This is a genomic window from Bacillus sp. EKM202B (genome assembly GCF_011066025.1).
Lineage (GTDB): Bacteria > Bacillota > Bacilli > Bacillales > Bacillaceae_G > Bacillus_A > Bacillus_A toyonensis.
Genome location: NZ_JAAMNK010000009.1, coordinates 103,099 through 160,769, shown reverse-complemented (window position 1 = coordinate 160,769; position 57,671 = coordinate 103,099). Strand labels below are relative to the sequence as shown.

53 protein-coding genes, 1 pseudogene and 2 riboswitches (2 of these 56 only partly in view) are annotated in these 57,671 nt (G+C 36.2%); of the genes and pseudogenes, 36 read left to right on the top strand and 18 right to left on the bottom strand.

All coding sequences use genetic code 11. From position 1 onward, the window contains the following. The 5 genes from pcrA to pruA all read left to right on the top strand — a co-directional run. Positions 1-920, top strand: partial view of a DNA helicase PcrA gene (gene pcrA / locus G9F74_RS13990; RefSeq protein WP_080119631.1) — the 3' end only. It extends 1,330 nt beyond the left edge of the window; only the last 920 of its 2,250 coding nucleotides appear in the window; its start codon lies beyond the left edge, outside the window; its stop codon occupies positions 918-920. Positions 921-935: 15 nt separating this feature from the next. Then, the gene (ligA, locus tag G9F74_RS13985; protein ID WP_016107415.1) at positions 936-2,945 is read left to right on the top strand and encodes an NAD-dependent DNA ligase LigA; all 2,010 of its coding nucleotides are present in this window, start codon (positions 936-938) and stop codon (positions 2,943-2,945) included. Between the two features lie 16 nt (positions 2,946-2,961). Beyond that, complete coding sequence (locus tag G9F74_RS13980; RefSeq protein ID WP_000717024.1) at positions 2,962-4,158, top strand: CamS family sex pheromone protein; 1,197 nt, start codon at positions 2,962-2,964, stop codon at positions 4,156-4,158. Between the two features lie 94 nt (positions 4,159-4,252). Continuing rightward, on the top strand, positions 4,253-5,023 hold the full coding sequence (locus G9F74_RS13975) for a TSUP family transporter (protein ID WP_000343983.1): 771 nt from the start codon (positions 4,253-4,255) through the stop codon (positions 5,021-5,023). A gap of 155 nt (positions 5,024-5,178) precedes the next feature. Next, positions 5,179-6,726: an L-glutamate gamma-semialdehyde dehydrogenase gene (gene pruA / locus G9F74_RS13970; RefSeq protein ID WP_000259542.1), complete on the top strand. Its 1,548-nt coding sequence runs from the start codon at positions 5,179-5,181 to the stop codon at positions 6,724-6,726. Positions 6,727-6,975: 249 nt separating this feature from the next. Here pruA and G9F74_RS13965 read toward each other — a convergent pair whose 3' ends face one another. Continuing rightward, positions 6,976-7,539, bottom strand: coding sequence for a cysteine hydrolase family protein (locus tag G9F74_RS13965; RefSeq protein ID WP_000844919.1), 564 nt, complete (start codon positions 7,537-7,539; stop codon positions 6,976-6,978). 242 nt (positions 7,540-7,781) lie between these two features. Further along, a riboswitch (SAM riboswitch) is annotated at positions 7,782-7,886 on the top strand. Between the two features lie 124 nt (positions 7,887-8,010). Between G9F74_RS13965 and G9F74_RS13960 the strand changes: the two genes are divergently transcribed. Genes G9F74_RS13960 through G9F74_RS13950 form a run of 3 tightly spaced genes read left to right on the top strand, consistent with a single transcriptional unit; the run spans position 8,011 to position 10,561 of the window. Continuing rightward, a complete protein-coding gene (locus G9F74_RS13960) occupies positions 8,011-9,030 on the top strand; it encodes a methionine ABC transporter ATP-binding protein (RefSeq protein ID WP_016107416.1) in 1,020 nt (339 codons plus the stop codon). Next, complete coding sequence (locus G9F74_RS13955; protein WP_016107417.1) at positions 9,020-9,685, top strand: methionine ABC transporter permease; 666 nt, start codon at positions 9,020-9,022, stop codon at positions 9,683-9,685. The genes G9F74_RS13960 and G9F74_RS13955 overlap by 11 nt, the downstream gene beginning before the upstream one ends. A gap of 21 nt (positions 9,686-9,706) precedes the next feature. Then, complete coding sequence (locus G9F74_RS13950; RefSeq protein ID WP_000721582.1) at positions 9,707-10,561, top strand: MetQ/NlpA family ABC transporter substrate-binding protein; 855 nt, start codon at positions 9,707-9,709, stop codon at positions 10,559-10,561. 171 nt (positions 10,562-10,732) lie between these two features. Here the strand turns inward: G9F74_RS13950 and G9F74_RS13945 are convergent, their stop codons facing one another. The 4 genes from G9F74_RS13945 to G9F74_RS13930 form a co-directional block, all read right to left on the bottom strand. Next, positions 10,733-11,200: an HXXEE domain-containing protein gene (locus G9F74_RS13945; RefSeq protein ID WP_016107418.1), complete on the bottom strand. Its 468-nt coding sequence runs from the start codon at positions 11,198-11,200 to the stop codon at positions 10,733-10,735. 57 nt (positions 11,201-11,257) lie between these two features. Continuing rightward, a complete protein-coding gene (locus G9F74_RS13940; RefSeq protein ID WP_000544097.1) occupies positions 11,258-11,449 on the bottom strand; it encodes a DUF3926 domain-containing protein in 192 nt (63 codons plus the stop codon). After that, on the bottom strand, positions 11,442-12,623 hold the full coding sequence (locus G9F74_RS13935) for an ArsA family ATPase (RefSeq protein ID WP_016107419.1): 1,182 nt from the start codon (positions 12,621-12,623) through the stop codon (positions 11,442-11,444). Before G9F74_RS13935 ends, G9F74_RS13940 begins: the two co-directional genes overlap by 8 nt. Positions 12,624-12,808: 185 nt before the next feature. Then, positions 12,809-13,291 (bottom strand): MarR family winged helix-turn-helix transcriptional regulator, encoded by a 483-nt coding sequence (locus tag G9F74_RS13930; protein WP_016107420.1) that lies wholly within the window; start codon positions 13,289-13,291, stop codon positions 12,809-12,811. A 230-nt stretch (positions 13,292-13,521) separates the two neighbouring features. On the opposite strand from G9F74_RS13930, the gene G9F74_RS13925 reads away from it, so the two are divergent. The 11 genes from G9F74_RS13925 (at position 13,522) to G9F74_RS13875 (ending at position 24,835) form a co-directional block, all read left to right on the top strand. Next, positions 13,522-13,758 carry a YiaA/YiaB family inner membrane protein gene (locus tag G9F74_RS13925; protein WP_001254393.1) on the top strand — a complete coding sequence of 79 codons (237 nt, stop codon included), beginning with the start codon at positions 13,522-13,524 and terminating at the stop codon, positions 13,756-13,758. 141 nt (positions 13,759-13,899) lie between these two features. Beyond that, positions 13,900-14,190, top strand: coding sequence for an Asp-tRNA(Asn)/Glu-tRNA(Gln) amidotransferase subunit GatC (gene gatC, locus G9F74_RS13920; RefSeq protein WP_000086999.1), 291 nt, complete (start codon positions 13,900-13,902; stop codon positions 14,188-14,190). A 15-nt stretch (positions 14,191-14,205) separates the two neighbouring features. Beyond that, the gene (gene gatA / locus G9F74_RS13915; RefSeq protein ID WP_000051450.1) at positions 14,206-15,663 is read left to right on the top strand and encodes an Asp-tRNA(Asn)/Glu-tRNA(Gln) amidotransferase subunit GatA; all 1,458 of its coding nucleotides are present in this window, start codon (positions 14,206-14,208) and stop codon (positions 15,661-15,663) included. 14 nt (positions 15,664-15,677) lie between these two features. After that, positions 15,678-17,105, top strand: coding sequence for an Asp-tRNA(Asn)/Glu-tRNA(Gln) amidotransferase subunit GatB (gatB, locus tag G9F74_RS13910; protein WP_001047675.1), 1,428 nt, complete (start codon positions 15,678-15,680; stop codon positions 17,103-17,105). A gap of 505 nt (positions 17,106-17,610) precedes the next feature. Continuing rightward, entirely contained in the window at positions 17,611-18,516 is a 906-nt protein-coding gene (locus tag G9F74_RS13905; RefSeq protein ID WP_000977668.1) for a diacylglycerol kinase, read from the top strand. Between the two features lie 131 nt (positions 18,517-18,647). Then, on the top strand, positions 18,648-19,403 hold the full coding sequence (locus tag G9F74_RS13900; protein WP_000416652.1) for an HAD family hydrolase: 756 nt from the start codon (positions 18,648-18,650) through the stop codon (positions 19,401-19,403). Positions 19,404-19,548: 145 nt separating this feature from the next. Then, positions 19,549-20,913, top strand: coding sequence for a 4-aminobutyrate--2-oxoglutarate transaminase (gabT, locus tag G9F74_RS13895; protein ID WP_016107421.1), 1,365 nt, complete (start codon positions 19,549-19,551; stop codon positions 20,911-20,913). Positions 20,914-21,028: 115 nt separating this feature from the next. Then, positions 21,029-22,396, top strand: a complete 1,368-nt coding sequence (locus tag G9F74_RS13890) for a sigma-54 interaction domain-containing protein (protein ID WP_000225130.1) — start codon at positions 21,029-21,031, stop codon at positions 22,394-22,396. After that, the gene (gene gabD / locus G9F74_RS13885) at positions 22,389-23,840 is read left to right on the top strand and encodes an NADP-dependent succinate-semialdehyde dehydrogenase (protein ID WP_016107422.1); all 1,452 of its coding nucleotides are present in this window, start codon (positions 22,389-22,391) and stop codon (positions 23,838-23,840) included. Before G9F74_RS13890 ends, gabD begins: the two co-directional genes overlap by 8 nt. Before the next feature lie 47 nt (positions 23,841-23,887). Next, positions 23,888-24,211 carry a DMT family transporter gene (locus tag G9F74_RS13880; RefSeq protein ID WP_000641001.1) on the top strand — a complete coding sequence of 108 codons (324 nt, stop codon included), beginning with the start codon at positions 23,888-23,890 and terminating at the stop codon, positions 24,209-24,211. A 132-nt stretch (positions 24,212-24,343) separates the two neighbouring features. Next, positions 24,344-24,835, top strand: coding sequence for a DUF4352 domain-containing protein (locus G9F74_RS13875; RefSeq protein ID WP_000915104.1), 492 nt, complete (start codon positions 24,344-24,346; stop codon positions 24,833-24,835). A gap of 44 nt (positions 24,836-24,879) precedes the next feature. Here the strand turns inward: G9F74_RS13875 and G9F74_RS13870 are convergent, their stop codons facing one another. The 4 genes from G9F74_RS13870 to G9F74_RS13855 all read right to left on the bottom strand — a co-directional run bounded on the left by G9F74_RS13870 (position 24,880) and on the right by G9F74_RS13855 (position 29,993). Next, positions 24,880-26,109: an aminopeptidase gene (locus G9F74_RS13870; RefSeq protein WP_000007350.1), complete on the bottom strand. Its 1,230-nt coding sequence runs from the start codon at positions 26,107-26,109 to the stop codon at positions 24,880-24,882. A gap of 116 nt (positions 26,110-26,225) precedes the next feature. After that, positions 26,226-27,308, bottom strand: coding sequence for a polysaccharide deacetylase family protein (locus G9F74_RS13865; RefSeq protein WP_016107423.1), 1,083 nt, complete (start codon positions 27,306-27,308; stop codon positions 26,226-26,228). Positions 27,309-27,483: 175 nt separating this feature from the next. Beyond that, complete coding sequence (locus tag G9F74_RS13860) at positions 27,484-28,593, bottom strand: polysaccharide deacetylase family protein (protein ID WP_016107424.1); 1,110 nt, start codon at positions 28,591-28,593, stop codon at positions 27,484-27,486. A gap of 203 nt (positions 28,594-28,796) precedes the next feature. Next, a complete protein-coding gene (locus G9F74_RS13855; protein WP_001200495.1) occupies positions 28,797-29,993 on the bottom strand; it encodes a NupC/NupG family nucleoside CNT transporter in 1,197 nt (398 codons plus the stop codon). Between the two features lie 202 nt (positions 29,994-30,195). Beyond that, positions 30,196-30,297: riboswitch (purine riboswitch) on the bottom strand. Positions 30,298-30,418: 121 nt separating this feature from the next. Here G9F74_RS13855 and rlmD point away from each other — a divergent pair. The 5 genes and pseudogenes from rlmD to G9F74_RS13825 all read left to right on the top strand — a co-directional run bounded on the left by rlmD (position 30,419) and on the right by G9F74_RS13825 (position 37,008). Beyond that, positions 30,419-31,795: a 23S rRNA (uracil(1939)-C(5))-methyltransferase RlmD gene (rlmD, locus tag G9F74_RS13850; protein WP_000105007.1), complete on the top strand. Its 1,377-nt coding sequence runs from the start codon at positions 30,419-30,421 to the stop codon at positions 31,793-31,795. A gap of 161 nt (positions 31,796-31,956) precedes the next feature. Further along, positions 31,957-32,946 (top strand): tRNA dihydrouridine synthase, encoded by a 990-nt coding sequence (locus tag G9F74_RS13845; protein WP_000566715.1) that lies wholly within the window; start codon positions 31,957-31,959, stop codon positions 32,944-32,946. A 213-nt stretch (positions 32,947-33,159) separates the two neighbouring features. Next, a pseudogene (locus tag G9F74_RS13840) lies at positions 33,160-35,178 on the top strand (GAF domain-containing sensor histidine kinase). 508 nt (positions 35,179-35,686) lie between these two features. Then, positions 35,687-36,205 carry a YehS family protein gene (locus G9F74_RS13830; RefSeq protein ID WP_016107428.1) on the top strand — a complete coding sequence of 173 codons (519 nt, stop codon included), beginning with the start codon at positions 35,687-35,689 and terminating at the stop codon, positions 36,203-36,205. A gap of 95 nt (positions 36,206-36,300) precedes the next feature. Further along, complete coding sequence (locus tag G9F74_RS13825) at positions 36,301-37,008, top strand: M48 family metallopeptidase (protein ID WP_016107429.1); 708 nt, start codon at positions 36,301-36,303, stop codon at positions 37,006-37,008. A 240-nt stretch (positions 37,009-37,248) separates the two neighbouring features. On the opposite strand, the gene G9F74_RS13820 is transcribed toward G9F74_RS13825, so the two are convergent. Further along, positions 37,249-37,944: a hypothetical protein gene (locus G9F74_RS13820; RefSeq protein ID WP_016107430.1), complete on the bottom strand. Its 696-nt coding sequence runs from the start codon at positions 37,942-37,944 to the stop codon at positions 37,249-37,251. A gap of 14 nt (positions 37,945-37,958) precedes the next feature. Then, positions 37,959-39,068, bottom strand: coding sequence for a mandelate racemase/muconate lactonizing enzyme family protein (locus G9F74_RS13815; RefSeq protein WP_016107431.1), 1,110 nt, complete (start codon positions 39,066-39,068; stop codon positions 37,959-37,961). A 93-nt stretch (positions 39,069-39,161) separates the two neighbouring features. On the opposite strand from G9F74_RS13815, the gene G9F74_RS13810 reads away from it, so the two are divergent. Then, a complete protein-coding gene (locus tag G9F74_RS13810; protein ID WP_000584378.1) occupies positions 39,162-40,433 on the top strand; it encodes a hypothetical protein in 1,272 nt (423 codons plus the stop codon). Here the strand turns inward: G9F74_RS13810 and nhaC are convergent. Further along, on the bottom strand, positions 40,422-41,843 hold the full coding sequence (gene nhaC / locus G9F74_RS13805) for a Na+/H+ antiporter NhaC (protein WP_000711508.1): 1,422 nt from the start codon (positions 41,841-41,843) through the stop codon (positions 40,422-40,424). The two genes, G9F74_RS13810 and nhaC, sit on opposite strands and share 12 nt — an antisense overlap. A gap of 292 nt (positions 41,844-42,135) precedes the next feature. On the opposite strand from nhaC, the gene G9F74_RS13800 reads away from it, so the two are divergent. Then, a complete protein-coding gene (locus G9F74_RS13800) occupies positions 42,136-43,251 on the top strand; it encodes a M20 peptidase aminoacylase family protein (protein ID WP_016107432.1) in 1,116 nt (371 codons plus the stop codon). Positions 43,252-43,485: 234 nt separating this feature from the next. After that, the gene (locus G9F74_RS13795; protein WP_016107433.1) at positions 43,486-44,091 is read left to right on the top strand and encodes an SAM-dependent methyltransferase; all 606 of its coding nucleotides are present in this window, start codon (positions 43,486-43,488) and stop codon (positions 44,089-44,091) included. 35 nt (positions 44,092-44,126) lie between these two features. Here G9F74_RS13795 and ahpF read toward each other — a convergent pair whose 3' ends face one another. Together ahpF and ahpC are read right to left on the bottom strand one after the other, a co-directional pair. After that, the gene (ahpF, locus tag G9F74_RS13790) at positions 44,127-45,653 is read right to left on the bottom strand and encodes an alkyl hydroperoxide reductase subunit F (RefSeq protein WP_000599520.1); all 1,527 of its coding nucleotides are present in this window, start codon (positions 45,651-45,653) and stop codon (positions 44,127-44,129) included. A 14-nt stretch (positions 45,654-45,667) separates the two neighbouring features. Continuing rightward, entirely contained in the window at positions 45,668-46,231 is a 564-nt protein-coding gene (gene ahpC / locus G9F74_RS13785) for an alkyl hydroperoxide reductase subunit C (protein WP_000924420.1), read from the bottom strand. A 593-nt stretch (positions 46,232-46,824) separates the two neighbouring features. Here ahpC and mtnK point away from each other — a divergent pair. Genes mtnK through G9F74_RS13770 form a run of 3 tightly spaced genes read left to right on the top strand, consistent with a single transcriptional unit; the run spans position 46,825 to position 49,800 of the window. Then, positions 46,825-48,054, top strand: a complete 1,230-nt coding sequence (gene mtnK, locus G9F74_RS13780) for an S-methyl-5-thioribose kinase (RefSeq protein WP_016107434.1) — start codon at positions 46,825-46,827, stop codon at positions 48,052-48,054. A gap of 9 nt (positions 48,055-48,063) precedes the next feature. Further along, entirely contained in the window at positions 48,064-49,107 is a 1,044-nt protein-coding gene (gene mtnA, locus G9F74_RS13775; protein WP_002042550.1) for an S-methyl-5-thioribose-1-phosphate isomerase, read from the top strand. A gap of 51 nt (positions 49,108-49,158) precedes the next feature. Continuing rightward, positions 49,159-49,800, top strand: coding sequence for an L-fuculose-phosphate aldolase (locus G9F74_RS13770; protein ID WP_000926573.1), 642 nt, complete (start codon positions 49,159-49,161; stop codon positions 49,798-49,800). A 45-nt stretch (positions 49,801-49,845) separates the two neighbouring features. On the opposite strand, the gene G9F74_RS13765 is transcribed toward G9F74_RS13770, so the two are convergent. Genes G9F74_RS13765 through G9F74_RS13755 form a run of 3 tightly spaced genes read right to left on the bottom strand, consistent with a single transcriptional unit; the run spans position 49,846 to position 52,856 of the window. Further along, complete coding sequence (locus G9F74_RS13765; RefSeq protein WP_000982878.1) at positions 49,846-50,853, bottom strand: FecCD family ABC transporter permease; 1,008 nt, start codon at positions 50,851-50,853, stop codon at positions 49,846-49,848. Further along, on the bottom strand, positions 50,850-51,890 hold the full coding sequence (locus G9F74_RS13760) for a FecCD family ABC transporter permease (RefSeq protein WP_002037873.1): 1,041 nt from the start codon (positions 51,888-51,890) through the stop codon (positions 50,850-50,852). The genes G9F74_RS13765 and G9F74_RS13760 overlap by 4 nt, the downstream gene beginning before the upstream one ends. Positions 51,891-51,938: 48 nt before the next feature. After that, complete coding sequence (locus tag G9F74_RS13755; protein WP_000732581.1) at positions 51,939-52,856, bottom strand: iron-hydroxamate ABC transporter substrate-binding protein; 918 nt, start codon at positions 52,854-52,856, stop codon at positions 51,939-51,941. Positions 52,857-53,187: 331 nt separating this feature from the next. Here G9F74_RS13755 and G9F74_RS13750 point away from each other — a divergent pair, with 331 nt between their 5' ends. Continuing rightward, positions 53,188-54,237 (top strand): NAD(P)/FAD-dependent oxidoreductase, encoded by a 1,050-nt coding sequence (locus tag G9F74_RS13750; protein WP_001078287.1) that lies wholly within the window; start codon positions 53,188-53,190, stop codon positions 54,235-54,237. 263 nt (positions 54,238-54,500) lie between these two features. On the opposite strand, the gene G9F74_RS13745 is transcribed toward G9F74_RS13750, so the two are convergent. Next, complete coding sequence (locus tag G9F74_RS13745; protein ID WP_016107435.1) at positions 54,501-54,869, bottom strand: hypothetical protein; 369 nt, start codon at positions 54,867-54,869, stop codon at positions 54,501-54,503. A 180-nt stretch (positions 54,870-55,049) separates the two neighbouring features. Here G9F74_RS13745 and G9F74_RS13740 point away from each other — a divergent pair, with 180 nt between their 5' ends. The 5 genes from G9F74_RS13740 to G9F74_RS13720 form a co-directional block, all read left to right on the top strand. After that, positions 55,050-55,289, top strand: coding sequence for a helix-turn-helix domain-containing protein (locus G9F74_RS13740; RefSeq protein ID WP_002037874.1), 240 nt, complete (start codon positions 55,050-55,052; stop codon positions 55,287-55,289). A 236-nt stretch (positions 55,290-55,525) separates the two neighbouring features. Then, positions 55,526-56,059, top strand: coding sequence for an LSm family protein (locus G9F74_RS13735; protein ID WP_000051643.1), 534 nt, complete (start codon positions 55,526-55,528; stop codon positions 56,057-56,059). A gap of 21 nt (positions 56,060-56,080) precedes the next feature. Then, the gene (locus G9F74_RS13730; RefSeq protein ID WP_016107436.1) at positions 56,081-56,524 is read left to right on the top strand and encodes a hypothetical protein; all 444 of its coding nucleotides are present in this window, start codon (positions 56,081-56,083) and stop codon (positions 56,522-56,524) included. A 178-nt stretch (positions 56,525-56,702) separates the two neighbouring features. After that, positions 56,703-57,371, top strand: coding sequence for an LSm family protein (locus G9F74_RS13725; RefSeq protein WP_016107437.1), 669 nt, complete (start codon positions 56,703-56,705; stop codon positions 57,369-57,371). 237 nt (positions 57,372-57,608) lie between these two features. Beyond that, a protein-coding gene (locus G9F74_RS13720; RefSeq protein ID WP_016107438.1) for a hypothetical protein crosses the window boundary here: on the top strand, positions 57,609-57,671 show its 5' portion. 1,203 nt of this gene lie beyond the right edge of the window; only the first 63 of its 1,266 coding nucleotides appear in the window; it begins with the start codon at positions 57,609-57,611; its stop codon lies beyond the right edge, outside the window.

Here is a 57,671-nt window from a genome sequence, read left to right as displayed (position 1 = left end):
TTTCATTAACGGCTGTATTTGATGAAATTGAGCATGTTGGTGTAAGTGCAAAAATTACAAAGGCAGTAAAAGAATTCGCAAGTTTACTACACAACTGGGTAAATATGCAAGAGTACTTATCTGTTACAGAATTAGTAGAAGAAGTCATTGAAAAAACAGGATATCGCGAGATGTTGAAAAATGAGCGTTCTTTAGAAGCAGAAGGCCGTTTAGAAAACTTAGATGAGTTTTTATCTGTTACGCAAACGTTCGAATCTCAAAGTGAAGATAAGAGCCTTGTTGCATTCCTAACAGACTTAGCTCTTGTCGCGGATATTGATCGTGTAGATGAAGATCCAACTGCTGGTGAAGAAGTTATTTTAATGACGATGCACTCAGCAAAAGGGCTAGAGTTCCCTGTAGTCTTTATCGTTGGTTTAGAGGAAGGAATATTCCCGCATACGCGTTCTCTTATGGAAGAAGATGAAATGCAAGAAGAGCGTCGTCTTGCTTATGTAGGTATTACTCGTGCAGAAGAAGAATTATACTTATCGAATGCACAAATGCGTACTTTATTTGGTAGGACAAGTATGAATGCAGCATCTCGATTTATTACAGAAATTCCGGCAGAGCTGGTGGAACCATTAAATGAAACAGCGCCGAAGCGTGAAACTTCGTTTAGTGCAAAAGGAAGAACGACAGGAGCTGCGGCAACAACAACACGCTCTCGTTCAGCTTTCGTACGTCCCGCTGTTAAGACAACAGGCGGCGAGCAAATTGGCTGGGCAGTAGGCGATAAAGCTTCCCACCAAAAATGGGGAGTCGGTACAGTTGTAAGTGTAAAAGGCGAAGGTGATTCAAAAGAATTAGATATCGCGTTCCCAAGCCCGATTGGTGTTAAACGTTTATTAGCAAAATTTGCACCTGTGACGAAACAATAGGAAAGGAATGAGGATATGTCAAAAGAGATAGCAAAAAAACGTATAGAAGAACTACGTGATTTGTTAAATACATTTAACTATCAATATCACGTATTAGACAATCCTTCTGTTTCTGATGCGGAGTATGACCGTAATATGCAGGAGCTTATAAAATTAGAAGCAGAGAATCCAGAGTTCATGAGTGAAGACTCTCCCTCCGTGCGCGTTGGGGGAACTGTTCTTGATATATTTGAAAAAGTAACGCATAAGTCACCGATGTTAAGTTTAGGAAATGCATTTAACGAAGGAGATTTGCGTGATTTTGACCGAAGAGTACGTCAAGGAATTGATGATGCGAATGTAAGATATATATGCGAATTAAAAATTGACGGACTTGCTGTTTCACTTCATTATGAAAAAGGACGCTTTATTCAAGGTGCAACACGTGGTGATGGTATAACAGGTGAAGATATTACCCAAAACTTGAAAACGATTAAAGCAATTCCACTTCGATTAAATGAAGAGGTAACGTTAGAAGCGCGAGGCGAGGCTTATATGCCGAAGCGTTCATTCGTTAAACTAAATGAAGAAAAAGAGCAAAACGGTGAAGATGTATTTGCGAATCCGCGTAATGCGGCAGCAGGTTCAATACGTCAACTTGATACGAAAATTGCAGCAAAGCGTAACCTATCCATGTTTGTATATGGTCTTGCAAATGTAGAAGAAAAAACAATTTCATCGCATAGCGAATCACTTGATTTCTTAGGTGAACTGGGGTTTAAGACAAATCCAAATCGCCGTACATGTGAAACAATTGAAGAGGTTATAGCTTATGTAGAAGAATGGCAGGAAAAACGTCCGAATCTTGATTATGAGATTGATGGGATCGTTATAAAAGTAGACGATGTTGCTCTTCAAGAAAGCCTAGGAACTACTGCAAAGAGTCCAAGATGGGCGATTGCTTATAAATTCCCGGCTGAAGAAGTTGTAACGAGATTAACGGGCATTGAATTAAGTGTTGGCCGTACAGGGGTTGTAACACCGACTGCAGAGTTAGAACCAGTACGAGTGGCTGGTACGATCGTTCGTCGTGCTTCCTTACATAACGAGGATTTAATTCGTGAAAAAGACATTCGAATTGGTGACTACGTTGTTGTGAAAAAGGCTGGAGATATTATTCCTGAAGTTGTGAACGTTATTTTTGATAAGCGTAATGGTGAGGAAGAAGAATACCGCATGCCAACGCATTGTCCGGCATGTGAGAGTGAACTAGTTCGTTTAGAAGAAGAGGTTGCACTTCGTTGTATAAATCCAACTTGTCCTGCACAAATTCGCGAGGGATTAATTCATTTCGTTTCAAGAAATGCAATGAATATTGACGGACTTGGCGAGCGTGTCATCACACAGCTCTTTGATGCAGATTATATTCGTACGTTTGCAGATTTATATGCATTGACGAAAGAACAATTACTACAGCTAGAGCGTTTTGGTGAAAAATCAGCAACAAATTTAATACAAGCAATTGAGAATTCGAAGGAAAACTCGTTAGAGCGATTATTATTTGGCCTTGGAATTCGCCATGTCGGAGCGAAAGCAGCACGTACATTTGCAGAGCATTTTGAAACGATGGATGCACTTGTGAAAGCGACGGAAGAGGAGCTAAAATCAATTAATGAAATTGGTGAAAAAATGGCGCAATCCGTTGTGACATATTTTGATAATGAAGATGTATTAGAGCTATTACAACAGTTTAAAGAGTATGGCGTGAACATGACATACAAAGGCATAAAAAGTGCAGATTTACAAAATGTTGAATCTTACTTTGCAGGGAAAACTGTCGTCTTAACTGGGAAATTAGAAGTGATGGGACGCAGTGAAGCGAAGAAGAAGATTGAGGCATTAGGTGGAAAAGTAACAGGAAGTGTTAGTAAAAGTACGGATTTAGTTGTTGCTGGTGAAGCTGCGGGCTCAAAATTAGCGCAAGCAGAGAAGCACAATGTTGAAGTTTGGAATGAAGAGAGGTTCTTACAAGAGCTAAATAAGTAAGAGGTGCAAACTTACCATGAAAAAAATAGCATTAGCGGTATTAAGTCTTGGCCTACTTGTAAGTGGTTGTAGCGCAGGTGCCGACAAAGATGAAAAAGTGGCTGAGAAATCAGGGAAAGCAAAAGAGCAAGCAGTCGTTCCGAAGTATGCTATTTCGGATGAATATTATAAGACGACTGTTCCATTTGATGCAGGATCTGCACGTGGATTAGTTGTGCAGGGATTAAATAATCGTCTTGATATAGATGAATTTGAAACAGGATTAATGCGTATTGCAAAAGAATCATTTAATACGAAAGATTATTTCTTTAAAGGTGGAAGTACTCTAGATGATCAAACCGTAAAAATGCTTGTAAAAAGAAAGCGTACAGATGCCGAACAAAAGGAACTAGAGAGCAAATTAAAAAAAGATGCAGTTAAATTTCCGAATATAGGGCTCAATCCAGCGTTAGGCGAAGGATCAGAATCACTAGAAGTGAAAAATAAAAAAAATCCAATATATATTTCAAATATTTTAGAGCATAATTATTATGTGAAAAAAGGCGATAAAGATGTTGAACTTGGTGGTATTGTAGTTGGTTTAGCAATGAATTCTGTTCAATATTTTAATGAAGAGCATGGTTATCCGCGTGAGGCTAAAATCGAGGACGAAAAAATGTTAGCTGAAGGGAAAAAAATGGCGCAAGAAATCTTGAAAGTTATGCACCAAAAAAAGCCCGACATAAAAAACGTTCCGATTACATTTGCGATTTATCGTCAATCTCCAAAGTCTGCACTTGTGCCAGGAAACTTTGTTTCTTATGCTAATGTGGAAAAAGGTAGTGAAACGGTTGAAGATTGGAAACAAATTAACGAGAAATACTATTTGTTCCCGTCTGAACAAGCAAAAACAGACAATAAGCGTGAAGATCTTGCAAGGGTATCTAACTTCAAAGCAAAACTAAGCGATTATTTCCAAGGCGATTATTCCGCTGTTATCGGTACTGGTATGTATAGAGACGAGGAATTAAAAGAAATGAAGCTGGATATTCCTGTCCAGTTTAATGGAAAAGCGGAAATAATTGGTTTTACACAATATGTAGCAGGGCTTGTTATGGAATACTTCCCAAATTATATGAGAGTACAAGTAACGATTAAATCTGTAGAACGTCCAGAAGCGATTATTATACGTGAAGCGAAGCAAGATGAGCCACTCGTAAAAATTTTAGATTAAAGATAAAAGCTGTTCCACAAAGGAACAGCTTTTTTCTTGAGGAATTTTGTTATAATTTTAAATGTTATAAATAAGGGGATAAGGGGTAAAGGTCATGGACGAACTAAGTCTTCAAGTCATTATTTTATTAATTGCATTCGGATTTTTAGCAGCTTTTATTGATTCAGTTGTTGGAGGTGGAGGATTAATTTCGCTTCCTGCACTAATGTTTGTCGGTTTGTCACCAGCTTCGGCAATTGCAACGAATAAATTAGCTGCAACGATGGGGACGTTTACGAGTGCAATTTATTTTATTCGATCAGGAAAAGTCGATTTTAAAATTGTAGGAAAGTTAATCCCGTTAACTATTATTGGAGCGGTCGCAGGTGCTTTAGTGGTAAAATTTATTCCACCGGATATTTTACGTCCATTAGTACTTGTAATGTTGGTGTTTATTGCCATTTATATTATTGCAAAAAAGGATTGGGGAAGCGTATCTACCTATAAGAAGATGACGAAAAGGAAAACATTAATATTTTTCTTTGTTATTTTAATGATAGGGTTTTATGATGGTTTTTTTGGACCAGGGACAGGATCCTTTTTAATTTTTGCATTTTTATTAATAGGTTTGGATTTTATTCAAGCAGCGGCATCTGGAAAACTTTTGAACTTTGTTAGTAATATCGTATCTTTAATTACTTTTTTATTTTTAGATATAATTCATTTTGAATATGGTATTATTATGGGATTATCAATGATTTTAGGTGCTTATTTTGGATCGAAGTTTGCAGTTCAAAAAGGCGTTGGATATGTAAGGACTTTATTTTTATTAGTTACTATATTATTGATCGGAAAAAATGTTTTGGAATATACTCATATTTTGTAGATTCATACGCATGTATGAATCTCTTTTTTTTTGTTATATTTTAAAAATTTATTAATTTTTAAAATATAAGTCTAGGAATATTTGAATAAATCTAAATTATCGTGTAGAATAATGTTGTAAAATGTAAACGTTTTTCTAAGGGGAGGCTAAAAAGAATGGTAGTAGCATACAAACATGAGCCATTTACAGATTTTTCAGTAGAGGCTAACAAATTAGCGTTTGAAGAAGGTTTAAAGAAAGTAGAATCTTATCTTGGACAAGACTATCCATTAATTATTGGGGGAGAAAAAATCACTACAGAAGATAAAATTGTTTCTGTAAACCCTGCAAATAAAGAGGAACTTGTTGGTCGTGTTTCAAAAGCAAGCCGTGAATTAGCTGAAAAAGCAATGCAAGTAGCGGATGCAACATTCCAAACTTGGAGAAAGTCAAAACCAGAAATGCGTGCAGACATTTTATTCCGTGCTGCAGCAATTGTTCGTCGTAGAAAACATGAGTTCTCTGCTATCCTTGTAAAAGAAGCAGGTAAACCATGGAATGAGGCAGATGCTGATACAGCGGAAGCAATCGACTTTATGGAATATTATGCTCGTCAAATGTTGAAATTGAAAGACGGTATTCCAGTAGAAAGCCGTCCAATTGAATATAATCGTTTCTCTTACATTCCATTAGGAGTAGGTGTTATCATTTCTCCTTGGAACTTCCCATTCGCAATTATGGCAGGTATGACAACAGCTGCTTTAGTTTCTGGTAACACAGTATTACTAAAACCAGCTAGTACAACTCCTGTAGTAGCTGCGAAATTCATGGAAGTATTAGAAGAAGCTGGCTTACCAGCTGGCGTAGTAAACTTCGTGCCAGGTAATGGTTCTGAAGTTGGTGACTACTTAGTAGATCATCCTCGTACACGTTTCGTAAGCTTCACTGGATCTCGTGATGTAGGTATCCGCATTTATGAGCGTGCAGCGAAAGTAAATCCAGGTCAAATCTGGTTAAAACGTGTTATCGCTGAAATGGGCGGTAAAGATACAATCGTTGTTGATAAAGAAGCAGATCTTGAATTAGCAGCTAAATCTATCGTTGCATCAGCATTCGGATTCTCAGGACAAAAATGTTCTGCATGTTCTCGTGCTGTAATCCACGAAGATGTATATGATCACGTATTAAATCGTGCTGTTGAATTAACAAAAGAATTAACAGTTGATAACCCAGCTGTATTAGGTACAAATATGGGTCCTGTTAATGACCAAGCTGCATTCGATAAAGTAATGAGCTATGTTGCAATTGGTAAAGAAGAAGGTAGAATCCTAGCAGGTGGCGAAGGAGACGATTCTAAAGGCTGGTTCATCCAACCAACAATCGTTGCTGATGTTGCAGAAGATGCTCGCTTAATGAAAGAAGAAATCTTCGGACCAGTAGTAGCATTTTGTAAAGCAAAAGACTTCGATCATGCACTTGCAATTGCAAACAATACAGAATACGGTTTAACAGGAGCAGTTGTTTCTAATAACCGCGACCATATTGAAAAAGCACGTGAAGACTTCCACGTAGGTAACTTATACTTCAACCGTGGATGTACTGGTGCAATCGTAGGTTACCAACCATTCGGTGGCTTTAACATGTCTGGTACAGACTCTAAAGCTGGTGGCCCAGATTACTTAGCACTTCACATGCAAGCAAAAACTACTTCTGAAACTTTATAAGAAATAGTAGAGGAGCTTTTCACAGAATGTGAAGAGCTCCTTTTAAATTAGAATCCCATATATTACTATTATTCGAAGAGGACGAGCTAAACCCTATTAATAGCGGGATAAACATGTAAATAGAAATAAAGTGACGGGAAAAGTTGATTTATTAGTCACATTTTTTAGTATTCATTTTAAGAATTTCCTGTATAATACAATTTGAAAGAAAATCTATGGTTTGACAAGAAACACTCTTTTCGGTTTTGCTCACTGAATGGAGTGTTTTTTTGTAACCAAAAATTCCTCTGTACTCATTGCATTTGCATATACTCCATTTAAACTGGCCAAAATTGTATTGTGAATATAAACAGCTGGTATAGTAGCATTCTTAAAAGAAAGATCTTTTGTAGCACAAGCATCGTGTATAACGGTACAATGAAAGCCGAAATCAAAAGCAGCTCTAACGGTAGCATCAATACACATATGAGTCATCATCCCGCATATGACGATGTGTTCAATGTCTAAACGTTGTAATTGTTCTAAAAGATTAGTTTCTCGGAAGCTATTTGGATAATGTTTGAGTATAACAGTTTCTTCTCTAAGCGGACGGACATTCTCGTGAATATGGACACCTTCTGTATTAGGTAGGAAAAAAGTAGCATCATCTTTTATTGCTACATGCTGGATATGAAAAATAGGTTCGCCGTTCATTCTAAAGTGTTTTAGTAGCTCACTGGCATACTCACTTGCTTCTACCGGATTGCGCAATTCCATCTTTCCATTTGGAAAATAATCATTTTGGATATCAACGAGTAATAGAGCTGTTTTCATATATTCACCTTCCTCTGATTTCATATTCAAATAATAGTATTCAATTCATAGAAAAAATAATCCTTTTAAAAAATATGAGGGAGAAGAATTTTACATAACCTTCAAGAGTACTATTTTATTATGAATTTTTATTTGAAAATTTTAATAAAGAAATAATTGATATTTTTCCAAAAAAATGTATTGACTCTCACTATTCTGAGTTCTATAATGAGAATTAATTAAACGACAATTAAATCGATACATTCTTATCCAGAGAGGTGGAGGGACTGGCCCTACGATACCTCAGCAACGGGTTTTTTAATACCGTGCTAACTCCAGCAAGTCTTTATAGGCTTGGAAGATGAGAAGATGTGAACGAGTACATATAAGTGCTCTCCTTCTTATCTTTTATTACTGATAAGAAGGAGAGCACTTTTTATTTTACCTCGCAAGCTCTACTTCTAGTTTTTACAGCATATAGGAGGGAAGAAAATGATTTTTTTTAATAACGTAAGTAAAGTATATGAATCAGGTGGGCAATCTGTTCATGCTGTGGAGGATGTAACATTATCAGTTGAGAAGGGCGAAATTTTTGGCATTATCGGATTTAGTGGTGCTGGAAAGAGTACGTTATTACGCCTAGTAAACATGTTAGAGAGACCGACTGCAGGAACGATCTCAATAAATGATAAAGATATTACATCATTATCAACGAAAGAATTACGGAAACTTAGACAAAGAATTGGGATGATTTTTCAAAGTTTTAATTTATTTAATTCAAGAACAGTGTTTGGGAATATTGCTTATCCATTAAAGTTAGCGAAAGTACCAAAGAATGAAATAAAAGAAAGAGTCAATGAACTGCTGAAGTTTGTAGGGCTAGAAGATAAAGCAAACTATTATCCGGAGCAGTTATCAGGCGGACAAAAGCAACGTGTTGGGATTGCTAGGGCACTTGCAACATCACCAGATATACTTATATGTGATGAGGCAACATCAGCCTTAGATCCAGAAACAACGACAGAGATTTTAAACTTATTAAAGAAAGTCAATCGTGAATATAATTTAACAATTCTTCTTATTACACATGAAATGCATGTTGTGAAAGAAATTTGTCACCGTGTAGCTGTAATGGAGAAGGGAAAAGTTATTGAAGAAGGAAAACTGTTTGATGTTTTCACACAACCAAAAACAAAGACAACTCAAAACTTTGTACGTTCTGTTATTAATGACCACTTGCCAGAAAGTGTTCTAGCGAAAATTCAAAATGGTGGTCAGATCTATCGCTTAACTTTTACTGGTGAGGAGACTGGACAGCCGGTACTATCATATATCGCAAAAAACTATAACGTCGATGTAAATGTACTGTACGGAAATATTATTGAACTTCAAAATGTGCTATTTGGAAATCTTCTTGTAGAATTGCAAGGTGAACAGAAGGAAATTCAAAAAGCATTACAACATTTAAGACTGCAAGTGAAGCTGAAGGAGGTAGAAGCTCATGCGAGTTGATTGGAGTATATTTTGGCCTCGCATATTAGATGCGACGGGGGACACTCTCTTAATGGTAATTGTAACCCTTATATTCGCTACAATTCTTGGTATACCTCTAGGTTTACTTTTATATGTGACGAGAAAAGGTAATTTTTTAGAAAATAAATGGGTTTTTTCTATTCTTAACGTCATCATTAATACAATTCGTCCAGTTCCATTCATTATCTTTTTAGTAGCTTTAAGCCCACTAACAAGAAGCGTGATCGGAACGACGATTGGAACAGCGGCAGCAATCTTCCCAATGACGTTAGTGGCATCTATTGGTATTGCTAGAATGGTTGAAACAAATCTTGTCTCAGTTCCGAAAGGAGTAATTGAAGCTGCACAAGCGATGGGCGCTTCACCACTTAGAATTGTTTTTGAAATCCTCGTGCCAGAAGCGTTAGCACCATTGATCTTAGGTGTTACGTTTATGACAGTTGGTTTAATTGAATTTTCTGCAGTTGCTGGGCTTGTCGGTGGTGGTGGTCTTGGTGACTTAGCGATGACATATGGTTATCAACGTTTTGATACATCAGTTATGTTCGTAACGGTCGTTTTACTTATTATTCTCGTACAGATAGCTCAAAATTTAGGAAACTACTTTGCGAAAGTGTTTTTACGCAGATCATAAAAAGGAAGAGGGGAAAAGAAAATGAAGAAAATTTTAGCATTTGCATTATCAGCGATTGTAGGAATTTCAGCACTAAGCGGCTGCTCGGGTGGAGACACAGGTGCAGGAGCAAAAGAGAAAGTAGTTCGCGTCGGTGTAACTGGAACGGATGGAGATGTTTGGGAAATTTTGAAGAAAAAAGCTGAAAAAGAAGGGATTAAAATTAAACTGGTTGAGTTCTCTGATTATACAACGCCAAATAAAGCGTTAGCTGATGGAGATATTGAATTAAACTCATTCCAGCATATTGCTTTCTTAGAGCAATTTAAAAAGGAGCATAAGTTAGATATTACAGCTGTCGGTACAACACAAATTGCACCAATGGGCTTATTCTCTGAAAAATATAAGAAAGCAAATGAAATCCCAGATGGTTCAGAAATTGCTATTCCAAATGATCCAACGAACCAAGCACGTGCATTAAAACTTCTTGATGCAGCGGGGTTATTGAAACTTAAAAAAGATTTTGGTCTATTTGGGGATCCAAGTGGTATCGCTGAAAATCCGAAGAAGTTAAAAATTACACCGGTTATTGCACAGCAAACACCTCGTGTATTAAAAGATGTAGCAGCTTCAGTTATTAATAACGGTGTGGCTGGTCAAGCTGGATTAGATCCAGCGAAGGATCCTATTTTCTTAGAAGATCCAAAGAATGAAAATGCGAAGCCTTATATTAATATTTTCGCAGCTCGTACGAAAGATAAAGACGATCCAACACTGAAAAAAGTAATTGAATTATATCATTCAAAAGAAGTAACAGATGCAGTTAAGAAAGAAACAAAGGATGGTTCAATTTCAGTAGATCTTTCACTTGAGGAGCTTGAAAAAATCGTAAAATAATCATTGGGTTTAATGAACTAACAGAAGGAACCCCTCCGCTGTTAGTTCGTTCAACATATAATCTACTTAACAAACAAAACCCTAATTTTGTACCTTCCAATTTTGTATAACGTAGAATCCAATGTTTGTTAAGTAGAGTGATGGACCGGGAGTTTTCCTGGTCTTTTTTTATTACTGAAAGCAGTTAGCGAATAGTAAGGTAATCCAAATTATAATGGGATAAGAAAGTAAGCTGAAAATGAGTGTAATTACGAATTGCTTTTTATGAATTAATTGTTTTTTGGATGAAAAAAAGAAAATAGAAAAGATAACAATGAAAACTGAGGATATTACGCCAGGATTATAGGAGCGATAAATCAAAAACAAAATAATATGTTGCACAGCGTTAAAGAAAATGGCTCCTTGTATAAAAATAATCCAGTGTATAGAAGACAAGAAGTTTAGTTGATATAGAAAGACGATAAGTACGACGAAGATTGTTAATATGGAAATGGCAATGAAAAATTGTTGGCTAGTTATAAGATGAATTGAAAATTGATTAGCAAGATATTGTGGCATTTGGAAAGCTTCTTCAAGGTTATGAATGAAAAATAATAAAGGAATGATCCAAAGCGTAATAGTGGAATGTTTTTTTAGCAACTTATATCACTCCAATAAAGTATAGAAAGCCTAAAAAGGCCCTCTATACAGAGATGATTATTCAATTATGATACTTTTTAAATTATCTTCATGATGCTCTCGTTCTTTCGGATAAGCAGCTAGCTCCTCTTGCAAAATACTTAGCATTTGCTTAGCTGATTGCTGGATTGGAGTAGGTAGCTCTTCTAATATACGCATACCGACTCTTACTTTTGTCCGAATTACTTTTCGTAGTAATTCCTCATGCATGCACCACACCTCCAAATCGAATGTTTAGTACATCCTCTTCAAACTTGGCTCCTTGAATAGAAAGGTGTGTTAATGTTTTTGGTAATGTGATGTTACGTTTAACAGAGCCGGCTCGAATAATAAGCTCATCACCTTTTTGATTTAATGAAAGTTCACTTTTGTTTGAGAAGGGGATGGACAGAACGAAAATATATTCATCGCCATCTTTTTTCACATATTGTGTGCGACCATTGAATTTCACTTCAGTAGGAGAGGGATCGGATTTAAATAAAGCATTGCCTACACGCTCTAACATAGGTAAACCAACAACTTCTTGTTCAAACATGGGAGCTTCGTAAATAGGAAGCGGCTGAAAACTATCTTGAATTAATGTTTTATATTTCTTTTGCGTATCTTTCCATGCTTGAAAATAAGGATCGGTGACAGTGTTAGGGATGACACGGTTAATCATGATGGCATCTACGTTATAATCGTATAAATTTAAATAAGTAAAACTACGCTGAGCTTCTTTAATGACCATTTTTTCGGGATTTACAATGATGCGGATACTTGTTATTTCTCGGTTCGATAAAATATCTCTCATTTCTCCAAGCTGTTCAAGTGTATTTGTTAATTCGTCCATAATATCATCGGTTGGAAGGGGGACACCAAGAAGTGGTTGAGCTACAGGACGAACGACTTTTAAAACTTTTCTTTTAATAGGAAATAATTTTTCCATCCACCAGCCGAGCATGTCTGGAAAACTAAGCATTGCTAATGTTTCTCCTGTTGGAGCGCAATCAATGATGATAACGTCGTATGTGTTTTTTTTATAATAATCGAGCACGCGAAGTAAGCTAATTAAATCTTCCATACCAGGAAACATCGTTAATTCTTCTGTTGTAATATCATCAGCTGCTTTGGAAGTGAATAACAAGGTAATGTATTTCTGTAACTTTCCCCAGCCTTTTTCCATTTCATAAATCGTATTAATCTCTTGTGCCCACAAGTTTTCGCGAATTTCTAATGGCTCAGAAGATAGCTTTATACCAAATGAATCTCCTAAACTATGAGCAGGATCTGTACTCATTACTAATGTTTTTAATCCTTGTTTTGCGCTTTGAAGTGCTGTTGCTGCTGAAATGCTAGTTTTTCCTACGCCGCCTTTACCTGTATACAAAATAATTCTCATCATTCTATCCCCTTTATTTCGGTTATCGAATATTATGAACATCGAAGTATTTAATTGAATAAAAACCCAGTTAGGGCTTTATCCCGCATTAACGGGCAGTAAGACTTCCGTCCAAAAATTCGGCTGGAGCAAAGAAATTAGGTGGGAGGTCAACTGCCCGTAAATGCCCGATTGATTAAAGTTTCACTTTATTCAATCGGAATGTTTTTCATTCTAGGTGTAGAAACCTTTTCTTCTGTTTTTTGCTGTGTCGTAGCAACGTGATTCATAATCTTTTGGAAGATTTGTAGTAAGAATGCTTTTTCTTCTTCTGACAATGCTTCTGTCACTAAGCTAAAGTAATGGGCTGCATTTTGTTTTACTTCTTGAACGAGCATTACGCCGTTTTCTGTTAAACGAATTAATACAATACGTCGATCGTTTTCATCACGGTACCGTTCAATATACCCCTTTTTTACAAGGCGATTTACAACACCTGTCGTTGTACTCATCGGTATATCAAGAAGGTCAGCAATTTTTGTCATTGTAATATCTGTATTTCGCTCCATCCAAAGTAAACAAAATACTTCTGTCTTTGAAAGTGTTAAATCAAGGCTTACCCATTCTTCAGGATAGAAAAGTTTCTTGGCGTTATCTAGCAGTAAGTCTAAAAAATGTTCATATTGCAACAATTAATTCCACTCCCGTATATTTCGAGGTTCGTAATATTTATTTTTATTTTATGCAGAATAGAAATAAATGTCAATAATTTTAATTAATTTTTCAGATTAGAAAGAAAACAATCTTTAAAATGGCATTTTTTTATGATAGATTAATAAATAGAAAAATAATTTTACATAAAAATCCATAACGGTAAATATATTTATCTATAATGGATGTGCATCTAACAAGGGGGATAATGATGAGAAGAAGAAATACGCAAGCGTTCACGTTTTTAGCATGGACTTCATTTGTTTGTGCGCTTTCAGGGATGCTAATTGGGATTTACACGTTAGATGAAACGCTTAGTGTAAAAGGGTACTATTTAATTGGAACGTTATTTTTAACGATGTCTTGTTTTGTATTACAAAAAACAATTCGTGATAATGAAGAAGATAACGAGAGATTTCCAAAAAATAAACCGTTAGATAAAGAGTAAATTGTAAAGAAAGGCGTTTGCCTTTCTTTTTTTATGTAAAAATGCCGTAAGTGCCATGTGTTGACTTGCTTGAAGTACTGAAAATTTGGTATCATCAATAGTATTGTAGATTGAACGATATATTATGGAGGTGGCCTAGCCGTGTCAAGAATTTCCGTTGAGAATGTAAAGCACGTAGCACATTTAGCACGTCTTGCAATTACTGATCAAGAAGCAGAAAAATTTCAAAAACAACTAGATGCAATTGTTACATTTGCAGAACAGTTAAATGAATTAGATACAACAGATGTAAAACCAACAACTCATGTATTAACTATGAAAAATGTTATGCGTGAAGATGTGCCAGAAAAAGGTTTACCAGTAGAAGAAGTATTAAAAAATGCACCGGATCACAAAGATAATCAAATCCGTGTTCCAGCAGTATTAGAATAGAGGAGGGGAATTTCGATGTCATTATTTGATCATTCTGTATCAGAGTTACATAAGAAGTTAAACAACAAAGAAATTTCCGTTACGGATTTAGTAGAAGAATCTTACAAACGTATTGCGGATGTTGAAGATAACGTAAAAGCTTTTCTTACATTAGATGAAGAGAATGCACGCGCGAAAGCGAAAGAATTAGATGCTAAGATCGGCGCTGAAGATAATGGTTTGTTATTCGGTATGCCAATCGGTGTAAAAGATAACATTGTAACTAACGGTCTTCGTACTACTTGTGCGAGCAAAATGTTAGCAAACTTTGATCCAATTTACGATGCGACAGTTGTGCAAAAGTTAAAAGCTGCTGACACAGTTACAATCGGTAAATTAAATATGGACGAGTTCGCAATGGGTTCTTCAAATGAAAACTCAGGTTTCTACGCTACAAAAAATCCATGGAACTTAGATTACGTTCCAGGCGGATCTAGTGGTGGTTCTGCAGCAGCTGTAGCAGCAGGAGAAGTATTATTCTCTCTAGGTTCTGATACGGGTGGTTCTATTCGTCAGCCAGCTGCATATTGCGGTGTTGTAGGTTTAAAACCAACTTACGGACGCGTATCTCGTTACGGATTAGTAGCATTCGCATCTTCACTTGACCAAATCGGACCGATTACACGTACAGTAGAAGACAATGCATACTTATTACAAGCTATTTCAGGTATTGACCGCATGGATGCAACTTCTGCAAATGTTGAAGTTGGAAACTACTTAGCTGGTTTAACAGGCGATGTTAAAGGTTTACGCATTGCTGTACCGAAAGAATACTTAGGCGAAGGTGTTGGCGAAGAAGCTCGTGAGTCAGTACTAGCTGCTTTAAAAGTATTAGAAGGTATGGGCGCAACTTGGGAGGAAGTATCTCTTCCACACTCTAAATACGCTCTAGCAACGTATTACTTATTATCTTCTTCTGAAGCATCTGCTAACCTTTCACGCTTTGATGGCGTACGTTACGGTGTTCGTTCTGATAATGTAAATAACTTATTAGATCTTTACAAAAACACACGTAGCGAAGGTTTCGGTGACGAAGTAAAACGCCGTATTATGCTTGGTACATTTGCACTTAGCTCTGGTTACTATGATGCATATTACAAAAAAGCACAACAAGTACGTACATTAATTAAAAACGACTTTGAAAATGTATTTGCTAACTACGATGTTATTATTGGACCAACAACGCCAACTCCAGCATTTAAAGTGGGCGAAAAAGTGGATGATCCAATGACAATGTATGCAAACGACATTTTAACAATCCCAGTAAACTTAGCAGGTGTTCCAGCGATTTCTGTTCCATGTGGATTCGGTGCTAATAGTATGCCACTTGGATTACAAATCATTGGTAAACACTTCGATGAAGCGACAATTTACCGCGTTGCACATGCGTTTGAGCAAGCAACAGACTATCATACAAAAAAAGCAAGTCTGTAAGGAGGCGAGCATAGATGAATTTAGAAACAATTATTGGTTTAGAGGTTCACGTTGAGTTAAAAACAAATTCGAAAATTTTCTCTGCGAGTCCAACAGAATTCGGAGCAGAGCCAAATACACAAACGAGTGTAATTGACTTAGGATACCCAGGGGTACTTCCAACTTTAAATAAAGAAGCAGTTAACTTTGCGATGAAAGCTGCAATGGCATTAAACTGTGAAATCGCAACGGAAACGAAGTTCGACCGTAAAAACTATTTCTATCCAGATAATCCGAAAGCTTACCAAATCTCTCAGTTTGATAAGCCAATTGGAGAAAATGGTTGGATTGAAATCGAAGTAGATGGCAAAAAGAAACGTATCGGTATTACACGTCTTCATTTAGAAGAAGATGCTGGTAAATCAACGCATACAGCTGACGGGTCATTAGTAGACTATAACCGTCAAGGTATGCCTTTAATCGAAATCGTGTCTGAGCCAGATATGCGTACGCCAGAAGAAGCATACGCATACTTAGAGAAGTTGAAATCAATCATTCAATACACTGGCGTATCTGATTGTAAGATGGAAGAAGGTTCTCTACGTTGTGATGCGAATATTTCCCTTCGTCCAGTTGGACAAGAGAAATTCGGTACAAAAGCAGAACTGAAAAACTTAAACTCATTCACTTACGTACAAAAAGGTCTTGAGCACGAACAAGTGCGTCAAGAAAAAGAATTGTTATCTGGTGGTATCATCCAACAAGAAACACGTCGTTATGATGAAGCAACGAAGAAAACAATCTTAATGCGTATAAAAGAAGGATCTGACGATTACCGTTACTTCCCAGAGCCAGATTTAGTTGAACTTTATATCGATGATGCGTGGAAAGAAGAAGTGCGTGCTTCTATTCCAGAACTTCCAGATGCACGTAAAGCTCGCTACGTTGCTGAAATTGGATTACCAGCTTATGATGCACACGTATTAACATTAACGAAAGAGATGTCTGATTTCTTTGAAGCAACAATTGCAGATGGAGCAGATGCGAAATTAACATCAAACTGGTTAATGGGTGAAGTACTTGCATACTTAAACAAACAACAAAAAGAATTAAAAGATGTTGCATTAACGCCTGCTGGTTTATCTAAAATGGTTCAATTAATTGAAAAAGGTACAATTTCTTCTAAAATCGCGAAGAAAGTATTTAACGAGTTAATTGAAAAAGGTGGAGATCCAGAAGAAATCGTTAAAGCGAAAGGTCTTGTTCAAATTTCTGACGAAGGTACACTTCGTAAAGTCGTAACAGAAATCCTTGATAATAATGAACAATCTATTGAAGACTTCAAAAACGGTAAAGACCGTGCAATTGGCTTCTTAGTTGGTCAAATTATGAAAGCGACAAAAGGACAAGCAAACCCACCGCTTGTTAACAAAATCTTACTTGAAGAGATTAATAAGCGATAAAATAGCATAGATTCTTATTTTTGAACGCTAAAATAGTATAGATTCTTAAAGATTAAACAGAAAAAACACCCTTATTTGGGTGTTTTTTCTGAGTTAATCAAACGTTTGTTTAAATGGTGAAAAATAATTTAAATAAACGTTTGATTAACTGTCAAAAGTGAAAAAATGTTTGTATAGCAACTATGGTATGATAGTTGCAAAAAGGTGGGAATAATGATAAATCTAGACATAGAGGTTTTTTTTCATCTCATGAAATAATAGATAATTATTATTCGTTATATGTAAATTTTTATGGAAGAATGGATAGACATAAAGTGAAACTTTAATCAGTAGTGGGGGTGTTCATCCCCCGTTGATTATTAGCCTTCACCAATCGGGTTCTTACTGCCTGTTTGAGCGGGATAAAAGAAGGATAGGAAGATGAGAGGAGGTAGGCATAGGGATACTGAATAAGAATTCGGTGTATTCTTTTTTTCAATGAATAAGGAATTTCCTGTGCTAATAAATGATGAAACGAGCAAGGATTATTTATAACCCTACTTCTGGGCGTGAGCTATTTAAGAAGAGCTTACCAGAAGTATTACAAAAATTAGAACAAGCTGGATATGAAGCGTCTTGTCATGCGACAACTGGTCCTGGAGATGCAACTGTAGCGGCGAGACAAGCTGCGGATCGTAAGTTTGATGTTGTTATCGCCGCTGGTGGTGACGGTACGTTAAACGAAGTGGTAAATGGTTTAGTAGGACATGAGCATCGTCCGAAGTTTGGAATTATTCCAGTTGGAACGACAAATGACTTTGCACGTGCGATCGGTGTACCCCGCGCTATAGAAGAGGCAGCCGATATTATTTGTGAAGGGAAAACAGTTCCTTTAGATCTTGGTAGAGCGAATGATACATATTTCATTAATATTGCTGGTGGCGGCCGTATTACAGAATTAACATATGAAGTACCAAGCAAGCTAAAGACAGTATTAGGCCAACTTGCTTACTATTTAAAAGGAATAGAAATGTTACCATCATTACATCCAACATATGTTGAAATCGAGTATGATGGGAAGTTATTACAAGAAGAAATTACGATGTTTTTAATTACAAATACTCGTTCAGTTGGTGGATTTGAAAAAGTAGCACCGTATGCATCGATTAACGATGGATTATTTGACTTATTAGTGCTGAAAAAAGGTTCTATCGCTGATTTAATTAAAGCAGCAACACAAGCGCAGCGTGGGGAACATATTAACAATCCGAAAGTACTATACACACAAGCAAATCGAATTAAAGTGCATTCACCAGATAAACTAATGATTAATTTAGATGGTGAGTACGGTGGGGATGCCCCGATGGAATTCGAAAACATATATCATTGTCTGGAATTATTTGTTCCTGAACATCAAGAGGATGCCCTGTAAGGGCATCTTTTTTTATTAGAATTGTAAATTGGAAGTTAGTTTGATTTTTATGGTATTTTTACAATTCGTTTATTTTATATCCATATTTTATTGATACACTGAAGAGGATAAGAAATGAGAGGTAGGGTGCTATGGAGAAGGTAAAAGCAATACTATTTGATAAAGATGGGACATTAATGGATTTTCACTCAATTTGGATAAAAGTAGCGGAAGAGCTTGTAGCGGAATGTATAAATTTATATCAATTACCAGAGTCAATGCAGCAAGCTTTATTAAAAGAGATTGGTGTGGATGGGGTATTTGTTCATCCAAGTAGCGCACTAGCGGCTGGAACAAGCCTCGATGTAGCAAAGGGGCTTTGTAAGTATATTAAGTCATCTAAGGAAGAGGAGATGCATGAATGGGTAAGTGAAAAATTATTTTCGCTTATGTACGAGCATCGTTCCTATATGAAAATGACGGCAGATCTACCAAGAATTTTACAAAGTTTAAAAGATAAAGGATTTATTTTAGGTGTTGTTACAGCTGATGATTTTGCGCCGACAGAATTATTTTTAAAACAATATCAATTAGAATCCTTTTTTGATTATATTGTAGCTTCTGATACGTTTCCGGCACAGAAACCTGATAAAAGAATTATAGAATCCTTTTGTGAAAGGTTTCATTTAGAGGCATGTGAGGTGGCAGTCGTTGGAGATACGCCAACCGATCTATATTTAGCTAAAAACGGTGGTGATTGTTATGCTATTGGAGTACTATCTGGTACGGGGGACCGTAAAACTTTAGAACCACTTGCGGACTTAGTCGTAGAATCTGTTGGTGAGTTTATTTCTCATTCAGGTGAGTTTATTTGGGAACAAGGAAAGTCTAGTATGCAAGGGAAATAAGTCTATAAAGACTCTTGATGAGTCTTTATAGACTTATTTTTTATGCCTGGATACAAAGAGTATAGGATGAATACTAGAACGGAAAGTTGGCATGTATTTTGCAATAAAAAGAGAAAACAATGTAAAGAAAAGGATGGGGTACGCAATGAACACAAAAAAATTTGCTAAAGTAAATGAACAAATTCCAGGACCAAAAGCAGCAACTTTATTAGAGCGCCGCCAAAATATAGTACCAAAAGGAGTAAGTAACGGCATATCAACGTTTGTACAATCTGCAAATGGAGCTCTTGTAACAGATGTTGATGGTAATCAGTATATTGATTTTGCTGGGGCAATAGGGACAATTAATGTAGGGCATTGTCATCCGGCTGTTAAAGAAGCACTTCATAAACAAGTAGATCAATACATTCATACGGGATTTAATGTCATGATGTATGAGCCATATATTGAATTAGCGGAAAAGCTTGCTGCATTAGCGCCAGGAAGTTTTGATAAACAAGTACTATTTTTAAACAGTGGTGCTGAAGCGGTAGAGAATGCAGTGAAAATCGCCCGTAAATATACGAAAAGATCAGGTATTATTGCGTTTTCTAAAGGTTTCCACGGGCGTACATTGATGACAATGACGATGACAAGTAAAGTAAAGCCATATAAATTTGGATTCGGTCCATTTGCTCCAGAAGTATATAAAGCGCCATTCCCATATGAATACCGTCGTCCAGAGGGGTTAACGGAAGAGCAGTACGATGATTTTATCATTGAAGAGTTTAAGAACTTCTTTATATCAGAAGTAGCACCAGAAACAATTGCAGCTGTTGTTATGGAGCCGGTTCAAGGGGAAGGCGGATTTATCGTCCCAAGTAAGAAATTTGTTCAAGAAGTACGCAATATTTGTTCAGAACATGGCATCTTATTTGTAGCGGATGAAATTCAAACTGGATTTAGCCGTACAGGAAAATACTTTGCAATTGATCATTATGATGTCGTTCCAGATTTAATTACAGTGTCTAAGTCATTAGGAGCTGGTGTACCGATAAGCGGTGTTATTGGACGTAAAGAAATTATGAATGAGTCTGCACCTGGAGAGCTTGGTGGAACGTATGCAGGAAGTCCATTAGGATGTGCGGCTGCATTAGCGGTTCTGGATGTAATAGAAAAAGAAAAATTAAATGATAGAGCGATAGAATTAGGAAAAGTCGTAATGGACCGATTCCAAGAGATGAAAAATAAATATAATTGCATCGGTGATGTGCGCGGATTAGGGGCAATGTGTGCATTTGAGATCGTTCAAGATCGTAAGACGAAAGTGCCTGACAAAATATTAACAGCTAATTTGTGTGCGGAAGCAAATAAACGAGGATTACTTTTATTATCTGCGGGGACATATGGAAATGTTGTCCGTGTATTAATGCCATTGGTTATTACAGATGAGCAACTTAAGGAAGGTTTAACGATTATTGAAGAATCATTACAAGCTTGTTATGAGCAAGCAAATATCGCCCGTGTATAAAAACTGAATGATAAATCGCAAACATTCTAGCTGACTCTATATAAAATGCAGAAAATTCACTTTATAATAAAGTTAGTGAAGTGAATCGATGGATTTGAAGTTAGGGGTGGCTAGGATGGTTGCAGAAAAGGAACGAGTGTTAATGGATTTAAAAGATGTATTTGAATATGCGTTTGACGAAATTTTTGTTACAGATGAGCAGGGAATCGTTGTACGTGTAAATAGTACATGCGAAAGGCACTATCAACTAGCTGCTGAAGAGTTAGTAGGTAAACATGTAAAGGAACTACAAAAGGATGGGATCTTTTATCCATCCGCAACATTAGAAGTAATTGAAAAAAAGAGACCGATTGAACTCGTTCAAACGACGAAATCGGGAGAGTATTTACATGTTCGGACGAGGCCAGTTTTTGATGATGAGGGAAATTTAAGAAGAGTGATTAGTTATTCTCGAGATCTTACTGAACTCTATCAATTACGACAAAAGGTAGAGGAAATGGATAATCAGTTAAAAACATACAAAAAAGAATTAAGAGAAACATATGAACATGAAGGACTTATTTTTAAAAGCATTGCTATGCAAAAAATAATAGAAACGATTAAAAAAGTATCTGTGGTAGATAGTACTGTTCTCGTTTTAGGTGAGACAGGCGTGGGAAAAAGCCGCTTAGTACGTCATCTACATGAAGTAAGTCACCGGAAGAATGAAAGTTTCTATGAAATTAATTGTGCGGCTTTGCCAACAAATTTAATTGAATCGGAGCTTTTTGGATATTCAGGTGGGTCTTTTACAGGTGCAAATCGTGAAGGGAAAAAGGGATTATTAGAGTCAGCACATAAAGGGACTCTATTTTTAGATGAAATTGGTGAAATGCCGCTTGAAATTCAAGCGAAGCTTCTGCAAGTATTGCAAGAAAAAACATTTCGTCCTATAGGCGGAAGAGAATTAAAAAAGGTGGACGTTCGAATTGTAGCGGCAACAAATAGAGATTTAAGTGAGATGGTGAAACGAGGAACATTTCGGAAAGATTTATATTATCGTCTGAATGTCATTCCGATTTCAATTCCACCACTTCGGGAAAGAACAGAAGACATTTTACCACTCGTTTATCATTATTTACAGCACTTTAATAAAAAGTACGGACGTGATGTAAAGTTAGCACCTAGTACGTTACAAATGTTTGTTGGATACCCGTGGGAAGGAAACAATAGAGAAATAGAGAATGTAATTGAAAGAATTGTTATTACTGCTGACGATGTCGTTACGATAGAGGATTTACCAATAGCAATGCAGGAATCAACAGTTGAACAGTCAGGTCAAAGTCTCTATAAAATGTTGGAAGAAGTGGAACGAAATATTATTTTAAAAGCGTATAAAACATGTGGATCAAGCTATAAAGTAGCAGAGTTTCTAAAAATAAGTCAATCTGCTGCTACTAGGAAGATTAAGAAGTTCATAGAGGAGGAAGAAAACATTGGATAAAAAAGCGACGTTTGTAAATGTAGAGAAAAAAGCGATGTATATAAATGGTGAGTGGATTACACTGCAAGAGCAAATTGAAGTAAACAATCCAGCAACGAAAGAAATATTTGCAACTGTACCAAAGGGCGGGATAACAGAGGCAAAGCAAGCTGTTGATGCGGCGCATGAGGCTTTTAAAACATGGTCAAAATTAACAGCCGCTGATCGTGCAACGAAATTAAAAAAGTGGTTCACACTTATTGATGAAAATAAAGAAGAAATCGCAGCGATTATGACGAAGGAGCAAGGAAAGCCGTTTGCAGAAGCGCTTGGTGAGGTGAATTATGCAAATAGCTTTGTTGAATGGTATGCAGAAGAAGGGAAGCGCGTATACGGTGAAATGATTCCTGCTTCTCATCCGAACAAACGTATTTTAGTTATGAAGCAACCAGTTGGGGTTATGGCAGCTATTACACCGTGGAACTTCCCAGCGGCTATGATTACGAGAAAGGTAGCTCCAGCGCTTGCAGCAGGTTGTACAGCAGTTGTAAAGCCTGCAAGTCAAACACCGTTAACTGCATTGAAGTTAGCTGAATTAGCACACGAAGCGGAAATTCCAAAAGGTGTAATAAACATTGTAACAGGTAGTGCAAAAGCAATTGCTGATACGTGGATGGAAGATGAGCGCGTTCGAAAAGTGTCCTTTACAGGATCAACGGAAATTGGGAAAGAGCTAATGGCTAGCGCTGCGCAAACGATGAAAAAAGTTTCATTAGAATTAGGTGGTCACGCTCCATTTATCGTAATGAATGATGCAGATTTAGATAAAGCGGTAGAAGCCGTTATTGGTTCGAAATTCCGTAACGCAGGACAAACGTGTATATGTACAAACCGAGTATTCGTTCAAGAAGAAGTATACGAAGTATTTGTAGAGAAGTTCCAAAAGGCAGTAGGGCAACTTAAAGTCGGAGACGGATTCGGTGCGGGAACTACTGTAGGACCACTTATTGATGAGAATGCAGTTTCAAAAGTACAAGAACATATTGAAGATGCAGTTCAAAAAGGTGGAGAACTCTTATATGGAGGCCAACAGGTTACAGAGCTAGATGGACATTTCATTCAGCCGACTGTAATTGGATTGGCAAATGATACAATGCTTTGTATGACTGAAGAAACATTTGGACCAGTTGCACCAGTTGCGAAATTTAAAACAGTTGAAGAAGTAATTGAACGTGCAAACAATACACCATACGGTTTAGCTGCGTATATTTTTACGAAGGATATTAGCCAAGCGTTCCAAATTAGTGAAGCGCTAGAGTACGGTATTATCGGTTTAAATGATGGTCTTCCGTCAGTTGCACAAGCACCGTTCGGTGGATTTAAAGAAAGTGGTATCGGGCGTGAAGGCGGTCATTTCGGCATCGAGGAATATTTAGAAATCAAATACATTTCATTAGGATTATAAGTAATACACTAGAATCTCTATAAGGTAACAGAGAAGGAGATTCCAGTATGATATATTGGCTATTATTACTTGTTACAATTATTTTTGAAGTAGCTGGAACGATTGCGATGAAATTATCGAATGGCTTAACAAAGCTTGTTCCAAGTGTACTTATTTTCGTTTGTTATGGTATTTGTTTCAGTATCTTTGCTATCGTCGTTAAAAAGATTCATTTAAGTATTGCTTATGCCATTTGGTCTGGCGTTGGAACGTTACTTATTACAATCATTAGTGTGTACTTTTTTAAAGAGCATATTAGTTTATTCCAAGCATTTTGTATTCTCTTTATTGTTTTGGGTGTCATTGGTCTTAAGGTTTCATCGGCATCATGAAAGCTATCTTTTGTAGAAGATAGCTTTTTTCTATTTGTGCAGTTAGCAATTAATACGACAAAATATGACAAGAAAGAGTAAAGCGTTTTGTTATGATACATATGAAATATTGTCTTATGTGGAGGAAAGAGTATGTTAAAAAAGGTGAGTCAAATTGTTTTAATTTTTGGCATAGCTTTTAGTTTAAGTGCTTGCACTGAGACTAAAGATAGTAATGAAAGTAAACAAGAAGATGTTCAAGATAAAGTGTATAAAATAGGGGAGACAGTAGACGTAGATGGTTTGCAAGTAACTATCGATTCAGTTAAATTAGGATATCCGGATTATGATGAGGATAAAAAGAAAGAAGAGATTTTGGGGATTATTTTCAAAGTGGAAAATAATAGTAAAAAGGAAATACCTTTTGCATTTTATGAATTTGAGATTACCGATAAGAAAGGTACAAGATTTAAAGAATATAATAACCCTGATAGCTTTATTAGTAAAAAATTAGCACCAGATGAAAAAATTCAAGATATCATGCTATTTGACGTAGCGAAAGAAAATACGTATATCGCTACGTATAGACCGGAGTTTACGCGTGAAAATAGAACGATAAAATTTGAATTGAAACCAAATAAATAAAAAACACATTGGATTATCCAATGTGTTTCTTTATGGTAATTAATTTAAAACGCCCAGTTACCTTTACGGAAGATAGGCTCATGTCTGCCATCAGCTGTAATACCGTCAATATCAAGCTCAGCTGATCCAATCATGAAGTCGTTGTGTGTGATACTAGCGTTTGCTCCGTTTTCAGCAAGTTCTTCTTTAGACATTGTTTTTCCGCCAACTAAGTTAAATGCATAAGCATTTCCGATTGCAAGGTGGCAAGATGCATTTTCGTCAAATAGTGTATTGTAGAATAAAACATTTGTGTTTGAAATTGGTGAGTCATGAGGTACTAAAGCTACTTCTCCTAAGAAGTGAGAACCTTCATCTGTTTCTACTAAATGTTTTAAAGCTTCTTCACCAGCTTCAGCTTTATAGTCTACGATACGTCCGTTTTCAAATGTTAACGTGAAATTATCGATAATATTACCTGCAAATACTAACGGTTTTGTACTAGAAACTTGGCCGTTTACACCTGTTTTAAGTGGCATTGTAAATACTTCTTCAGTTGGAATATTAGCCATAAATGGTACGTTCTTTTCATTTAAGCTACCAGCACCAGCCCATACATGTTTTTCTGGAAGTTCGATTGTTAAATCTGTTCCAGGACCTGTATAGTGAAGAGCTTTATAATGCTTTTCGTTTAAGTAATCCACTTTTGTATGTAATGTTTCATCATGTTCTTTCCATGCTTCTACAGGATTTTCTAAATCAGCACGAGTAGCTTTGAAAATAGCATCCCATAACTTTGCTTCTTGTTCATCTGGCGCTACGTCAGGGAATACTTTCGCAGCCCATTCTTTCGTAGGAACAGAAATTACACACCAACTTACTTTATCGGCTTGTACGTAATCACGGTATACTTTCATCGCTTCACCAGCTACTTTATGAGCTGTTGCGATACGTGTTGCTTCTACACCTTTTAATAAATCAGGGTTTTCTGCATAGATAGACATAAATGCAGCGCCTTCTTTTGCTAATTCTTCACGAGCATGTGCTTTCCAAGAAGGGAATTCAGCAAATGCTTCTTCAGGAGCTAGATCGAACTTTAAGCGTGTTAACGTCTCATCATTCCAATCAACATATACGTGTTTTGCACCAGATTTATATGCTTTTTCTGTAACGAGGCGTACGAATTGTACAGCTTCAAGAGGTGCGCTAATTGATAAAGTTTGTCCGGGTTGAATATTAACACCAACATTAACTGCAAGGGCAGCATACTTCTCTAACGTTTGTTCAAATGACATATGTATAATCTCCTTTAGTTTGAAAGATTTCTTACTATATATAATACAAGAAAATTCTAAAAATATATATAAATATAAAGTAAAAAGAGAGCTCAAAATGTATTGAGCTCTCACATTTATTTAATGGAAGAAGCGAACTGTTCAACTGTAGTTGTATGGTGTATACGAACACGTTTCATTTTTAGCAACTCATCTGGTTCACCTTTCGTAATGAACTTTCCAGGCTTTGTTGTCGTCGCAAATTGATAATATTTCTTCGTTTCTGTAATGACTTTATCATCTACATGGCCGAATGGATAAGCAATTGCGATAACGAGCTTACCTGTTATTTTTTCTAGTTTTTCTTTCGATCCTTTTAATTCTTCTTCGTAGTTTGTAATCTTCGGTAAATCAGCATGTGTTGCTGTATGAGACTGCACTGAGAAAATACCGGAATCAACCATTTCCTTTATTTCATTTGTAGAGAGAGAACTTTCAACATCGACATTATCAACAATCATATATTCTGTTGCTGTCGGCTTGAAAGTATCGTCTTTTAGTTTTTGCAAAATATGAAATGCAGTCATATTATTTTTCATACCATCGTCAAATGTAACAAAAATTGGCTTGTTGACTTTATTAATATCGCCCCAGCGTTCAAACGTTAATAATGTATAACCGTTATCTTTTAAATATTTCATTTGGCCTTCAAAGTTAGCAGGTGATACGAATAAGTCTTTAATGCCTTGTCCATGATAATCATCGATTGCATGGTACATAAGAACGGGAACCTTTTGCTCGAAAGTAATAGCAGATTTTGTGAGTGAGATGATTTTTCCATCTTCCTTGACTCCTGTTGCTTCAATTTGGAACTCACCGCGTTTTCCTTCAAATTCTTTTATGTCAAATGGAAGTGTAAATTGTTTCTCCTTTTCTTTAGAAGAAAAAGATTTAGCATGTTCCTTTCCATCCGCAGTGCGCCAAATTTTATATTGTACTTCGGTTAGAGAATCTTTTATTTCTGTAATATGGATACTTGTGTTTGTAGAATCGTGTGTAATCGGATTATAAGAAATTTTACCTTGTTCTTGCACAGTCTCCTCTTGTTTTTTAACTTCTTGAACCTTTTTCTCTTTTTTAGGTTCTGGACTTATAGTGCTAGTATTACATCCTGCTAGAATAGCAGACGTACATAAAGCAATTGTTGCGTATTTTCTCATAAAATCACCTTCTATTGTTTAGTATGTTGCATACTTATATTTAAAATCCCCACCGCTGTAAGAGCGGTGGGGACTTACCCTTGTTTATCGTATCATTTTTAGATGGGGGATAGGTTAGTGACTGTAAACAGATCTCTTCTTTCATTTTTTAGTAAGATTTAAAATATCTTATGGTTTACTTTATAAGAGATGCGAATTTCTCCATTGACATATCAGGTCCTACAAAATGGCGTTTAATTAAGAGTTGCTCGTTTGGGGTGCCTTTTGTAATATGATTGCCGTGATCGGTAGTCACTGCGAACTCATAATGTTTTTTTGTTTCTTCGACAGCTGGGTCATTATAAGAGCCGACTGGGTAGGCGAGAGCGATGACCTTTTTACCGGTAAGAGTTTCAATTTTTTCTTTAGAACCGCGTAATTCCTCATCATAATTACCTGAATGAGCCATCATTGTATGATTTGCAGTATGAGATTGAATAGAAAAAATACCTGAATCTATCATTTGTTTTATATCATCTGTTGATAGACGGTTCGGTTTGTCTATCTCATTTGAAGTAAGAAATTCAGTTGCTGCAGGTTGGAATGTATCATCTTTTAATTTTTGTAAAACATGAAGAGCATTCATATTATTTTTTCGACCATCATCCATTGTTATAAAAATAGGTTTATTAACACGGTTTATATCATTCCAACGTTCAAATGTAAGCATCGTATAACCGTTATCTTTTAAATACTGCATATGTTTTTCGAATTGTTCAGGCGGTACGTATAAGCCGTAATCACCATCACCTGGTCCAGGGTATTTTTCAATCGCATGATACATCAAAAATGGTACATGTTGCTGGAATGTAATTTTAGATGTTACTAGATTTGTTTCCGTATTATCTTCTTTAATCCCTACTGTTTCAATTTGAAATTCTCCACGTTTTAAATGAAATGTTTTTAAATGAAGTGGGAGGGCAAAATCACGATCTTTTTCTTGTGAAGTAAAAGTTTGTTTGCTTTCAGGTCCATCGGCAGTACGCCAAATATTGTAACGTACTTGTTTAAATGAATCTCTTAAGTTTTTTGTATAAAGCGTGGTGTTTTGTGCGTTATATTCATACGAATCCCATGTGATAGCCCCTTGCGTTAAAGGGGTTTCTGCTGTTTTTGCTTGTGCTTTTTTTGGTTCAACTGCTTGTTCCGCTGTTGTTTCTTTTATTTGTTTATCACTAGCATTACTAGTGTTACAACATACGAGAATAGCAGAGGAAAGTAAAGCGATATATGTATATTTCTTCATTCTATCATCCTTCTATTGTGTTTTAATTATAGTCACTTATACCCTTGTCCATCATATCATCATAGAATATATAGGGGAATACATTTTTGGAATAATTCGGAAAGGGGTCTTACGTTTTTTTTGGAGTAGTTTATATATAGAAGATAGTAAAAAACTCCACTCAAACTTCATTTAGAAAAATAGAAGTAAGGTGGAGTTTTTTATTAGATAAACAATCCAGCGATTGTCGCAGATAAAATAGAAGCAAGTGTTGACGCGAATAGCATTTTCCAACCAAATTTAGATACGACGCTTCCTTGTTTTTCAGAAAGGGCACGGATTGTACCAACAATCGCACCAATTTGGCTAATACTTGCGAAGCTAATTAAGAATACTGTAACGATTCCAACTGTACGTGGAGCTAATGTTGTAACTGTTTCTTTTAAATCAAGGATTGCTACAAACTCGTTTAATACAATCTTCGTACCCATAATACCACCAGCTGGGATAATATCTTGAGTTGGAATACCCATTAAGAATGCGAATGGAGCAAGTATATAACCGAAGATTTGTTGTAACGTAATAGCATGTCCCATTGCACCTGAAGCTGCGCTAATTACGTAGTTTACAACTTCCATAACACCGATGAAAGCAATCATTAATGCAGCAACGATCCCAGCTACTTTTAACCCGTCAAGCGCACCGTTAATCATTGCGCCAATAAAACTGTCTCCAAATAGAGTTCTATCAAATTTTTGAATCACTTCGTCTTCTTTTTTCGTATCAACTGGTGTTAATAACGAACAAACGATTAAGCTTGAGAATAAGTTTAGCGGAAGAGCAGCTAGTACATATTTCGCATCTAACATCATTACGTATGATGCTGTAACAGAAGCAGAAACGGAGCTCATCGCAGAACAACAAATAATAAACATACGGTTTTTGTTAAAATGCTGTAAATCATTTTTAATAACGATTAACGCTTCACTTGAACCGAAGAATACAGAGTTTACTGCGTGGAATGATTCAACGCGTGGTAAACCAGTAATTTTTGAAATTGCACCGCCGACAACGCGAACAATAAATGGTAAAACACCTAAATAACTAAAGATCGAAAGTAGTGCTGAGAAAAATACGATAATTAATAATACATTTAAGAAAAAGACAAAATCTCTTTGAATCCCATTAAAGAGAAAATCGACACCTGTCGTACCAAGTTTAATTAGTTTGTTGAAAACTTTACTAATGAAAATAATGATTTGTTGACCAACCTTTGTAGCAAACATAAACCAACCGATTAAAATTTGGAAACCAATCATAATTGCAATTGCGCGGAAGTTGATTTTACTTTTGTTGTTTGACAAAGCAAAACATAAACCTAAAACGACAAGAATACCGATAATGCTCATTACATATTGCATGTAGTTGCCCCTTTCAGAAGTTCGTATAAAGTTTGTACATAAAACGCTCGTTATATTACTAAAAATAAAACAAAGAGGTTTTATGTCATACGTAAGATGTCTGACCTTTTAGAAAAGTAAAAATAAAAAAAGACCCATATGGATTCACTTTCATCTATGAGAGAAAGCTAATCAATATGAGTCCTTTTTTGCGCATAGGCTAATATTCATTAGTTTTCCCCATAGTCCAGCAATTTAAGGTTGCCGGGTAGAAACTCTCGATCCATATTATCGAGTATATATGAGGTAACATCGTCCGTATTAAATTAGTAGTAGCGTAACATTACTAGAGAACTATCGTCAATAGCTTTTTTTCTTCCAATAGAAATAGACCATATAAGTATGATAAAATGTAACGCAGTGTTATGAAAAAGAGAGGTCGGAAAATGAGTACAAAAATGACGCCACCAGTTGAAAAAAACGAGTTTATAGATGTAGTATTTGAAGATTTAACACACGATGGTGCCGGTGTTGCGAAAATAAAGGGTTATCCTATTTTCGTTAAAAACGGACTACCAGGTGAAGAAGCACAAATTAAAATTATTAAAGTGAAGAAAAACTTCGCGTTTGGTCGTTTGATAAAACTTCATACAGAGAGCCCGTATCGTAAAGATGCAGAATGCCCAGTATACAACCAGTGCGGCGGTTGTCAGCTTCAGCACTTAACATATGAAGGACAATTACAAGCGAAAGAAAAACAAGTACGTGACGTTATGCAGCGTATCGGCGGGTTAAGCGATGTCCCTGTTCATCCTGTACTAGGCATGAAGAACCCATGGGTATACCGTAATAAAGCACAAGTACCGATTGGGGAACGTGAAGGCGGACTTGTAGCTGGCTTCTATCGTCAAGGAACGCATGACATCATTAATATGGAATCATGCTTAATTCAGGCAGAAGAAAACGATGCATTAATTCAAGAAGTGAAACGTATTTGTGAGAAACATGGTATCTCGGCATACAATGAAGAGCGTAACAAAGGAACACTACGCCACGTAATGGCTCGCTACGGACAAGTAACAGGGGAAATTATGCTTGTCTTCATTACACGTACAGCAGAATTACCAAACAAAAAAGCAATCATTGAAGAAATTGCAGCGAAATTCCCAGAAGTAAAATCAATCGTTCAAAACGTAAATACGAAACGTACAAACGTTATTTTCGGTGATACAACGACAGTACTGTACGGATCAGAATATATTTATGACTTTATCGGTGACATTAAATTCGCGATTTCAGCACGTTCATTCTATCAAGTAAACCCAGAACAAACGAAAGTGCTATACGATAAAACGCTAGAATACGCAAAGTTAGATGGTAACGAAACAGTAATTGATGCATATTGCGGAATCGGATCAATCTCTTTATTCCTAGCGCAAAAAGCGAAAAAAGTGTACGGCGTTGAAATCGTCCCAGAAGCAATCGAAGACGCAAACCGTAACGCAGCACTAAACAACATGACAAACGCTGAATTTGGCGTAGGAGAAGCAGAAGTAGTCATTCCAAAATGGTACAAAGAAGGCGTAATCGCCGACACAATGGTCGTAGACCCACCGCGTAAAGGTTGTGACGAAGCGCTATTAAACACAATCATCGACATGAAACCAAAGCGCGTCGTATACGTATCATGTAACCCAGCAACATTAGCACGCGACTTAAAAGTACTAGAAGAAGGCGGATATAAAACACAGGAAGTACAGCCTGTTGATATGTTCCCGCATACGACTCATGTGGAGTGTGTGGCTTGGCTTAAGTTGGTATAATAGAAAAGCAGTTGATATAGGAAAAATCTATACCATCTGCTTTTTGGTTTACAAAAATACCATTCATAAGCGATTTTAGTTAAAATAAATAGTGCTGATTTTCACAAATTATAAATTGAGAGTTTGAAATTGCATTCATAATGAGAGGATTTGAATTTGAAATGATAGATAATTTTTGGCGTGAATTACCACGACCATTTTTCGTACTTGCACCAATGGAAGATGTGACAGACGTCGTTTTCCGTCACGTAGTAAGTGAAGCTGGCCGACCGGATGTATTCTTCACAGAGTTTACAAACTCGGATAGCTATTGCCATCCAGAAGGTATGAAAAGTGTACGTGGCCGTTTAATTTTTACAGAAGATGAACAACCAATGGTAGCACATATTTGGGGAGATAATCCTGAATATTTTCGTCAAATGAGTATAGGTATGGCAGAGTTAGGATTTAAAGGTATCGATATTAATATGGGATGCCCAGTACCGAATGTAGCATCGAGAGGAAAAGGTAGCGGCCTTATTCTACGTCCAGACGTTGCAGCAGAATTAATTCAAGCAGCAAAAGCGGGCGGATTACCTGTCAGCGTAAAAACGCGACTTGGCTTTAAAGAGTTAAGTGAGTGGGAAGATTGGTTAACGCATATTTTTAAACAAGATATTGCAAACCTTTCTATTCATTTACGTACAAGAGAAGAAATGAGCCAAGTAGATGCGCACTGGGAACTAATTCCGGAAATTAAAAAATTACGTGACCGCATTGCACCAAATACGTTAATAACAATCAATGGAGACATTCCTGATCGTCAAACTGGAATGGAACTTGCTGAAAAATACGGTATTGATGGCGTTATGATTGGACGAGGAATCTTTAAAAATCCATTTGCTTTTGAAAAAGAGCCGAGAGAACATAGCAGTAAAGAACACCTTGATCTTCTAAGACTACAGCTTGATCTTCAAGATCAATATGCGGAAGTACTACCACGTTCAATCACAGGGCTTCATCGCTTTTTCAAAATTTATGTAAAAGGATTCCCTGGAGCTGCTGAACTAAGAAATCAATTGATGAGCACGAAATCGACTGATGAGGTGCGTGCGTTGCTTGATAAGTTTGAGGCAAGTGTTAACACGGCTGGAGATAGTGAAACAGTGTAACTTTTGAAAGTTAGAGCTGATGGGGTGTATCGATTTTATGAGCGTTTGTTTCAGTTTAATTAAGGTGAGCTGTATCATAAGTAAGTGAGGTATTCTATGTAAAACAGGGGGAAGAAAAGAATACAGGAGAAAATCGGAAATGGCCGGTTGATCTTGATTTTCACTGATATTATCATGTTTATTTTATTATGCCTATAATTGGAGGCCATATGAATGTTAAGTGATCAGGCGAGATATTCTAGGCTCGCGAATATAACAAAAATAATAAATACAAAATTAGAACTACGTGAAGTATTGCAGCGTGTAACAATGGCGATATCAGAGGAGATTGTTAGGTGCAATGCTGTTGGAATTTATTTACCCCAGGAAGATGGAACATTTAGAGGGTTTGCAGGAAAACCAGAGACCATAAATGGTGTAACGCTCGATACGCAAGTAATTGATCCTGAAATAGACTTACTGGCAAAAGAAGTTATTGAAACCAAAAAAACGATCTATATCCCTGATACCTCAAAGGATCATCGGCCGGATCCGAGACCAGTTGATGCGTTCAAAATTAAGTCCTTATTAGCCTTGCCTATCTCATTTGGGCAAGAGTTATTTGGTCTGGTTTTTTTATTTGATTATGGAACTCCAATGAACTTAACAGATTCAGAAATTCAAAGTGTTGAAGCTTATGTAAATATGGCTGCGGTCGCAATTCAAAACGCAAATAATTTAACACAAAAGGAAAACCTTATTGCCGAGAAGCAGTTGTTACTAAATGTTACCCGTGATTTATCAATGTGTTCCTCGATACAGGAGAGTTTTGATAAATGTTTTTTTTACTTAGGACAGATTTTAGAGAGTAAAAACGTGGTTGCCCACCTTTTAGACCCGTTAGACAAAACAATGATTAAAACAACGAAGTTAAGTAAGGACTGTAATTGGACAGAAGCGGATTTGATGGAAAAAAGCTATGACGCCAAGATCCAAGAGGTTATTCAAACAAAAAATATAGATAGTAAGGGTCTTTTGATGATCCCATTGGTTTCAATGGGAGAAGTATTAGGGGTAATCGTCGTTGGTAAAGAGGGAAAATCTTATAATTACGATAATTCCCAAATTCAATTGGCAAAATCTATCGTTGATGCCACAGCTCCTACGTTTTCAAACTTGTTATATATGGATCAACTTGAAAGCATGGTGGAAGAGCGAACGAGAGAACTAGCTACTGCTAATGAAAAAGTTACAAGTGTGATCGAAAGTATTACGGATGGATTCTTTACTTTGAATAATAAATGGGAATTTACGTACGTAAATAAGCATCAATATTTTCCACAAAGAAAAACAGCAAAAGATGTATTAGGCAAGAATATACGGGAGGTTTTCCCGAGTAGCGTCGACACAGTTATGTATAAGGAATTTCATAGTGCAATGTCAGAGCGAACTACAGTTCATTTCGAATTTCTTTCTATATCTGATGAATATTGGTACGAAGTTAGTGCATACCCGTATGATGATGGTATTTGTTGTATTTTTAAAAACATAACGGAAAAAAAGCAATATGAGCAGGAATTGAAAAGGTTATCAAACATAGATTTAATAGGGCAAATGGCAGCAGGTATTAGCCATGAGATTAGAAATCCAATGACAACAGTATGAGGATTTTTGCAGTTATTAAAAGAAGAGAACATCTATGAGAAACATAATAAGTACTTTAATTTAATGATAGAAGAACTTGACCGCTCCAATTCTATTATTACTGAATTTCTCTCAATGGGTAATACAAAGAAATCGGATTTGCAGATGTTAGATTTAAATTTAATTATTCATGATACGATTCCTTTAATAAAGATTGATACGCATAATCAAAATAAATATATTCAAGTCGATACAAATGACATTCCGGAATTACTTTTAAATCGTAATGAGATACGGCAATTATTAATAAACCTATACCGTAATGGCTTAGAAGCGATGAGCACAGGGCAAGTTCTAACCATCAGTACCTACAAGGAAGGTCAAAATTGTGTGGTGCTTGCAGTGCGTGATCAAGGAAAAGGTATCAGACCTGAAGTATTAGAGAAACTGGGTACTCCATTTTACACGACCAAAGATAATGGAACTGGATTGGGGCTAGGTATATGTTATGCCATTGCTGCCCGTCATAATGCAAAAATAGAAATTCAAACAGGATCGGAAGGCACGACTTTTTTTGCTAAATTTAACTATGCAAATAATAAACAATAAACTCGTGTAGATTAGTTACGGTGAACCGTACCGCAAATAAAAAGTAAAGCCTAAGTAAACATAATCAATATATTTCACCTGAATTTTGCGTAACATTCATGTTTGAGTTACCCACTAAATTAGAGTTGCATAAAAAGAAATGGACTAACCGATATTAGGTTAGTCCATTTTCAAGTGTGTTAATTAATAGTGAATCTCCCTTCTGTACTTTTAGGAGCTTTTCGGTATTAGCTCCTGACTCTCCATATGTATATTCTGTTAGCATTGGGTCCTCATGTCCGAAATTTCGTTCAGCATTTTTATACCCAATTAAATAATTTAATTGGGTATAAATGGATAATATCAAGTACCTAAACAACATATGTTGCTGTTTTAAAATCATCCCCAAAAGCATTAATCCACCTAAGACTACAAAACCTCCCCCTAAAATGTTAAAGTAGTAACTTGACGACATTCATTTATACATGCTAAAAGCATTACTATAATCAACATTTCAGGAGGCAAAACAATGGCAATGAGCAACAACGATATATTAAAGAGAGTAAGATATGCTTTAGATATAAGAGATATAGATATGGTGGAAATCTTTAAACTTGGCGGGATGGAAGTAACGAAAGAAGACGTAGTTGATATGCTTACAAAAATAAAAAGAGCGCCTCAGCATGAACCTGAAGATGCTGATGTAATCGAAGATGAGTACGTAAAAACATGCGACATGATGATGTTAGAGTCATTTTTAAATGGATTTATTACTTTAAAAAGAGGAAAGCAAGACCCGAAACCTGGACAACCGGCACCTGTACAGAGCAAGGAGAGTGCCAATAACCTTCTTCTAAAGAAAATGAAAATCGCACTATCTTTAACGACTGAGGATGTAATTGATATATTAGATAGCGTGGGCGTTACGGTAACAAAAGGAGAGTTAGGCGCTCTATTAAGAAAAAAAGGTCATAAAAATTACAAAGAGTGCGGCGATAGATACGCAAGGAATTTCATTAAGGGATTAGGTGTAAAGTATAGAGGATAATGAGTTCGTTAAAGCAGTAAATGATATAATAGGTAGAGTAGGACGTTCGTATCCTACTCTTTTTTATTTGTAAAAATACTATGCTAGGTGATGAAATGGTACATACATATTTAGGTGAGACAATTAATTTTCATATAACTTATAAGAAGAAAAAGTCCGTGCGTCTTTTTGTGGATTCGTACGGAAATGTGGAAGTGCAGGCTCCGAAAGGGACGCCTGTTGAATACTTAGTCCAGTTGCTAGAGGAAAAGTGGAATTGGATTCAGACAACTCGTAAGGAAATGGCGGAGCGAGCGCGTGGACCACAGGAAAAGGATTACGATCAAGGAGAAGGCTTTTTGTATCTAGGGAATACGTATCGGATACAGATTTCCCAAGATGCAAGCATTGAGCAAGACAATGCGATTTTTGAAGGGGATAAGTTACATATTTATGTAAAAGAGCTAAAGGATGAGAAAATACAGCAAGCTTTAAAACGATTTTATTATAAGCAGTGTAAAACTTTAGTAGAGAAGAGCATTAAAGTGCATCAAAGTAACTTTAAGACAAAACCACGTTCTATTCGTATTACAGATAGTAGTCGTACTTGGGGTACTTGTGATTCGAATTTACAACTAACATTCAATTGGAAGCTAGCAATGGCACCACAGCGAGTAATTGACTATGTAGTCGTTCATGAAATGTGTCATATGGTTCATTTAAATCATGATCGCTCTTTTTGGCGTCTTGTCGGGAAGATAATGCCTGATTATAAAGAAATGGAGAATTGGTTAGCCTTATCTAGTTGGAAAATGACGGTCTAATGTTGCGCTTTGTATAGGTTGCAATTATTGTCAATCTTTGTCGGTAAGTCGATATATTTCGAAAATCGCTGATATATTTAGAGTTGCGCCGATATATTTCGAAAATCGCTGATATATTTAGAGTTGCGCCGATATATTTTGAAAATCGCTGATATATTTGGAGTTGCAATCGATATGTTCAATGAAGAGAAAGTAAAAGGAGATGTCACAGCAGACATCTCCTCTTTTCGAGTATATAGATTAGCGTCCAAACATCACAACAAAATCCCCATCCATTTTCTCCATTTCATACCCACGATACCCCTCCGAAAGCAAAGCCTGCTGTCCATTAGCATCACTCATTAGAATACTTTGAACATCTGTCCAATCTCTTTCTTTATCTCCGCGCAATTTCTTCACAAAAACATACCGCAGACTACCACCATACTTCTCCTTCAGCGCAGCAATCTCCATCCCTTGCGCAAACTTATCCTTCAAGCTCGGAATGTTAAAAGGAGCAACAGTGCAGCATACATAATCATATTTGCTATCTTCTTTTTGTAATTCGTCCATGATGACGTTTGCTAATATTTTTTGCATCCCATTTCCTCGACAGTTCGGATGAACGTTTGAGATTTCTTGATAGATGACGCGGTGTAGTTCACTTTCTGGCAAACCAATATCAAGCCCTAAATGTTCATCGTCGATAGGAGGGACGAGTAGAGCGCGAAATGCAATGAGTTTGTTTTTAATAAAAGCACCGATCATCATGCCGTTTCCTTCTAGAATATATTGAAATTCTTCTTGTGAGAGTGGTTGTAAACGACTTTTATCTTCCAATGCTTCAACTATAATGTTTTGTAATGATAAAATTTGTTCGATGTGCTTTCTTGATAGTAATGTAACGTGAAATGGTTGTTCGTTTTGTTTTAATGTTCCTTCATATAGAACAGTCATGCGTTAGTCCTCCTTTAGCGTACAACGTCTTGAAAGACGGTTAGTTCTTGTAATGTATCTTCGTTTATTTCAATGCCTAGTCCCGGCTTTTCTTTTAAGCGAATGAATGGTACGTCGTAATGTAGGTTTCCGATATCTTTCGTGAATTTTAACGGACCTGTAAGTTCAACACTTGTAATGATTTTTTTTGAGAAAGCGACGTGGAATCCTGCGGAAGAGGCAACGGATGATTCGACCATTGATCCCACTTGGCATTCAATGCCGGCCATTTCTGCTTGATGAGCGAGCTTTACTGCGGGATATATGCCGCCGCATTTCATTAGTTTTATATTTACTTTATCAGCTGCGTCTAATTTAATAATTTGGCGCATTTCACGAGAACTTTTTAATCCCTCATCAATCATAAGCGGAAGGTCTGTTTTCGAACGAATATGAGCCATTGCGTCAATATCATCCGCTACAACAGGTTGTTCAATCCAGTCGATATTTAAATGTCCTAATGAACGAAGTGCAGTTAATGTATTTGCGCTATTTTTCCAGCCTTGGTTCACATCAACACGAATGGCGATGTCATTTCCTACACGTTCACGCACAGCTTCAATTCTTTTTACATCTTCTTTTACATTCGTACCGACTTTCATTTTGAAAGATTGATAACCTTTCTGAATCATGGAAGCAGCTTCTTCCGCCATATCTTCTGGAGGAGCAATGCTTAAAACGTGAGTGATAGGAAATTCTTCATGGTAGCGCCCGCCAATTAATTGATATACAGGTTGTTTTAGTTTTTTGCCCATTATATCAAAGCAAGCAATATCAATCGCAGCTTTTGCTGTCGGCACACCGTAAATGGTATTGTCCATTATATCGTGTATTCTTTCAATATTCATTGGATTTTTCCCGATTAGAACAGGAGCTAGCGTATGTTTTAAAGTATGGAAAGTACTTTCCCATGATTCACCTGTGACGTGATCATCAGCAACGCCTTCACCGTAACCGATAATGTCTTCGTCTGTTTCCATTTTGACGATAATAGAAGGCATATCAGAATAAGAACCATAACTAATAACAAACGGATTGCGAAGTGGTAAACGAATTGCGTAAAGGTGAATAGCTGTGATTTTCATTGAATAGAAACCCCTTCCTGTTTACAATAGTTTTATACATTTGATATAGTTGACGTTAAATAGTCGTTAATTAATAATAAGGAGTTAGAGAAAATGATAATAAAAATTGCAGTTGTCGGTTCAAAGGAGTTTATGGAGAACCTTTTCCCTATTGCTCATAAATTAGAAGAAATAGAAATTGATCCATATGTTTACCTTCATCCGGCAGAATCTTCTGAACTATTAAAGCGTTTAAAGCCTTGTGATGTTATCTTTTTCTCAGGTGCCTTACCTTATTATATGGCAAAAGAAATAAGAGAACAATTACGAATTCCAAGTACGTACTTACAGCAAGATGAGACAACGGTTGCATCTTCACTTCTTTCTGTCATGTATCATCAAGGTATTCAACCGCATAAAATTTCAATCGATTTAGTAGACCGTTCGTTTATTACAAATGTATGCCGCGATATCGGTATAAAAGAAAAGCCACAAGTGTTGGATTATGAAAATATGTTGTGGAGTAAAGAGGAAATAAATAGAGTCATTGATTTTCATGTAGCTAAATATCAATCCGGAGAGGCTCATTTAGCTTTAACTAGTATTCACGCTGTTTACGATGAGCTTCAAAAAATAGGTGTTCCTTCAGAGCGTATGATTGATCCAACACAGTCCATTATACATGGGCTAAAAGATGCAAAAATAAAAGCTGAGTTAGCAAAAAGCTATTCAGCTACTGTTGGTGCTTGTATTATTTCTTCCTTAGAATTACGAACGAGTTTGCTTGAAAAACTAGATGTCATTTCAAAAGAACTACGTGGTTCATTTAAACAAGTGGATGAAATGACATGCATTTTGTATACAACTCGTGGTGATATCGAATCGATTATTAAGACAAATGCGATACATAACTTGTTTGCGAGCGTAGAAGGAACGATAGCTATTGGATTTGGTTATGGAAAAACCGTGAAAGAGGCGGAGCAAAATGCAAAAATTGCTCAAAGTTTTGCAAAGAATAATCCAATAGATCGTTGTTTTTATATACTAACAAGTGATAAAGATTTATTTGGTCCGTTCCCGAAAGAACAGAGAGTACAAAGTTTGAAAAATGATAATCCGGAACTAATGAAAATAGCGAAGGAAACGAAGCTTAGTCCGGCCAACTTGTCAAAAATCATTCAATTTAGTCAATCGCATCCGTCATTGAAGTTTACAGCAGCTGACCTTTCTGAGTACTTACAAGTGACCCGGCGATCGACAGAAAGATTGTTAAAAAAATTAGTTGATTACGGGTATGCTCATATTTGCGGCGAGGAAATGCCCTATCAACAAGGGCGACCTCGCGCACTATATGAACTGAATTTACCGCTATTTTTAAGCTTCTAGTTGCGCTTTTTGTTTCTTTAGTAGTTCTGCTTTTTCAATGTCTGATAGTTTTACAATTGTGAAGCCTGTTATACCATAAATGATTGAGATAATAGGTACGATGAAATTCAAAATAGCATAAGGGGCATATTCAAATGCACCTACGCCAAGTGTAGCGAGAATAAATACACCGCACGTATTCCAAGGAACGAAGACAGAAGTTAATGTTCCGCCATCTTCTAATGCTCTGGATAAATTTTTTGAATGTAGTCCTTTTTCTGTGTATGCATTTGCGTACATTCTTGAAGGAACAACAATTGAAATATATTGTTCAGAGCAAGTAAGGTTTGTTGCAAAACAAGATGCGATAGTAGAAGCGATAAGCCCTTTTGCTGATTTTGCTAACTTTAAAATTTGATTTACAATTGAGCGAAGAATACCTGTATGTTCTAATACTCCTCCGAAAGTCATAGCGACAATTGTCATAGAGACTGTATTCATCATCGAATCTAAGCCACCGCGGTTAAATAGTTCGTCTACTAGCTTGTTTCCAGTGTCTATAACAAATCCAGCTTGGAGTGCACCGACAGATGCTGAGACAGAACCACCTTGAATAAAGACTTGAGATAAGAATCCTAAAATAATACCGACGAGAATGGCTGGTATGGCAGGAACCTTTTTAGCGACCAATACCATAACGGCTACGGGTATGATTAATAGGAAAGGTGAAATAACAAAGTTTTGTTGTAAGACTTGTAATGTTTGATCGATGCTTTGCGCATCAATATTGTTATCACCGAAGCTTCTTCCTAAGAAAGCATAGACGATAAGAGTAATAATTAAACCTGGAATTGTAGTAAATAACATATGACGAATATGTGCGAATAAATCTGTATTTGTTAATCCTGCGGCTAAGTTTGTTGTGTCTGAAAGCGGTGACATTTTATCGCCAAAATAAGAGCCTGAAATAATGGCACCAGCAACCATTGGAGCTGGAATACCCATACTTAGACCAATGCCCATTCCGGCAACACCAATTGTTCCCATTGTAGACCAAGAGCTACCAATCGCTAATGCAACGATAGAACAGATAATGGTAATGGATACTAAAAATAGTGATGGAGTTAAAAGTTTTAAACCGTAATAAATCATTGTTGCGACGATTCCACCGCCAATCCAAGCACCGATTGTTAATCCAACAAGAATAATAATGACGATAGCGGGTAATGCAAGACGAATCCCTTTATACATTGCTTCTTCAAGATCATTCCATTTGTAACCGTAACGCCAAGCGACGATAGAAGCAACGGTCGTACCGATAATAAGTGGAACGTGAGGGCTTTGTTTTAATACAACAATTGTAACCATCATAACTGCAACGGTAATGATAATAGGGATAATCGCTATTCCAAAAGGTATTTCTTTTTTCATAAATTTCCTCCTTGTTACGTATGTTTGTTTGTATTTTTTAGAATTGTCGTAAAATAGACGGTTATTAGGTTATGATAACTAAAAATATATGTAAGCGTCAACAAAAAACAGAAAATAAGGAATCTTCTAGTTGTTTATTCAGTTTGTAATATAGATACAGAGTAAGCTTTTAAAAAGTTTAAAAATAAACAATTGACTTTTTTCTTAAAATTCAATATGTTCATAAAAACATCTGTTTTTCATAAGTATAATTAACCTGAATGGTTTGTAATTTGGGAAGGAGAATGGAGCTTTGAAAACATTAGAACTACAAGAGCGTTTAACGGAAATTTTTCAGCATTTACATGAAAACCCTGAAGTAAGTTGGAAAGAGTATGAAACGACAGCTTATATTACTAACTTTTTAAAAGAAGAAGGAATTTCATATAAAACATTTGATGATTGCCCAGGCGTAATCGCTGAGATTGGAAATGGGAACCCGGTTATTGCGATTCGTGCTGATATGGATGCACTTTGGCAAGAAGTAGATGGAGAATTTAAAGCGAATCATTCGTGTGGTCATGATGCTCATATGACGATTGTAATGGGGCTTATTTTACAATTGAAAAATATGAGATGGGATAGTGGAACGGTTAGATTTATTTTTCAACCGGCAGAAGAGAAGGGAAATGGTGCTTTAAAGATGGTAGAGAAAGGTGCTGTAGATGATGCTGATTTCTTATTCGGTGTCCATTTACGACCAATCGAAGAATTATCTTTGAAACAAGCAGCCCCATCTATTCGTCACGGAGCAGCAAGATTTCTAGAGGGTATGATTCATGGGGAGGATGCACATGGGGCAAGACCACACCAAGGTGTGAATGCAATTGATGTCATTTCCATGATTAATATCGGTTTGAAAAATATATGGTTGCCGCCACAAAGTTCATATTCAGTGAAGATGACGCGGTGCCAAGCTGGTGGAGATAATTTAAATATCATTCCAGGTAACGGCCATTTTAGCTTAGATGTAAGAGCGGAGAATAATACATTATTAGAAGAATTAAAGAAAAAGATAGAGCATGTAATAGAATCAGCCGCATCAATGGGATCGAAAACTTCATACGAATGGATGGATCTTGCTCCAGGAGCAGAGGTGTCAGAAGAAGCGGAGCGTTACATGCGTAAAGGCATTCTCGAAGTGTATGGAGAAGAGCAATGCACAGGGCCGCTTTATACGACAGGAAGCGATGACTTCCATTACTACACAGTGAAGAGACCACATTTAAAAGCTGTCATGCTTGGACTAGGAGCAGATCTACAACCTGGATTACACCATCCGTATATGAGGTTTGATCATAGTTGTATTATGGATGGGGTAGAAATATTGAAGCAAACTGTATTGAAAGTGTTAGAAGACAGGGGCTAGAGAGCTCCTGTTTTTTTATCGTGAATTGTCGGTAAATCGATATATTTGAAAAACCGTTGATATATTTTGAGTTATGATAGATATATTGAGAAAATCGTTGATATATTTGAAGTTACGATAGATATATTGAGAAAATCGTTGATATAATTTCACAGACCTATTAATTTGATGAAAAATGAACCTCCAGTACATGGTGTATAATAATAAGTACCATTTTTTAATAGGAGAAAACGAATGAACGAACAATATTACGATGCAGTTTTACATATAAAAACAGTCGGTGAGCAAAAAGGGTTTAACAAGTCTATGCATTATCACCGCTATGAACCGACGCCGTATAGCGGGTTAGATGAGTTATTGAATCAATATGAAATACGAAGTAGCGACCGAATTGTAGACTTTGGGTGCGGAAAAGGGCGATTAAACTTTTATATGCATAATAAATGTGGTGCTTCAGCAGTTGGAATTGAAATGAATGAAGAGTTTTATAAAGAAGCGATGGATAATAGAGATCGTTATGCACGAAAGGCACGAAACAGTAAGGGGAAAATTCAATTCCAATGTTGTTTAGCGCAGGAATATGAGATTGATCCACATGATAATAGGTTTTATTTCTTTAATCCGTTTTCTGTGCAAGTGTTTATGAATGTAGTCAATAACATTTTGCTTTCAGTAGAAGAAACGGGGAGAGAAGTGGATATTATTTTATATTATCCTTCTGAGGACTATATTTTCTTCTTAGAAAATCAGACTGCATTTGAGCTAAAGAAAGAAGTTAGATTGCCAGGTGCTTATGAGAAGAATGGGAATGAGAGGTTTTTAGTGTATACGTTAGGATAATAAAAAAGCAGATGCTAAGGCACCTGCTTTTTTTATTAGTTACGGATTAAGTAATCAAATGCGCCTAAAGCAGCGTTTGCACCTGAACCCATAGAGATGATGATTTGTTTGTACGGATTATTTGTACAGTCACCTGCAGCAAACACTCCTGGCACGTTTGTAGCGCCGTGCTTGTCTGTTACGATTTCACCGCGAGCGCGTTCAACTGTTTCGCCTAACCAGTCTGTGTTTGGCACAAGACCGATTTGAACGAATACACCTTGTAATTCAACGTGATGAACTTCTTCAGTTTCACGATCGATGTAAGAAATACCGTTTACTTTGTCAGTACCAGTGATTTCTTTCGTTTGAACGTTTTTCAGAACAGTTACGTTTGGTAAGCTGTTAAGACGCTCTTGTAATACAGCATCAGCTTTTAATTCTGGCATGAATTCAAGAACAGTTACGTGCTTAACAATACCTGCTAAGTCGATAGCTGCTTCAATACCAGAGTTACCTCCGCCAATAACTGCTACATCTTTTCCGATGAATAATGGACCGTCACAGTGTGGGCAGTATGCTACACCTTTATTTTTGAACTCAGCTTCACCTGGTACGCCAACATTACGCCAGCGAGCACCTGTAGAAACGATTACGCTCTTACTTTTCAGAATAGCGCCGTTTTCAAGTTCCACTTCAATAAGTTCTTTTTTCTCTAAACGTTTCGCACGTTGTAGATTCATTACATCGATGTCGTATTCTTTTACGTGCTCTTCAAGGCTTGCTACTAGCTTAGGACCTTCAGTGCGTTTTACGCTGATGAAGTTCTCAATACCCATAGTATCCATTACTTGACCACCGAAGCGCTCAGCAACGATACCAGTGCGGATGCCTTTACGTGCTGCATAAATTGCTGCACTTGCACCAGCTGGGCCGCCACCAACAACAAGAACATCGTATGGATCTTTATCAGAAAGCTCTGATGCATCTGGACCGTTACCCATTTTAGCTAAAATTTCTTCAAGTGTCATACGACCGCTTCCGAAAGATTCGCCATTTAGGAAAACTGTTGGTACTGCCATGATGTCTTTGCTTTCTACTTCCTCTTTGAATGCAGCGCCATCAATCATAGTATGTGTAATACCAGAGTTAAGAACGCTCATTACGTTAAGAGCTTGTACAACATCAGGACAGTTATGACAACTTAGGCTGATATAAGATTCAAAATGATATTCGCCTTGAATGTTTTTAATTTGATCGATTAATTTTTGTTCAACTTTTGGAGCACGTCCACTAACTTGTAGTAAAGCTAACACTAATGAAGTAAATTCGTGTCCTAATGGAATACCAGCGAATACTACACCAGTGTCTTCATCAGGGCGATTTACACTAAAGCTTGGTGTTCTCTCTAGTTCAACTTTTTCTACTGTAATCTTTGATGACATAGTAGCTAATTCATCTACTAGAGATAACATATCTTTAGATACATTATCGTCTCCTGAGCTAACTTTAAGTAAAATATCGTTCTCCATTAACTGAAGGTATTGGGATAGTTGTGTTTTTATATCTGCATCTAGTATCATTTTGATCGAACTCCTTAGATTTTGCCTACAAGGTCAAGGCTTGGTTTAAGTGTTGCAGAACCCTCTTGCCATTTAGCTGGGCAAACTTCACCTGGGTTGTTACGTACGTATTGAGCTGCTTTAATTTTGTTAACAAGAATGCTTGCATCACGGCCGATACCGTCAGCGTTGATTTCCATAGATTGGATAACGCCGTCTGGATCGATGATGAATGTACCACGAGCAGCAAGACCTTCTTCTTCCATTAAAACGTTGAAGTTTGTAGTGATTGTGCGAGTTGGGTCACCAATCATAATGTATTCGATTTTGCCGATAGTTTCTGAGCTATCATGCCATGCTTTGTGAGTGAAGTGAGTGTCTGTAGATACAGAGTATACTTCAACGCCTAAGTCTTTTAGAGTTGCATATTGGTTTTGTAAGTCTTCAAGTTCAGTTGGGCAAACGAATGTGAAGTCAGCTGGGTAGAAACAAACTACACTCCATTTTCCTTTTAAACTTTCGTCAGTAACTTGGATAAATTCTCCATTATGGTAAGCATTAGCTTTAAACGGTTTTACTTCTGTGCCGATTAATAACATATTAAATTTCCTCCTAAATGTTGGTTTTGAGCATCAAAAAATAGTTTGCTCATAAAATATATTTTTTAATTAACTATAATAATTCTAATTCGATATTAATTATCATATAGAAGTGGTTATTTTGTCAAGAGAATAAACCAACTTTATACCAATTTAATTAATATTTATTCTCAATTAAGGTTATTAGGGAATGAAAAGGTAATTTTCATGTCATAAATTTTCAATGAGTGTTTGAAAGAGTAGTGTGTATGTTAGAGACATGGTGTAAGTATAAATTCTTAGGAAGGAGATATTTCTTAGAAGTTGTAGATTTGAAAAGGAACTGCTTATTTCTATTTTACAAAGAATTGTGCGATAAATAAAATAAAATGAATCGGAATCTTTTTGAACAATTTTTGTCCGCTCAAATATATAATTAGGAAGTATATTGCAATGATAATTAGAAACATTGACTCAAAGTGCTAACAAGATATAATAAAATCTAGATATATCTTTCAAAAAGAAGAATATATAATATAGGATGAAAAACATTCAACCTATTATTTTTTTATAGCATTTAGAAAACGCTTACAATTAGTGTGGGAGGGGAAACCATGTCTAAGTTCACAAAGTATTTTTTAATGGAAGATAAAGATGTGATTGCATATGTGAAAGAGAAATTATCTAAGTTTGAACATGCAAAGGGGTTACAGTGTAAAGAAATAGGTGATGGTAATTTAAATTATGTGTTCCGCGTTTGGGATGAAAAAAAGACCATGTCTGTCATCGTAAAGCAGGCCGGGAATACAGCACGTATTTCAGATGAGTTTAAGTTGTCGACGAATCGTATTCGTATAGAATCAGATGTTTTGCAGTTAGAGGAGGAGTTAGCACCTGGGCTTGTTCCAAAAGTATATTTGTTTGATAGTGTGATGAATTGTTGCGTGATGGAGGACTTATCAGATCACACAATATTACGTACAGCACTTATAAATCATCAAATATTTCCGAGGCTTGCTGAAGATTTAACTACTTTTATGGTAAATACTCTTCTATTAACATCAGATGTTGTAATGAATCATAAAGAGAAGAAGGAACTTGTGAAGAATTATATAAATCCAGAGTTATGTGAGATTACAGAGGACCTCGTATACTCTGAACCATTTACAAATCATAATAAACGTAATGAGTTATTTCAATTAAATGAAGGATGGATTAGAGAGCATATTTATAGTGATAAAGAGCTTCGTATGGAAGTAGCGAAACTTAAGTTTTCTTTTATGACGAATGCGCAGGCGTTGCTTCACGGTGATTTACATACTGGTTCTGTTTTCGTAAAAAGTGATTCTACAAAAGTTATTGATCCTGAGTTTGCTTTTTATGGACCTATGGGATATGACATTGGGAATGTAATGGCGAATTTAATATTTGCTTGGGTGAATGCAGATGCAACGATGCTACCTGGAGCTGAGAAAGATACGTATATGGATTGGCTAAAAACGACGATGGTAGAGGTAATTGATTTATTTAAGAAGAAGTTTTTAGTTGCTTGGGATATTCATGTGACAGAAATTATGGCGAAGGAAGAAGGCTTTAATGGCGTATATTTACAATCTGTGTTAGAGGATACAGCTGCAGTGACGGGTCTTGAGTTAATTCGTCGTATTGTTGGATTAGCGAAAGTAAAGGATATTACTTGTATTGAGAATGATGAAGCACGTGCTAGAGCGGAGCGAATTTGTCTTCAAGTAGCGAAGAAGTTTATTTTACGAGCGAATCAATATAAAACAGGTACGAGTTTTGTAGAAACGTTAAAAAAACAGTCCATTCATAGCGCGAAGTAAGGAGAGAAAATGATGAAAGAGCAATTAATACCAATTCAATGGAAAGATGATGCTTTAGTTTTATTAGATCAAACGTTATTACCGAACGAAGTTGTCTATGAATCTTTCAAAACAGCTGAAAGTGTGTGGGATGCAATTCAAGTCATGAAAGTGCGAGGTGCACCAGCGATTGGGGTTTCAGCAGCGTATGGTGTGTATTTAGGGGTAAAGGAATTTGCTGAAAGTACGGTAGAAGGATGTATTGAAGAAGTAAAAAAGGTATGTGCATATTTAGCAACATCAAGACCGACGGCAGTAAATTTATTTTGGGCGCTGGAAAGAATGGAAAGTGTAGCGATAGATAATGTTCACTTATCGATTGCACGGTTGAAAGATAGATTGTTAGAAGAGGCAAAAGAGATTCATAGAGAAGATGAAGAAATTAACCGTCAAATTGGAGAACATGCATTAACATTATTCCATGATGGCATGGGATTATTAACTCATTGTAATGCAGGTGCGTTAGCAACGACTAAGTATGGTACTGCGACAGCTCCAATGTATTTAGCGAAAGAAAAAGGATGGGACCTTAAAATCTACTCTGATGAAACACGACCTAGATTACAAGGTTCAACGTTAACAGCATTAGAACTACAGCGAGCGGGAATTGATGTAACAGTCATTACCGATAATATGGCAGCTATGGTCATGTCACAAGGGAAGATTGATGCGGTAATCGTCGGCTGTGACCGAGTAGCAGCAAATGGTGATGTAGCAAATAAAATTGGAACATTAGGCGTATCTATTTTAGCTAAATACTATAACATTCCGTTTTATGTAGCAGCACCAACACCGACAATTGATTTAAACACACCGACAGGAAACGAAATTCCGATCGAAGAAAGAGATGCTTCTGAAGTAATCAATCGTTTCGGACAATATTCAGCTCCGAAAGGAAGTAAAGTATACAATCCAGCATTTGATGTTACGCCACATGCAAATATAACAGCAATTATTACGGAAAAAGGGATTGTAAAGGCACCGTTTACGGAGAATTTAAAAAATCTATTTTAGTAAATAGGTATATAGTCAGTCATCATAAGCTTCATACTTAGGGGGATGTATATGTTATTACAAAAAGAAAGAGAAGAAATTGTAGCGTACGGAAGGAAAATGATTTCTAGCGGTTTAACAAAGGGGACCGGCGGAAATATTAGTATTTTCAATCGTGAACAAGGCCTAGTTGCAATTAGCCCAAGTGGTTTAGATTATTATGAAACAACGCCCGTGGATGTAGTTATATTAAACTTAGATGGTGAAGTAGTAGAAGGTGAGAGAAAACCGTCAAGTGAACTAGATATGCATCTTATTTATTATAGGAATCGTGAAGATATAAATGCGCTCGTGCATACACATTCACCTTATGCGAAGACGATTGCATCATTAGGGTGGGAGCTTCCTGCTGTTTCATATTTAATTGCTTTCGCAGGCCCGAATGTACGCTGTGCACCGTATGAAACATTTGGTACGAAGCAATTAGCAGAGGCTGCTTTTGAAGGCATGATTAATCGCCGTGCAGTATTACTTGCGAACCACGGTTTAATTGCAGGTGCAAATAATATAAAAATGGCATTTACTGTTGCGGAAGAAATTGAATTTTGTGCGCAAATTTATTATCAAACGAAAAGCGTCGGAGAACCGAAGTTATTGCCAGAAGATGAGATGGAGAATTTAGCGAAGAAGTTTGAAGGATATGGGCAGCGGTAGAATGAAACGAAAACACCCTCAAGATTGCACTCTTGAGGGTGTTTTTTATGCTTTCTTAAGCAATAAATACATAAAGTAAGGAGCACCAATTAAAGCAACGACAATACCTGCCGGAATACCGTTAGGTTCAACGATGTTTCGTCCGATTGTGTCTGCTAATAGTAATAGCCATCCGCCGATTAAAAGGGCGATAGGCATGAAGATTTGATGTCTTGGGCCTACTAAAGATTTTGCGATATGAGGAGCCATCAGCCCGATAAAGCTAATTCCTCCTGTTACGGAAACTGCTGCAGCTGCAAGTGCAACGGCTGCAATTAATAAGTATCTGCGTTCTTTTTCAATTTCAATTCCAACGCCGATTGCGACTGGTTCGTTTAATGCTAAAATGTTTAATCGATTTGCTTTATAGAAAACAAATGGAATTAATACGATTAACCATGGGAGCATTGCGAAAATGAAGATCCAATCATCTCCCCAAATGTTTCCGGCAATCCATTTGGCGATAAAGTCGACTTTCATACGATCAGCAGATGAAATAAGGACAATCATTGCTCCAGATAGTGCAAATGAAAAACCGATACCGGTTAATGTTAATCGTATTGGCTGAAGCCCTGTTGATTGACTATATGAAAATACGTAAATTAAAACAGCTGTAAGAAAAGCCCCGATAAATCCAACGACTGGTAGTAAATAAAGAAATGAACCTACATCTATTGGAAAGTATAAAAAGAAAATAGAAACAGCAACACCAGCACCAGAGTTAATCCCGAGAATACCAGGTTCAGCTAAATCGTTACGTGTAATGCCTTGAAGGATAGCACCTGATAAAGCGAGTGCCATACCAGCTAATACTGTAATGATAATTCTAGGTAGTCTTAAAGAATATAAAACGAATTCTTCTTTAAATGAACCTTGTCCCATTAGCGTTGGGAGTAGTCGATCATAAGATAAAGATGCTGAACCGAGTCCCATTCCAATTACAATGGTTGTAATAGTTAGTATAAGTAATGCGAGTATAATAAGACGTTGTTTTCTTAAAATAGATGGCATCATGAGAATGTTTTTCCTCCTTTACGAACAATGAATAGGAAGAATGGTAATCCTACAATTGCGACGATAGCAGCAACGGGTGTTTCATACGGAGCATTAATTGTACGTCCGATTGTGTCTGCAAGTAACATAAAGGAAGCACCAGCAATTGCTGACATCGGAATAATAAATCGGTAATCTGGACCAACAATAGGACGCACCATATGAGGTATCATTAAACCGATAAATGCCATATTTCCGACAAGCGCCACAGAAGCACCAGCAAGTAAGATAATAATGATAAACAAAATTGTTTTAATAACAATGATTTTTTGACCGAGTCCAACAGCAACTTCTTCACTGAAACTAAGGACTGTCAATTTTCTTGCAAATAAGATAGCGATAAAGATACTTATTGAAATGACTGGAATAATAATTTTCAATTGACTCCAAGTAGTTCCAATCACCCCTCCAGCAGTCCAAAGTGATACATCTTGTGAAATTTTGAAGTAAATGCCGACTCCTTCCGAAATTGCGAGTAGAAATGCTGAAACTGCAGCACCTGCTAATACAATTCGAAGAGGAGAAAGTCCGCCTTTTTTCACCATACCAATTCCAAATACCATAATTGCCCCTACCGCAGCGCCGATAAAGCAAGCTAATGTTAAGTACAGGTAGCTTATGGAAGGGTTGAAAGCAAGTGTTAGTGCAAGTGCAGCATTTGCGCCACCCGTTAGCCCAAGTAAGCCAGGGTCTGCAAGGGGATTTCGTGTTAATCCTTGCATAATTGCCCCAGAAACGGCTAGTCCAGCCCCTACAAAAATAGCAGCAACTTCACGTGGTAAACGTATTTCACGAATAATAGATATTTTGTCTCCTTTAGCGGAGGAAGTAAGTGCTAACCATACATCCTTTATTGAAGTATCTGCAGCCCCTAATACCATTGCAACCATAAAAATAAGAAAGAATGCAATTATGCTCAAAATTAGTTTGTATGTAAAAGCTATAGAACGTGGATTGTCATGATCTTTTGTCATTCGTTTCACATCTTTTCTGTTCATAGAATAAAGGAAGAGGAATTCTTAAATTAAGAATTCCTCATGTTTGTATTATTTACCAAGAAAGCTTTTCTTGAAGAAGTCTAGTTGGAAATCTAATGTAAGTGGATCATTGAAATAGAATTCCATCATGTTTGCTTCGTATACGCGATTATTTTTTACTGCTGGAATGTTTTTATATGATTCTGTCTCTTGGAAGGAGTTATCAGTATCTTTGTTTTTACTTACGATTAAGTAATCACCAGCAAACTCAGGCAATACCTCAGTAGATAATGCGTAGTAACCTTCTTTTAAAGCTTTTTCTTTTACTTTTTCAGGCATTTTTAATTTCATTTCTTGGTACAGAATTTCTGTTCCGCGGCCCCAGTTCTCGCCGTATACATAAAGCTGTTTATTGAAGTTTTCAACAACTGATACTGTTGCATCTTCACCAATTTTTGCTTTAATTTCTTTACCAGCTTCTTGTGCACGTTTCTTGAAATCATCAATCCAAGTTTTTGCTTCTTTTTCTTTGTTTAATAACTTACCGATTTCTAAATGTTGTGTTAAGTAATCAACTTTTCCGTAAGTGTATGTTACAGTAGGTGCGATTTTCTTTAACTTATCAACATTTTTAATATTTGATAAACCAATGATTAAATCTGGATTTAGTTCAGCGATTTTTTCAACATTTTCATCTGATACTTCAGCAACATCTTTAAGTTTACTATCAAAACGTGGGTTTTGTTTAGACCATGAATCTACCCCAACAACATTTACGCCTAATGACATTACGTTACCAGCGAATGATGATAAAACAACAACGCGTTTTGGATTTGCAGGAACTTCTACTTTACCATTTTCAGATTGGTATGTAATTGTTTCTGATTTACTACCTTTTGCATCATTCTTTTTGTCTGTAGAGCCGTTGCTACAAGCACTCATAACAAGAACGAAAAGAACTGTTAGTGAAATAAATAACTTTTTCATCGTCTTTCTCCTTTAACATAGATGTATGTGTATACAATAATTTGTTTAACTGCAATCTTTTTGAAAGAGTAGTGGTAATGCAAAATGTTTATTAAAAATCTTGAATTTGAGATTTCACAAAATAGTATTAACCATATTAATGAAAGAAGATGTAATCCCAAATTTGCTAATTATTAACAAGTTGATAATGATTATCACTATTGATTCTTTAAATAATATAATTTTATATGGGTGTATTGTCAATAGTAATTTTGATTGTAAATTTTGCGGAAACAGGTTATATTTTATTGAGAATGATAATCAATGATTAGTAGCTGAGGAGTGAGCACGAATGAATCGAGAAGAATTGTTTGATGTAACTGTAATAGGCGGAGGACCTGCAGGGCTTTATTCAGCTTTTTATAGTGGACTTAGAGAGATGAAAACGAAAATAATAGAATTTCAACCACAGTTAGGTGGAAAAATACATGTTTATCCGGAGAAGATGATTTGGGATGTAGGAGGGCTATTGCCAGTTACAGGTGATAAATTAATTGAACAACTTGTACAGCAAGGGCTAACATTTAAGCCGGAAGTTGTATTAAATACAAAAGTAGAATCAATTATTCGTAATGAAGATGGAACTTTTACGCTAAAAACAAGTACTGGCGAAGAACATTTTTCAAAAACAATTATCGTCGCAACTGGAAGCGGTATATTGAAACCGCAAAAGTTATCGATTGAAGGTGCGGAGCGATTTGAAGTATCGAATTTAAATTATACAGTTAAATCTTTAATGCGTTTCAAAGATAAAACGATCATTATTTCTGGTGGAGGAAATTCTGCCGTTGATTGGGCGAACGAATTAGAACCAATCGCGAAAAAAGTGTATGTAACATATAGAAAAGAAGAATTATCTGGTCATGAAGCACAAGTAAAACAACTAATGAACAGCTCAGCGGAGTGTTTTCTGAATACATCGATTACAAAATTAGTTGCTGGTGATAATCATGAAGCGATTGAATATGTAGAATTAACGAATCATGAGACAGGTGAAGTTTCTCATTTACCTATTGATGAAGTTATTATTAATCATGGATATGAACGTGACATTACATTATTAGAAAATAGTGAGTTGGACGTTGCGATTATAGATAATTTTTATATTGCAGGTAATGCAAATAGTGAGTCTTCTGTAGATGGATTATATGCTGCGGGAGATATTTTGAAACATGATGGGAAATTGCATTTAATTGCGGGAGCATTCCAAGATGCTGGAAATGCTGTGAATAAAGCGAAACAATTTATTCAGCCAGATGCAAGTGAGTACGGAATGGTTTCTTCGCATAATGAAGTATTTAAAAAACGAAATCGAGAATTGATAAAGCAAATGATGAAATAATAAAGTGAAACTTTAATCAGTGGGGGCTATCCTGCACTGATTATTAACCTTCACTAATCGGGCTTTTACTGTCCACAAATAGCGGGATAAAGGTACAAGTATACCCCCATTTACTTCTCTATTCAAATAGACGAGAGATGTAAATGGGGGTTTTCCTGTTTACTATATTTTCAATCATTATTATGACACCGGTTTCATCAGTTCATATGACATGAACATTTTATTTGTAAATCAGTCTAGAAAATAATGAATCTATGTTTTGTTTACGCTGTTCCTTCTGCTCGTTCGTTAGGAAATGGCATATTTAGTATAGAAGCAATGTATTGTTTTCCATGTTTTCGAGCCAATGACTCTAATATTTGACGAACGCGTTTTGTAAGATGCCCTTGTTTTTTTATCGCTTCACAATATGCGTCGTAGAAAGCATATTTAGCCCATAGAAAATCATCTTGTTGGAATAAGAAATGATTTTTGTACCATTCACCAATTGTATGATAACAATTGATTTCGTGTATTGCTACGCCTTGAGAAAGAATACGATCAGATAAAGATGTAGTTAAATGAGAAGTTGTGTTTTCTGTTTCAACTTGTAATGTTTTTTCTAACATTGTAATGATGTGACGAGTAGCCATATGTTAACTCTCCTTTGTGTAAATGGGTGATACCATTCTATATTTAAAAAAATACTTACTATATTATTATACAATATATGGAATGGTTCTACCTGCTTTTTAAACTGCATTTACAAAATCTTTTTTATTTGTTTACAAAAATAAAGTAAGATACAGTATATATGAAAAAACAATAAAGGAATGAACGCATTGTATATAACAATAGAAGAAGCTGCGGAGTATTTGAATTTACCAAAATCGTATATTGAAGAGCTAATTCAGCAAAAGAAAGTTCGTGCGCTATTCGATGGAGAGCAATATTTATTAAATAAAGAACAATTCAACACGCATTTAGAACAAATGGAGAAATATAAACAATTAGTAGAAGAAATATTAAACGAACCAATTCCAGAAGATATGGACGTTAAAGACGAAGACTAAACTTTAGGAAATCCCGTATGAAGATATGCAGAAATGTATCTTCATACGGGATTTTTTTATCTAAAGATATCAAAATCCTAAGGAGCCCTCAGGATTTCTTAGAATTTTGATAGGTAGTAGTCTACCATGTTAAAAGCATATTTTTTTCGAGCTAGGACAAACATAGAGAACGTAACCTGTACAGATACATATACTATCAGTGCAAAAGCTTATAAATTAATGGAAGGGGTTTTCTCGTGAGTTTATTTCATTGGGATTTTTTGAAAGACTTAATTGGATCTTATGTAAGAGTGAACAGAGGTGGACCAGAATCTCAAAAAGGAACAATAGTATCATTAGGTGCGGACTACTTCGGATTAGAGAATGAAAAAGGAGAGAGCCATTACTACCAGCTTCGCCATCTGAAAAGCATTACCCAAAATACGAAAGATGGTGGAGTAGGTGATTTAGAATGGGTGGAAGAAGACATTGCAGAAGACTTTGAAACGCTACTTCAAAGCTTCAAATACCGCTGGGTGAAAATTAACCGTGGTGGACCAGAGAAAATTGAAGGTATTTTACAAGATGTTTCTGGCGGTTATGTAACATTGATTATTAAAGAAGAAGTTGTATTAATTGCACTATCTCATATTAAGAGTGTTAATTATAATGCATCTGTAAGTGGACAGAGTGATGAGAGTAGTGATGAGAGTAGTAATGAGAAAAGTAATGAAAACAGCAATAATTCAAATCGAGCTCGCGCACTAAGACAATCAAGTAGAGGAAGATAAAACAGAAAGGAGGGTATGAATTTGGAGGATGTATTATGCTGTGATCAAATCAAAGGTTTAGTTGGTGAGAATGTAAAAGTAAATCTTCGTGGACCGGAAAGTCGAGTAGGTGTACTGTCATTGTTAGGAAAAGATTACCTTACACTACAATTACCTCATGGAGAATTAGTGTATTATCAGCTGAAACATGTGAAGAGTCTAGTCAGAAAAGTGAAAGAGGCACAAGGAGAATATGGTTCATGTTTTTATGCGGAAGAAGATACTTTTTTAGATGCATTAAATGACTTGAAGTATAAATGGATAAAGATTAATCGTGGTGGACCAGAGTGTGTGGAAGGTTTATTAAGTGATATACATGATGGGAATATTACACTAGTTAATGGTGATGAGGTCATTTATGTGATTAATTCTCATATTAAGAGTGTGAGTCAAATAGTTAAAAACAAAAAGAATGAAGAAGAATAATGTTTAATAAATAAAAGGGGCATTATGATTGAAAATGAAGAATGATTTCATATTTCTCTGTAATTATTTGTGGATATATGAAAAAGGGTTTCTTACTATTAAAAAACAGAACATTGCCCCTGATTATTTTTAGAATAAAAGAAAGGGAAATTGAAATTTCATAGGAAGGAGGATATAGATGAATGAGTTACACAAAAGTATTGGAGAAAATATATATGTTAAATTAATTGGTGAAAAGAGATTTAAAGGCGTATTAATCGATGTAGGAAATGATATTGTTGTTCTTTACAATGGACAAGACTACGTATATATATCTTTATATCATATCCAATATTATAAATTTTTAAGACCATATGATGAAGAAATATTAAAACCTGATGTAGATTCTGTAATTAAAAGGGAATCTCCTTCAATTTCTTTGAGGAAAGTATTAAGCACATCTAAAGGGATTTTCACAGAAATTTATGTAGCAGGTAATGCTTCAATACATGGATATGTTACAAGTGTAATGAACGATTATATTGTTTTTTATAGTCCAGTCTATAAAACTGTATATATATCTTTAAAGCACTTAAAATGGTTAATTCCGTATAAAGAAAACCAAGTGCCTTATTCCCTCAATAAAAATGAACTCCCCGTAAATCCATTAAATATTACGTTAGCTCGAACGTTTGAGGAGCAACTTATTAAAATGTATGGAAAGATTATGGTGTTCGATTTAGGTGAGGAATCCAATAAAATTGGAAAAATGGCGAAGATCGATGAAGGACATATTGAAATATTAAAAGCGCGTGATGCAAAAATGTATGTGAATATTCAACATGTAAAATCTGTCCATTGTCCGTAGGTTAGTTGAAAGGGCTGGCTTTTTCTTTTATATGCAGAAGGAAAGGTCGGGCCTGTTTGTTTAGTTCGATTTGGATATGAGGGGAAAAATGAATTGAATATAAATTATGTTAGTATGATTTTTGAAGAGGCAATCTTGTGCTAAATTATAAAAAATATGTACGAGCCACCTTTTGATGTATTCAATTTATTTTTTGAGGAAGAACTGCTCAACTAATTTACTAAAGGGGTTTTATTTGTGGAGCAGTTTCCAAATTCGTTATCGATTACATTACTTGGTAGTGCTGGTGGAGCAGCGAAG

What these genes read in the sequence shown, in the direction of transcription:
- gatB (WP_001047675.1), top strand. Translation starts at nt 15,678, where the DNA reads ATGAATTTAGAAACAATTATTGGTTTAGAGGTTCACGTTGAGTTAAAA.
- ahpF (WP_000599520.1), bottom strand. Translation starts at nt 45,653, where the DNA reads ATGATACTAGATGCAGATATAAAAACACAACTATCCCAATACCTTCAG.
- ahpC (WP_000924420.1), bottom strand. Translation starts at nt 46,231, where the DNA reads ATGTTATTAATCGGCACAGAAGTAAAACCGTTTAAAGCTAATGCTTAC.
- G9F74_RS13820 (WP_016107430.1), bottom strand. Translation starts at nt 37,944, where the DNA reads ATGACTGTTCTATATGAAGGAACATTAAAACAAAACGAACAACCATTT.
- G9F74_RS13750 (WP_001078287.1), top strand. Translation starts at nt 53,188, where the DNA reads ATGAATCGAGAAGAATTGTTTGATGTAACTGTAATAGGCGGAGGACCT.
- G9F74_RS13980 (WP_000717024.1), top strand. Translation starts at nt 2,962, where the DNA reads ATGAAAAAAATAGCATTAGCGGTATTAAGTCTTGGCCTACTTGTAAGT.
- G9F74_RS13865 (WP_016107423.1), bottom strand. Translation starts at nt 27,308, where the DNA reads ATGAGAAAATACGCAACAATTGCTTTATGTACGTCTGCTATTCTAGCA.
- G9F74_RS13960 (WP_016107416.1), top strand. Translation starts at nt 8,011, where the DNA reads ATGATTTTTTTTAATAACGTAAGTAAAGTATATGAATCAGGTGGGCAA.
- ligA (WP_016107415.1), top strand. Translation starts at nt 936, where the DNA reads ATGTCAAAAGAGATAGCAAAAAAACGTATAGAAGAACTACGTGATTTG.
- G9F74_RS13860 (WP_016107424.1), bottom strand. Translation starts at nt 28,593, where the DNA reads ATGAAGAAATATACATATATCGCTTTACTTTCCTCTGCTATTCTCGTA.
- G9F74_RS13770 (WP_000926573.1), top strand. Translation starts at nt 49,159, where the DNA reads ATGTTATTACAAAAAGAAAGAGAAGAAATTGTAGCGTACGGAAGGAAA.
- pruA (WP_000259542.1), top strand. Translation starts at nt 5,179, where the DNA reads ATGGTAGTAGCATACAAACATGAGCCATTTACAGATTTTTCAGTAGAG.
- G9F74_RS13765 (WP_000982878.1), bottom strand. Translation starts at nt 50,853, where the DNA reads ATGATGCCATCTATTTTAAGAAAACAACGTCTTATTATACTCGCATTA.
- G9F74_RS13965 (WP_000844919.1), bottom strand. Translation starts at nt 7,539, where the DNA reads ATGAAAACAGCTCTATTACTCGTTGATATCCAAAATGATTATTTTCCA.
- rlmD (WP_000105007.1), top strand. Translation starts at nt 30,419, where the DNA reads ATGAGTACAAAAATGACGCCACCAGTTGAAAAAAACGAGTTTATAGAT.
- G9F74_RS13955 (WP_016107417.1), top strand. Translation starts at nt 9,020, where the DNA reads ATGCGAGTTGATTGGAGTATATTTTGGCCTCGCATATTAGATGCGACG.
- G9F74_RS13845 (WP_000566715.1), top strand. Translation starts at nt 31,957, where the DNA reads ATGATAGATAATTTTTGGCGTGAATTACCACGACCATTTTTCGTACTT.
- gatA (WP_000051450.1), top strand. Translation starts at nt 14,206, where the DNA reads ATGTCATTATTTGATCATTCTGTATCAGAGTTACATAAGAAGTTAAAC.
- G9F74_RS13810 (WP_000584378.1), top strand. Translation starts at nt 39,162, where the DNA reads ATGATAATAAAAATTGCAGTTGTCGGTTCAAAGGAGTTTATGGAGAAC.
- gabT (WP_016107421.1), top strand. Translation starts at nt 19,549, where the DNA reads ATGAACACAAAAAAATTTGCTAAAGTAAATGAACAAATTCCAGGACCA.
- G9F74_RS13905 (WP_000977668.1), top strand. Translation starts at nt 17,611, where the DNA reads ATGATGAAACGAGCAAGGATTATTTATAACCCTACTTCTGGGCGTGAG.
- G9F74_RS13940 (WP_000544097.1), bottom strand. Translation starts at nt 11,449, where the DNA reads ATGCATGAGGAATTACTACGAAAAGTAATTCGGACAAAAGTAAGAGTC.
- G9F74_RS13795 (WP_016107433.1), top strand. Translation starts at nt 43,486, where the DNA reads ATGAACGAACAATATTACGATGCAGTTTTACATATAAAAACAGTCGGT.
- G9F74_RS13890 (WP_000225130.1), top strand. Translation starts at nt 21,029, where the DNA reads ATGGTTGCAGAAAAGGAACGAGTGTTAATGGATTTAAAAGATGTATTT.
- G9F74_RS13825 (WP_016107429.1), top strand. Translation starts at nt 36,301, where the DNA reads ATGGTACATACATATTTAGGTGAGACAATTAATTTTCATATAACTTAT.
- G9F74_RS13830 (WP_016107428.1), top strand. Translation starts at nt 35,687, where the DNA reads ATGGCAATGAGCAACAACGATATATTAAAGAGAGTAAGATATGCTTTA.
- G9F74_RS13745 (WP_016107435.1), bottom strand. Translation starts at nt 54,869, where the DNA reads ATGGCTACTCGTCACATCATTACAATGTTAGAAAAAACATTACAAGTT.
- G9F74_RS13925 (WP_001254393.1), top strand. Translation starts at nt 13,522, where the DNA reads ATGAGAAGAAGAAATACGCAAGCGTTCACGTTTTTAGCATGGACTTCA.
- mtnA (WP_002042550.1), top strand. Translation starts at nt 48,064, where the DNA reads ATGATGAAAGAGCAATTAATACCAATTCAATGGAAAGATGATGCTTTA.
- G9F74_RS13855 (WP_001200495.1), bottom strand. Translation starts at nt 29,993, where the DNA reads ATGCAATATGTAATGAGCATTATCGGTATTCTTGTCGTTTTAGGTTTA.
- G9F74_RS13875 (WP_000915104.1), top strand. Translation starts at nt 24,344, where the DNA reads ATGTTAAAAAAGGTGAGTCAAATTGTTTTAATTTTTGGCATAGCTTTT.
- G9F74_RS13880 (WP_000641001.1), top strand. Translation starts at nt 23,888, where the DNA reads ATGATATATTGGCTATTATTACTTGTTACAATTATTTTTGAAGTAGCT.
- mtnK (WP_016107434.1), top strand. Translation starts at nt 46,825, where the DNA reads ATGTCTAAGTTCACAAAGTATTTTTTAATGGAAGATAAAGATGTGATT.
- G9F74_RS13815 (WP_016107431.1), bottom strand. Translation starts at nt 39,068, where the DNA reads ATGAAAATCACAGCTATTCACCTTTACGCAATTCGTTTACCACTTCGC.
- G9F74_RS13760 (WP_002037873.1), bottom strand. Translation starts at nt 51,890, where the DNA reads ATGAACAGAAAAGATGTGAAACGAATGACAAAAGATCATGACAATCCA.
- nhaC (WP_000711508.1), bottom strand. Translation starts at nt 41,843, where the DNA reads ATGAAAAAAGAAATACCTTTTGGAATAGCGATTATCCCTATTATCATT.
- G9F74_RS13975 (WP_000343983.1), top strand. Translation starts at nt 4,253, where the DNA reads ATGGACGAACTAAGTCTTCAAGTCATTATTTTATTAATTGCATTCGGA.
- G9F74_RS13740 (WP_002037874.1), top strand. Translation starts at nt 55,050, where the DNA reads ATGAACGCATTGTATATAACAATAGAAGAAGCTGCGGAGTATTTGAAT.
- G9F74_RS13725 (WP_016107437.1), top strand. Translation starts at nt 56,703, where the DNA reads ATGAATGAGTTACACAAAAGTATTGGAGAAAATATATATGTTAAATTA.
- G9F74_RS13935 (WP_016107419.1), bottom strand. Translation starts at nt 12,623, where the DNA reads ATGATGAGAATTATTTTGTATACAGGTAAAGGCGGCGTAGGAAAAACT.
- G9F74_RS13870 (WP_000007350.1), bottom strand. Translation starts at nt 26,109, where the DNA reads ATGTCATTTGAACAAACGTTAGAGAAGTATGCTGCCCTTGCAGTTAAT.
- G9F74_RS13900 (WP_000416652.1), top strand. Translation starts at nt 18,648, where the DNA reads ATGGAGAAGGTAAAAGCAATACTATTTGATAAAGATGGGACATTAATG.
- G9F74_RS13950 (WP_000721582.1), top strand. Translation starts at nt 9,707, where the DNA reads ATGAAGAAAATTTTAGCATTTGCATTATCAGCGATTGTAGGAATTTCA.
- G9F74_RS13755 (WP_000732581.1), bottom strand. Translation starts at nt 52,856, where the DNA reads ATGAAAAAGTTATTTATTTCACTAACAGTTCTTTTCGTTCTTGTTATG.